The sequence below is a fragment of the Microcystis protocystis FBCC-A270 genome (assembly GCF_050500235.1).
GTDB classification, from domain to species: domain Bacteria; phylum Cyanobacteriota; class Cyanobacteriia; order Cyanobacteriales; family Microcystaceae; genus Microcystis; species Microcystis ichthyoblabe_A.
On record NZ_CP191407.1, the window covers coordinates 1,385,001 to 1,442,671 of the forward strand.

55 protein-coding genes, 2 rRNA genes and 1 pseudogene (2 of these 58 cut by a window edge) are annotated in these 57,671 nt (G+C 42.5%); 27 read left to right on the plus strand and 31 right to left on the minus strand.

Going from position 1 to position 57,671, the window contains the following annotated elements; translation table 11 throughout:
• Both ACQY1X_RS06900 and rrf read left to right on the plus strand, forming a co-directional pair.
• Positions 1-2,010: ribosomal RNA gene (locus tag ACQY1X_RS06900) — 23S ribosomal RNA — on the plus strand; it begins 870 nt to the left of the window's first position.
• Positions 2,011-2,065: 55 nt separating this feature from the next.
• A 5S ribosomal RNA gene (gene rrf / locus ACQY1X_RS06905) occupies positions 2,066-2,183 on the plus strand.
• Positions 2,184-2,230: 47 nt separating this feature from the next.
• Here the strand turns inward: rrf and ACQY1X_RS06910 are convergent.
• The 3 genes from ACQY1X_RS06910 to kaiC form a co-directional block, all read right to left on the minus strand.
• The gene (locus ACQY1X_RS06910; RefSeq protein ID WP_430014240.1) at positions 2,231-4,855 is read right to left on the minus strand and encodes a DNA polymerase III subunit alpha; all 2,625 of its coding nucleotides are present in this window, start codon (positions 4,853-4,855) and stop codon (positions 2,231-2,233) included.
• Between the two features lie 84 nt (positions 4,856-4,939).
• The gene (locus tag ACQY1X_RS06915) at positions 4,940-5,770 is read right to left on the minus strand and encodes an amino acid ABC transporter substrate-binding protein (RefSeq protein WP_430015508.1); all 831 of its coding nucleotides are present in this window, start codon (positions 5,768-5,770) and stop codon (positions 4,940-4,942) included.
• A 72-nt stretch (positions 5,771-5,842) separates the two neighbouring features.
• Positions 5,843-7,363: a circadian clock protein KaiC gene (gene kaiC, locus ACQY1X_RS06920; RefSeq protein WP_002744832.1), complete on the minus strand. Its 1,521-nt coding sequence runs from the start codon at positions 7,361-7,363 to the stop codon at positions 5,843-5,845.
• A gap of 309 nt (positions 7,364-7,672) precedes the next feature.
• Between kaiC and ACQY1X_RS06925 the strand changes: the two genes are divergently transcribed.
• On the plus strand, positions 7,673-7,822 hold the full coding sequence (locus tag ACQY1X_RS06925; protein ID WP_430014242.1) for a hypothetical protein: 150 nt from the start codon (positions 7,673-7,675) through the stop codon (positions 7,820-7,822).
• A 78-nt stretch (positions 7,823-7,900) separates the two neighbouring features.
• Here the strand turns inward: ACQY1X_RS06925 and ACQY1X_RS06930 are convergent, their stop codons facing one another.
• The 6 genes from ACQY1X_RS06930 to ACQY1X_RS06955 all read right to left on the minus strand — a co-directional run bounded on the left by ACQY1X_RS06930 (position 7,901) and on the right by ACQY1X_RS06955 (position 15,731).
• Positions 7,901-8,827, minus strand: coding sequence for a branched-chain amino acid transaminase (locus ACQY1X_RS06930; protein ID WP_409878550.1), 927 nt, complete (start codon positions 8,825-8,827; stop codon positions 7,901-7,903).
• 23 nt (positions 8,828-8,850) lie between these two features.
• The gene (locus ACQY1X_RS06935; RefSeq protein ID WP_430015509.1) at positions 8,851-10,611 is read right to left on the minus strand and encodes a M61 family metallopeptidase; all 1,761 of its coding nucleotides are present in this window, start codon (positions 10,609-10,611) and stop codon (positions 8,851-8,853) included.
• Between the two features lie 145 nt (positions 10,612-10,756).
• The gene (locus ACQY1X_RS06940; RefSeq protein WP_430015510.1) at positions 10,757-13,207 is read right to left on the minus strand and encodes a transglycosylase domain-containing protein; all 2,451 of its coding nucleotides are present in this window, start codon (positions 13,205-13,207) and stop codon (positions 10,757-10,759) included.
• 115 nt (positions 13,208-13,322) lie between these two features.
• Entirely contained in the window at positions 13,323-13,904 is a 582-nt protein-coding gene (gene mreD / locus ACQY1X_RS06945; protein WP_430015511.1) for a rod shape-determining protein MreD, read from the minus strand.
• The gene (gene mreC, locus ACQY1X_RS06950) at positions 13,871-14,620 is read right to left on the minus strand and encodes a rod shape-determining protein MreC (RefSeq protein WP_103112919.1); all 750 of its coding nucleotides are present in this window, start codon (positions 14,618-14,620) and stop codon (positions 13,871-13,873) included. The genes mreD and mreC overlap by 34 nt, the downstream gene beginning before the upstream one ends.
• Positions 14,621-14,693: 73 nt before the next feature.
• Positions 14,694-15,731 carry a rod shape-determining protein gene (locus ACQY1X_RS06955; protein WP_043999767.1) on the minus strand — a complete coding sequence of 346 codons (1,038 nt, stop codon included), beginning with the start codon at positions 15,729-15,731 and terminating at the stop codon, positions 14,694-14,696.
• 226 nt (positions 15,732-15,957) lie between these two features.
• On the opposite strand from ACQY1X_RS06955, the gene ACQY1X_RS06960 reads away from it, so the two are divergent.
• Positions 15,958-16,308, plus strand: coding sequence for a single-stranded DNA-binding protein (locus tag ACQY1X_RS06960; protein ID WP_002731888.1), 351 nt, complete (start codon positions 15,958-15,960; stop codon positions 16,306-16,308).
• Between the two features lie 55 nt (positions 16,309-16,363).
• On the opposite strand, the gene ACQY1X_RS06965 is transcribed toward ACQY1X_RS06960, so the two are convergent.
• Entirely contained in the window at positions 16,364-17,173 is an 810-nt protein-coding gene (locus ACQY1X_RS06965; RefSeq protein ID WP_430014246.1) for an aminotransferase class IV, read from the minus strand.
• 430 nt (positions 17,174-17,603) lie between these two features.
• Between ACQY1X_RS06965 and ACQY1X_RS06970 the strand changes: the two genes are divergently transcribed.
• Complete coding sequence (locus ACQY1X_RS06970) at positions 17,604-19,229, plus strand: ArnT family glycosyltransferase (protein ID WP_430014247.1); 1,626 nt, start codon at positions 17,604-17,606, stop codon at positions 19,227-19,229.
• Between the two features lie 108 nt (positions 19,230-19,337).
• Positions 19,338-22,325 (plus strand): aminomethyl-transferring glycine dehydrogenase, encoded by a 2,988-nt coding sequence (gene gcvP / locus ACQY1X_RS06975; RefSeq protein ID WP_430014248.1) that lies wholly within the window; start codon positions 19,338-19,340, stop codon positions 22,323-22,325.
• A 39-nt stretch (positions 22,326-22,364) separates the two neighbouring features.
• Here gcvP and lpxB read toward each other — a convergent pair whose 3' ends face one another.
• Both lpxB and lpxA read right to left on the minus strand, forming a co-directional pair.
• Complete coding sequence (lpxB, locus tag ACQY1X_RS06980; protein WP_430014249.1) at positions 22,365-23,594, minus strand: lipid-A-disaccharide synthase; 1,230 nt, start codon at positions 23,592-23,594, stop codon at positions 22,365-22,367.
• Positions 23,595-23,735: 141 nt separating this feature from the next.
• The gene (gene lpxA, locus ACQY1X_RS06985; protein ID WP_036401272.1) at positions 23,736-24,572 is read right to left on the minus strand and encodes an acyl-ACP--UDP-N-acetylglucosamine O-acyltransferase; all 837 of its coding nucleotides are present in this window, start codon (positions 24,570-24,572) and stop codon (positions 23,736-23,738) included.
• Between the two features lie 150 nt (positions 24,573-24,722).
• On the opposite strand from lpxA, the gene ACQY1X_RS06990 reads away from it, so the two are divergent.
• Complete coding sequence (locus ACQY1X_RS06990) at positions 24,723-26,042, plus strand: four-carbon acid sugar kinase family protein (protein WP_069474397.1); 1,320 nt, start codon at positions 24,723-24,725, stop codon at positions 26,040-26,042.
• Here the strand turns inward: ACQY1X_RS06990 and ACQY1X_RS06995 are convergent.
• A complete protein-coding gene (locus ACQY1X_RS06995; protein WP_430014250.1) occupies positions 26,010-26,240 on the minus strand; it encodes a hypothetical protein in 231 nt (76 codons plus the stop codon). The two genes, ACQY1X_RS06990 and ACQY1X_RS06995, sit on opposite strands and share 33 nt — an antisense overlap.
• Before the next feature lie 367 nt (positions 26,241-26,607).
• Between ACQY1X_RS06995 and ACQY1X_RS07000 the strand changes: the two genes are divergently transcribed.
• Positions 26,608-27,585, plus strand: coding sequence for a hypothetical protein (locus ACQY1X_RS07000; RefSeq protein ID WP_012266647.1), 978 nt, complete (start codon positions 26,608-26,610; stop codon positions 27,583-27,585).
• 282 nt (positions 27,586-27,867) lie between these two features.
• Here the strand turns inward: ACQY1X_RS07000 and ACQY1X_RS07005 are convergent, their stop codons facing one another.
• The 4 genes from ACQY1X_RS07005 to ACQY1X_RS07020 form a co-directional block, all read right to left on the minus strand.
• Entirely contained in the window at positions 27,868-28,182 is a 315-nt protein-coding gene (locus tag ACQY1X_RS07005; protein ID WP_002733868.1) for a HigA family addiction module antitoxin, read from the minus strand.
• Between the two features lie 16 nt (positions 28,183-28,198).
• The gene (locus ACQY1X_RS07010) at positions 28,199-28,480 is read right to left on the minus strand and encodes a type II toxin-antitoxin system RelE/ParE family toxin (RefSeq protein ID WP_272076280.1); all 282 of its coding nucleotides are present in this window, start codon (positions 28,478-28,480) and stop codon (positions 28,199-28,201) included.
• A 146-nt stretch (positions 28,481-28,626) separates the two neighbouring features.
• Positions 28,627-29,070, minus strand: coding sequence for a type II toxin-antitoxin system YhaV family toxin (locus tag ACQY1X_RS07015; RefSeq protein ID WP_002751101.1), 444 nt, complete (start codon positions 29,068-29,070; stop codon positions 28,627-28,629).
• On the minus strand, positions 29,060-29,380 hold the full coding sequence (locus ACQY1X_RS07020; protein WP_002793380.1) for a hypothetical protein: 321 nt from the start codon (positions 29,378-29,380) through the stop codon (positions 29,060-29,062). Before ACQY1X_RS07020 ends, ACQY1X_RS07015 begins: the two co-directional genes overlap by 11 nt.
• Before the next feature lie 1,112 nt (positions 29,381-30,492).
• Between ACQY1X_RS07020 and ACQY1X_RS07025 the strand changes: the two genes are divergently transcribed.
• From ACQY1X_RS07025 to ACQY1X_RS07070, 10 genes are all read left to right on the plus strand, one after another.
• A complete protein-coding gene (locus tag ACQY1X_RS07025) occupies positions 30,493-30,843 on the plus strand; it encodes a hypothetical protein (protein WP_002733098.1) in 351 nt (116 codons plus the stop codon).
• A 12-nt stretch (positions 30,844-30,855) separates the two neighbouring features.
• Positions 30,856-31,683, plus strand: coding sequence for a septum site-determining protein MinC (gene minC, locus ACQY1X_RS07030; protein WP_002731665.1), 828 nt, complete (start codon positions 30,856-30,858; stop codon positions 31,681-31,683).
• A gap of 159 nt (positions 31,684-31,842) precedes the next feature.
• On the plus strand, positions 31,843-32,643 hold the full coding sequence (gene minD / locus ACQY1X_RS07035; RefSeq protein WP_002733442.1) for a septum site-determining protein MinD: 801 nt from the start codon (positions 31,843-31,845) through the stop codon (positions 32,641-32,643).
• Between the two features lie 29 nt (positions 32,644-32,672).
• A complete protein-coding gene (gene minE, locus ACQY1X_RS07040; protein ID WP_002732811.1) occupies positions 32,673-32,948 on the plus strand; it encodes a cell division topological specificity factor MinE in 276 nt (91 codons plus the stop codon).
• Between the two features lie 8 nt (positions 32,949-32,956).
• A complete protein-coding gene (locus ACQY1X_RS07045; protein WP_123230929.1) occupies positions 32,957-33,145 on the plus strand; it encodes a hypothetical protein in 189 nt (62 codons plus the stop codon).
• 282 nt (positions 33,146-33,427) lie between these two features.
• Positions 33,428-36,484 carry a phosphoenolpyruvate carboxylase gene (ppc, locus tag ACQY1X_RS07050; protein ID WP_430015512.1) on the plus strand — a complete coding sequence of 1,019 codons (3,057 nt, stop codon included), beginning with the start codon at positions 33,428-33,430 and terminating at the stop codon, positions 36,482-36,484.
• A gap of 520 nt (positions 36,485-37,004) precedes the next feature.
• On the plus strand, positions 37,005-38,288 hold the full coding sequence (gene glyA, locus ACQY1X_RS07055; RefSeq protein WP_430015513.1) for a serine hydroxymethyltransferase: 1,284 nt from the start codon (positions 37,005-37,007) through the stop codon (positions 38,286-38,288).
• A 78-nt stretch (positions 38,289-38,366) separates the two neighbouring features.
• Positions 38,367-39,431, plus strand: coding sequence for a glycosyltransferase family 4 protein (locus tag ACQY1X_RS07060; RefSeq protein WP_002732067.1), 1,065 nt, complete (start codon positions 38,367-38,369; stop codon positions 39,429-39,431).
• A gap of 67 nt (positions 39,432-39,498) precedes the next feature.
• Positions 39,499-39,798 carry a hypothetical protein gene (locus tag ACQY1X_RS07065; RefSeq protein ID WP_002761685.1) on the plus strand — a complete coding sequence of 100 codons (300 nt, stop codon included), beginning with the start codon at positions 39,499-39,501 and terminating at the stop codon, positions 39,796-39,798.
• An 86-nt stretch (positions 39,799-39,884) separates the two neighbouring features.
• Positions 39,885-40,181, plus strand: coding sequence for a DUF4164 family protein (locus ACQY1X_RS07070; protein ID WP_130757829.1), 297 nt, complete (start codon positions 39,885-39,887; stop codon positions 40,179-40,181).
• Between the two features lie 129 nt (positions 40,182-40,310).
• On the opposite strand, the gene ACQY1X_RS07075 is transcribed toward ACQY1X_RS07070, so the two are convergent.
• Together ACQY1X_RS07075 and ACQY1X_RS07080 are read right to left on the minus strand one after the other, a co-directional pair.
• The gene (locus ACQY1X_RS07075) at positions 40,311-41,867 is read right to left on the minus strand and encodes an AAA-like domain-containing protein (protein WP_430015514.1); all 1,557 of its coding nucleotides are present in this window, start codon (positions 41,865-41,867) and stop codon (positions 40,311-40,313) included.
• A gap of 70 nt (positions 41,868-41,937) precedes the next feature.
• The gene (locus ACQY1X_RS07080; protein ID WP_002742048.1) at positions 41,938-42,222 is read right to left on the minus strand and encodes a hypothetical protein; all 285 of its coding nucleotides are present in this window, start codon (positions 42,220-42,222) and stop codon (positions 41,938-41,940) included.
• 70 nt (positions 42,223-42,292) lie between these two features.
• Here ACQY1X_RS07080 and ACQY1X_RS07085 point away from each other — a divergent pair, with 70 nt between their 5' ends.
• Positions 42,293-42,517, plus strand: coding sequence for an AbrB/MazE/SpoVT family DNA-binding domain-containing protein (locus ACQY1X_RS07085; protein ID WP_430014256.1), 225 nt, complete (start codon positions 42,293-42,295; stop codon positions 42,515-42,517).
• The gene (locus tag ACQY1X_RS07090; RefSeq protein WP_002751129.1) at positions 42,514-42,906 is read left to right on the plus strand and encodes a type II toxin-antitoxin system death-on-curing family toxin; all 393 of its coding nucleotides are present in this window, start codon (positions 42,514-42,516) and stop codon (positions 42,904-42,906) included. The genes ACQY1X_RS07085 and ACQY1X_RS07090 overlap by 4 nt, the downstream gene beginning before the upstream one ends.
• Here ACQY1X_RS07090 and ACQY1X_RS07095 read toward each other — a convergent pair.
• The 6 genes from ACQY1X_RS07095 to ACQY1X_RS07120 all read right to left on the minus strand — a co-directional run bounded on the left by ACQY1X_RS07095 (position 42,903) and on the right by ACQY1X_RS07120 (position 47,098).
• Positions 42,903-43,025 carry a hypothetical protein gene (locus ACQY1X_RS07095; protein ID WP_002793363.1) on the minus strand — a complete coding sequence of 41 codons (123 nt, stop codon included), beginning with the start codon at positions 43,023-43,025 and terminating at the stop codon, positions 42,903-42,905. The genes ACQY1X_RS07090 and ACQY1X_RS07095 overlap by 4 nt on opposite strands.
• Before the next feature lie 54 nt (positions 43,026-43,079).
• Positions 43,080-43,361, minus strand: a complete 282-nt coding sequence (locus tag ACQY1X_RS07100) for a type II toxin-antitoxin system RelE/ParE family toxin (RefSeq protein ID WP_002793362.1) — start codon at positions 43,359-43,361, stop codon at positions 43,080-43,082.
• On the minus strand, positions 43,342-43,569 hold the full coding sequence (locus tag ACQY1X_RS07105) for a hypothetical protein (RefSeq protein WP_172969780.1): 228 nt from the start codon (positions 43,567-43,569) through the stop codon (positions 43,342-43,344). Before ACQY1X_RS07105 ends, ACQY1X_RS07100 begins: the two co-directional genes overlap by 20 nt.
• Positions 43,570-43,691: 122 nt before the next feature.
• A complete protein-coding gene (locus ACQY1X_RS07110; protein WP_430015728.1) occupies positions 43,692-44,750 on the minus strand; it encodes a restriction endonuclease subunit S in 1,059 nt (352 codons plus the stop codon).
• Between the two features lie 29 nt (positions 44,751-44,779).
• Positions 44,780-46,825, minus strand: a complete 2,046-nt coding sequence (locus ACQY1X_RS07115; RefSeq protein ID WP_430015515.1) for an HsdM family class I SAM-dependent methyltransferase — start codon at positions 46,823-46,825, stop codon at positions 44,780-44,782.
• 54 nt (positions 46,826-46,879) lie between these two features.
• Complete coding sequence (locus ACQY1X_RS07120; protein WP_104398017.1) at positions 46,880-47,098, minus strand: DUF433 domain-containing protein; 219 nt, start codon at positions 47,096-47,098, stop codon at positions 46,880-46,882.
• 92 nt (positions 47,099-47,190) lie between these two features.
• On the opposite strand from ACQY1X_RS07120, the gene ACQY1X_RS07125 reads away from it, so the two are divergent.
• The 3 genes from ACQY1X_RS07125 (at position 47,191) to ACQY1X_RS07135 (ending at position 48,200) form a co-directional block, all read left to right on the plus strand.
• On the plus strand, positions 47,191-47,391 hold the full coding sequence (locus ACQY1X_RS07125) for a hypothetical protein (protein ID WP_002795041.1): 201 nt from the start codon (positions 47,191-47,193) through the stop codon (positions 47,389-47,391).
• A gap of 322 nt (positions 47,392-47,713) precedes the next feature.
• A complete protein-coding gene (locus ACQY1X_RS07130; protein WP_002734104.1) occupies positions 47,714-47,941 on the plus strand; it encodes a hypothetical protein in 228 nt (75 codons plus the stop codon).
• Positions 47,916-48,200 (plus strand): type II toxin-antitoxin system RelE family toxin, encoded by a 285-nt coding sequence (locus ACQY1X_RS07135; RefSeq protein WP_002734303.1) that lies wholly within the window; start codon positions 47,916-47,918, stop codon positions 48,198-48,200. The genes ACQY1X_RS07130 and ACQY1X_RS07135 overlap by 26 nt, the downstream gene beginning before the upstream one ends.
• 124 nt (positions 48,201-48,324) lie before the next feature.
• Here ACQY1X_RS07135 and ACQY1X_RS07140 read toward each other — a convergent pair whose 3' ends face one another.
• A complete protein-coding gene (locus ACQY1X_RS07140) occupies positions 48,325-49,881 on the minus strand; it encodes an AAA-like domain-containing protein (RefSeq protein WP_430014259.1) in 1,557 nt (518 codons plus the stop codon).
• Positions 49,882-50,241: 360 nt separating this feature from the next.
• Between ACQY1X_RS07140 and ACQY1X_RS07145 the strand changes: the two genes are divergently transcribed.
• Both ACQY1X_RS07145 and ACQY1X_RS07150 read left to right on the plus strand, forming a co-directional pair.
• Entirely contained in the window at positions 50,242-51,495 is a 1,254-nt protein-coding gene (locus ACQY1X_RS07145; RefSeq protein ID WP_130757832.1) for a competence/damage-inducible protein A, read from the plus strand.
• Positions 51,496-51,702: 207 nt separating this feature from the next.
• Complete coding sequence (locus ACQY1X_RS07150) at positions 51,703-51,837, plus strand: hypothetical protein (RefSeq protein ID WP_430015516.1); 135 nt, start codon at positions 51,703-51,705, stop codon at positions 51,835-51,837.
• A gap of 83 nt (positions 51,838-51,920) precedes the next feature.
• Here ACQY1X_RS07150 and ACQY1X_RS07155 read toward each other — a convergent pair.
• Positions 51,921-53,517 (minus strand): annotated as a pseudogene (locus tag ACQY1X_RS07155) (Hsp70 family protein).
• Positions 53,518-53,704: 187 nt separating this feature from the next.
• Between ACQY1X_RS07155 and ACQY1X_RS07160 the strand changes: the two are divergent.
• Together ACQY1X_RS07160 and ACQY1X_RS07165 are read left to right on the plus strand one after the other, a co-directional pair.
• Complete coding sequence (locus ACQY1X_RS07160) at positions 53,705-54,304, plus strand: Uma2 family endonuclease (RefSeq protein WP_430015517.1); 600 nt, start codon at positions 53,705-53,707, stop codon at positions 54,302-54,304.
• Between the two features lie 99 nt (positions 54,305-54,403).
• Positions 54,404-54,871, plus strand: a complete 468-nt coding sequence (locus ACQY1X_RS07165) for a DUF29 domain-containing protein (protein ID WP_002732981.1) — start codon at positions 54,404-54,406, stop codon at positions 54,869-54,871.
• Positions 54,872-54,948: 77 nt separating this feature from the next.
• Here ACQY1X_RS07165 and ACQY1X_RS07170 read toward each other — a convergent pair whose 3' ends face one another.
• The 4 genes in view from ACQY1X_RS07170 to accC are tightly spaced (at most 43 nt apart) and all read right to left on the minus strand, a layout consistent with a single transcriptional unit that may run on beyond the window.
• The gene (locus ACQY1X_RS07170) at positions 54,949-55,524 is read right to left on the minus strand and encodes a Uma2 family endonuclease (RefSeq protein ID WP_042790429.1); all 576 of its coding nucleotides are present in this window, start codon (positions 55,522-55,524) and stop codon (positions 54,949-54,951) included.
• Positions 55,525-55,550: 26 nt separating this feature from the next.
• Positions 55,551-56,126, minus strand: coding sequence for a Uma2 family endonuclease (locus tag ACQY1X_RS07175; protein ID WP_430015518.1), 576 nt, complete (start codon positions 56,124-56,126; stop codon positions 55,551-55,553).
• Between the two features lie 26 nt (positions 56,127-56,152).
• On the minus strand, positions 56,153-56,722 hold the full coding sequence (locus ACQY1X_RS07180; RefSeq protein WP_430015519.1) for a Uma2 family endonuclease: 570 nt from the start codon (positions 56,720-56,722) through the stop codon (positions 56,153-56,155).
• A gap of 43 nt (positions 56,723-56,765) precedes the next feature.
• Positions 56,766-57,671: the 3' portion of an acetyl-CoA carboxylase biotin carboxylase subunit gene (gene accC / locus ACQY1X_RS07185; RefSeq protein WP_069474404.1), read on the minus strand. It continues 441 nt past the right edge of the window; 906 of the gene's 1,347 nt are visible here — the last part of the coding sequence; the start codon falls outside the window, past its right edge; its stop codon occupies positions 56,766-56,768.

Sequence of the window (57,671 nt, forward strand, 5' to 3'; positions counted from 1 at the left end):
GTTTAGTCGGGGTAAAGCACTGTTTCGCCGCGGGCTGGGAGACCGGTACCAAGGCGAGGCAAACTCTGAATACGGCTAAAAAAACTACCAGTGAGACGGTGGGGGATAAGCTTCATCGTCAAGAGGGAAACAGCCCAGACCACCAGCTAAGGTCCCCAAATGATAACTAAGTGAGAAAGGAGGTGGGAGTGCATTGACAACCAGGAGGTTTGCCTAGAAGCAGCAACCCTTAAAAGAGTGCGTAATAGCTCACTGGTCAAGCGCTCCTGCGCCGAAAATGAACGGGGCTAAGTTATCTACCGAAGCTGTGGACTACATTGTAGTGGTAGGGGAGCGTTCTATAGGGGGTGAAGCAGTAGCGGCAAGCAGCTGTGGACTCTATAGAAGTGAGAATGTCGGCTTAAGTAGCGAAAATGTGGGTGAGAATCCCACACCCCGAAACCCCAAGGTTTCCTCCGCAAGGCTCGTCCGCGGAGGGTCAGTCAGGACCTAAGGCGAGGCTGAAAAGCGTAGTCGATGGACAACGGGTTAACATTCCCGTACCGATTAATGATTGTGCCGGAGAACGGAGAAGGTCAACGTCAGCTGGATGTTGGTTACCAGTGCAAGCAGTCGAGGCGATGAGAGGTGGCGAAAACACCAGGAGCTAAGACGCGAGTCCCACCTCCCACGGGAGGGAAGTGGCGTTGATCAAGCTTCCTAGAAAAGCCCGAACCACGTTAATCATTAATTGCCTGTACCCGAAACCGACACAGGTGGGGAAGTAGAGAATACTAAGGGGCGCGAGATAACTCTCTCTAAGGAACTCGGCAAAATGACCCCGTAACTTCGGGAGAAGGGGTACCCTCGCAAGAGGGTCGCAGTGAATAGGCCCAGGCGACTGTTTACCAAAAACACAGGTCTCCGCCAAGTCGTAAGACGCAGTATGGAGGCTGACGCCTGCCCAGTGCCGGAAGGTTAAGGAAGTTGGTCAGGAGTAATCTGAAGCTGACGACCGAAGCCCCGGTGAACGGCGGCCGTAACTATAACGGTCCTAAGGTAGCGAAATTCCTTGTCGGGTAAGTTCCGACCCGCACGAAAGGCGTAACGATCTGGGCACTGTCTCGGAGAGAGACTCGGCGAAATAGGATTGTCTGTGAAGATACGGACTACCTGCACCTGGACAGAAAGACCCTATGAAGCTTTACTGTAGCCTGGAATTGGCTTCGGGCTTCGCTTGCGCAGGATAGGTGGGAAGCTTTGAAACTCTCCTCGTGGGGAGGGTGGAGCTAACGGTGAGATACCACTCTGGCGAGGCTAGAATTCTAACCCTGACCCCTAATCGGGGCGGGAGACAGTTTCAGGTGGGCAGTTTGACTGGGGCGGTCGCCTCCTAAAAGGTAACGGAGGCGCGCAAAGGTTCCCTCGGTCCCGTTGGAAATGGGACGATAGAGTGCAAAAGCAGAAGGGAGCTTGACTGTGAGACCCACAAGTCGAACAGGGACGAAAGTCGGCTTTAGTGATCCGACGGCACCGCGTGGAAGGGCCGTCGCTCAACGGATAAAAGTTACTCTAGGGATAACAGGCTGATCTCCCCCAAGAGTTCACATCGACGGGGAGGTTTGGCACCTCGATGTCGGCTCATCGCAACCTGGGGCTGAAGTCGGTCCCAAGGGTTGGGCTGTTCGCCCATTAAAGCGGTACGTGAGCTGGGTTCAGAACGTCGTGAGACAGTTCGGTCCATATCCGGTGTAGGCGTAAGAGCATTGCGAGGAGCCTTCCTTAGTACGAGAGGACCGGGAAGGACGCACCGCTGGTGTACCTGTTATCGTGCCAACGGTAAACGCAGGGTAGCCATGTGCGGAGCGGATAACCGCTGAAAGCATCTAAGTGGGAAGCCCACCTCCAGATGATTGCTCTCATGGCATTAAGCCAGTAAGGTCTCGGGTAGACTACCCGTTGATAGGCTCTAGATGGAAGCTCGGTAACGAGTGCAGTCGAGGAGTACTAACCGACCGAGGGCTTGACCTGATTCTTCTTTCACCACTTTTTTCCTAGCTTTTGCAGTCTTGAGGGTTCTACCCTTCCTGGTGTCTTTAACGTGATGGCACCACTCCGATTCCATCCCGAACTCGGTTGTGAAACTTCACCGTGGCCAAGATACTTGTCGGGTTGCCGACCGGGACAATAGCTCGATGCCAGGATTATTCTTTCCTACCCCTCAATCTCACCAGATTGGGGGGTTTGGTTTTTAGGAAAAATCAGAGGATTTTAAATCTAAACCTCGCTCAAATATTGTATCTATGGCTAACATTTCTCCGTCGCTAGTCATAAATTTATGATCTTTGGTTGCTTGGATAGTTTGCCCATTTTCTAGGGTGTATTCAAAGACTTCTTGTAAACCTCGCTCGTGCCATTGAGAGATTGGTTGACTATAAACAAAACCATTTTTATCTACACTATAAACAGTGCAGTTAATTTCTTCGCTGACAATTTTAGCAATTGGTAATAATCCGTATTCCTCAGTTAAAATTAACGTCTCACCTCCTAGACAATATTCGGCAAAATTTACCATCTGTTCAAAGAGATTTTCAGCGATTCTTTTTTCCACGCCATTTTTAGCAGCACCATCGATAAACATCTCCCTTTGTTTCTGCATTTCGGAGGCTTTTTTCTTACCCATTGCCCGACGCAATAGATCCGCTTCTCCCAGGGAATAACCCGCTAAATCCTGCGCCATTTTCATAATCTGTTCTTGATAGACTAAAACTGCGTAGGTTTCCTTAAGAATTGGTTCCAATAAGGGATGATCATAACGAATGGGTTCTCTACCGTGTTTTCTGCCAATAAAGAGAGGAATTAATCCCGCATCTAAAGGTCCGGGGCGATAGAGTGCTAAGATTGAAGATATGTCCTCAATACCCGATGGTTTTAACTCTTTAACGATCTGTTTCATTCCCGATGATTCTAACTGGAAAATACCTTCTAAATCCCCTTCTTCTAGTAATTCATGGGTTTTGAGAATATCGGGAGGTAGTTTTTTATGTTCCCCTTTAGCCCGAATTTGCAGGGCTTTTCTTTCATCTAAAGGCAATTGATCGAGATCGATATATATACCCTGATTTTGTTTAACTAAATCGGCGGTTTTTTTCAAAGTGGTTAAATTTCTTAACCCTAAAAAGTCCATTTTTAACAATCCCAATGATTCTAAATCCTCCATGAAATATTGGGTAATTACCGCCCCATCATTATTTTTCTGGAGGGGAACCACTTCATCTAAAGGCTGGGAAGAAATGACGACTCCCGCGGCATGAACTCCGAAGGTTTTGTTAGTACCTTCGATACGAATTGCCATATCTAACCAATGACGCACATGGGGTTCCGTATCGTATCTTTCTTTAAATGCCGGTTCGGGAGTTTCATCGGAAATCATCACTTTTAAAGGTGTGGGTTTACCGCGAGAAACGGGAATCATTTTCGCCATTTTATCCGATTCGGCATAGGGAATATCTAACACCCGCGCCACATCTTTTAAAACAGCTTTTGATGTCATACGGTTAAAAGTAATGATTTGAGCAACATTAGCCTCCCCGTATTTTTCCGTAACGTATTGGATCATTTCATCCCGTCTCTCGATACAGAAATCCGTATCAATATCAGGCATAGATTTCCGTTCAGGATTGAGAAAACGCTCAAATAATAAACCGTGATGAACGGGATCAATATTGGTTATTTTTAAAGAATATGCTACCAAAGAACCCGCCGCCGAACCGCGTCCTGGACCGACGGGAATATCATGATCTCTAGCATATTTTATATAGTCCCAAACGACGAGAAAATAGGTAGAAAATCCCATTTTCTGTAACATTTTTAATTCGTATTCCAGCCTTTCTTTGTAAACAGGCTCAATCTCGTGACGAGAAGGACATTTTAATCTTTCTAGTAATCCTAACCAAGCAATTTCTTCTACATAACTATCAGCAGTATGTCCCGCAGGAACTGGATAGTTAGGTAGTCTTGGTTCATTAAATATGTTATAAGGTTCGACTTTTTCTGCTACTTCTAAGGTGTTATTAATCGCTTCTTCAATCACATCTTCTGGCAGATGATCACGGAAAAGTAAACGCATTTCATCAGCAGATTTTAAGTATTCTGTTCCGCTATAACGGAGGCGTTTATCTTCAGTAATTAACTTGGCAGTTTGAATACAAAGTAAGGCATCGTGTGCTTCTACATCGTAACAGGAAATAAAGTGAGAATCGTTAGTAGCAACTACTTTAATTCCTAATTCTTTAGCAATTTTAACTATTTCTACATTGACAATCCGATCTTCTTTAGAACCGTGGTCTTGAATTTCTAAATAAAAATCATCACCAAAAAGTTTTTTATACCATTTAGCAGTTTCCTTAGCCAATTTTCTGTTATTAGCTAAAATTGCTTGGGGAATCTCTCCACCCAAGCAAGCACTGGTAACTATCAATCCTTCGTGGTATTGCTGGAGTAACTCTTTATTGATACAAGGACGAGCAAAAATACCTTTACCTTGAATACCTTTCAGATTAGAAATAGTAGTTAATTTAACCAGATTTTTATAGCCTTGGGTGTTTTTGGCTAAAACAACTTGATGATATTTTCGGTGGCGAAGATTGACTTCAATATCGCCATTAACTACATACATTTCGTTGCCAATAATTGGTTTTATTCCCTTATTACGACAGGTTTTAATTAATTCGATCGCACCATACATGACTCCATGATCGGTTAAAGCGATCGCTGGTTGTCCTAATTCGATCGCTCGATCAATTAGTGCCGGTAATTGGGAAGCACCATCAAGTAAGCTATAATCACTGTGAATATGTAAACCGACAAAAGACATAATTTTTTGAGAAAAAAGTGACAAAGAAAAAGAAAAAAACCTAGAATCTACTTACTTTTAATTTTCAGCAATTACAGTCTATGTTTAGGGTTGATTGAGAATCGTATAGGGAAAAAAACCTTGTTCTAAATTAAACCATTGTTCTCGCAGTCTCCGGTTATCATTGCTGCCGACGACAGTATCAACAAATTTTTTCCATTCGGGATCGTTTTTGGGTAAAATACAGCCATAAAGTTCGGTGGTAATCGGTTGACGGGGTAGTAGCACAAATTCTCGGAGATCCTGTCCTTGTTTAACGATTTCCCCCAGTAGAAGAATTCCATCACTAACCACTGCGTTTACTTCTCCCCTTTGTAATTTTGCCACTGCCTCACTTCGATCGCTGACAGCTTGCCAATTAGCCAGAGGATAGATATAACGAATAATACTATCGGTGGTGGTGTGGGGAATGTAGGCGATCGCAACCGCCGCTAAAGTGTTATTAATATCTATTTTATCAACATTTTCCCTTTTAGTTAGAAATTGCGCTCCTGTCATAAAATAGGGAGTAGAAAAATTAACCTTTTCTAGTCTTTCTTCCGTAATTGTTGCCGCATTACAGGATAAATCTACTTGTCCCTGTTCCACTTGCTGAAAACGATTATTAGTCGTCGCTTCTGTAAAGGTTATTGTAATCGGTTTACCTAATTCTTGTGCTAATCGACGTTGGACTAAGCGCATTAATTCCACTCCGTAACCTGTCCATTGTCCCGTTTTCTCATCGATATAACTAAAGGGAGTAGCGTCTTTTCTGGCTGCCGCTTTTAATTCTCCCGTGCGAGCAATTCTTTGTAAAACTGTTTCTGCTAAGACTGATAAATGTAGATTATTTATCAGTAAAAGACCTAGAAAAATCAACCAAAAGTTTTTAGACATATCAAGAAAGCAAGAAGGAGATAGGGAGAAAAAGCCAACCACCGACGTGCGATTAGCAAATGCTGCTATATTTTAACTACGATCCTCAAATAATCCACTCAAACGTTCTACTTCTGTTTGTGCTGTGTACATAGGAGTTCCGGCCAGAATTCCGGTAACATTGCGGAAAGGTTGACCAATGTGCATACCTTGATGATCGATCGAAAACTCACGAATATCCTTATCGTGCATAGAACCGCGCATTTTTAAAACAGTGATACCCCGGCGCATTTCTCCATACATTTCCACATAACGCAGCAGAATAATTGAATCAGTAATTGTAGAAATATGTGCTTCTGTAATCGAGGAACCTCCTAATAAAGTGGGAGTGGTGGAAGTAAATAATCCTCCCACCTCTTTTTGCTTAATAAAAGAAGTCAAGCCGATAATAAATTCCCGAAATCCTTTCAGATTAGAAACCCTTTCTAAAGCAGATAAACTATCTACTGCCACTCGATTAGGTTGAAACTCCTCGATAATTTCCTTCATCATAATTAAATGATTTTCTAAACCCGTAGTTTCGGGATAACGGCAGACTACCTTTAATTTACCTTCCTTTTCCATGCGGTCATAATCCACCCCCCAACCGGTAGCATTTCTAAATAACTGTTCGCGACTTTCCTCGAAGGCAAAAATTAAACATCTTTCCCCATTGGTTACTCCCCCGGCCATAAATTCTGTCACCATCAGGGTTTTTCCTGTTCCTGTGGCTCCCGAAACCAAAATAACCGAATCGCGGAAGAAACCACCCCCACACATTCTATCGAGTTCGAGGCTGCCGGAAGTAATACGAATATTAGAGGATTTTTGTTCTAATTCAATAGCTGATAAAGGAATAATCACGGCCCCTTTATTGGGAATAATTGTAAAAGGAAATTCTCCTTTTTGGTGATCGGTTCCCCGATATTTTAAAATTTCGATCGTCCTTCTTCTTTTCTCATCGGTTAAAACGTTGCGTAAAATCACCACATTATCGGCCACAAACTCCTCCACCCCATAACGACTGATTTCGCCGTATTCTTGGGTTCTTTCTGCGGTCATAATCGCTGTTACTTCCAATTCTCGCAAAGCGGTTGCTAGACGAAAAAGATCACTTCTCACTTGAGCGCTGTCACTCAAATGGCTAAAAATTGCGCCTAAAGAATCCATAGACACCCGTTTGGCTTTATTTTTGCGGATAGCAAACTCAATGCGAGCGATTAATGCGCCTAGGTCGTATTCTCCTGTCACCATCGGCTTTTCTTCTGGTTGGGGGGAAGCATCGACAAAGGCCCATTGGCGATTCTCCTCCCACTGCCGGATATTCCAACCAAAACCACCCATATTTTTTCTGAGTGCGTGGGGTGGCTCCTCAAAGGTGACAAAAACGCCATTTTCTCCATTTTTGATGCCTTCTGCGAGAAATTGACAGGCAAAGACCGTTTTAGCACTTCCTGCCGTCCCCGCTATCAAAGTTGCTCTTCCTTTCGGCAATCCCCCTTCCGAAAGAAAATCAAAGCCGGGGATTCCTGTTTCTAACTTCTCAATCAACTCTAGGGGATTATTTTGCGTCATTCTAAGTTCTCTATGAAAACGAGCCAATGTTTATTGTACCTATTTCAGTGACCAGCGATACCAGAAATTCATCCCTAGTTTGACAGTTTGAGCATTGGTAATAAAATTTCCAAGACATAGTTTAAATGCCGGACAGCTTCACCCAAGAATAAATGGAAACTAGATAAGCAGGTAAATCTCGGCTACAATTAACCAAAACAGCAATAAACTAATAGTCAGAATCAAAGTAAGTTTTGTATTTAGTTGATTAATACTATTCTTGACAACTTTGAGAGAGTTTAAGGTATAATCATACTTATTTGCTCTACTATGGAACATACAACTGATAATAGTCAAAATCAGCAAGAAAGCGACAATCAACAAGAAAAAACAGCAACAGGGAAGAAACCCGTGCTGAAGATTGATCCTAAGAGAACTATACCCTACATACAGGAAGGAATCAAACCGAAAAATAGATAAATTCTGTTTATTTCAGGGTTCCTTGAGATGCGCCATTATTTGACGCATCTCAAGGAAAAATCAAGTAAATTTCTCTAACTATAAAGGAACTTGAGTAATCCAATCTTGATACTTTGGTTCCTGATTAAGAACGATAGAACTTAACTTTTCTTTTAACTGATAAGTAATCGGTTTAGCTGCAGGTAAAGAAAAAGTTTCAATCTTTTTAATCGGAGTAATTTTCGCCGCAGTGCCACTTAAAAACACCTCATCAGCGATAAATAACTCCGTCTTATCTACGGGTCTTTCAATAACCGGAATACCCAAATCCCGCGCAATAGTTAAAACACTATCTCTAGTAATACCCTCTAGGATATCTTGGTCAAAACTAGGAGTAATTAGCTGACCATTTCTGATGATAAAAATATTCATTCCCGTCGCTTCACAGACTTTACCCTGAGAATTCATTAAAATTGCCTCATCAAACCCCGATTCTACCGCTTCCGTTTTTGCTAAAGCAGAAGTGATATAAGCGGCGCTAATTTTACCTCGCAACGGGAAACTTCTATCCTCTTGACGATACCAAGAACTAATCCGACAGTTAACCCCATCGGCTGCTAAATAATCATCCATTTCTAGACCATAGACTAGAAAATCCTTCTCGATACCATGCAATCGCGGAGCAATTCCCAACCCTGAACTATAGACAAGGGGACGAATATAAAAAGGTCGATGACACTGATTCTTTTTCACAAAATCGATAATTATTTCATAGATTTTATCAGCAGAAATCTCGTAATTAAGAAACTTAGCACTTTGACTTAAACGCTGACAATGACGTTCTAATCTAAATAATAATATCTGTCCCGGATTGTTAGGGTCGGGAGTACCTCGTAAACCCCCAAAAGCGGCAGTTCCGTAGTGTAGTGCGTGGGTAGCAACGGATAATTTGGCCTCAGTAAAAGGGATAAATTTATTCTCAAAATAGGCGAGAGGAAGGAAAGGAATTTCGGCGGTAATAGACATTTTTTTGTTGATTTAACCAAGAACTAAACGGGATTTACCCATGCAGAAAAATTTTGTTTCTGGCTATTAGAAGGATTTTCTACCCTGATAATTTCATAGCGAATCGTCTGCGGGGCAGCCAGTGGAACAGCAAGGGTTCGCAATTCATCGAGATGAAAGACTGTTATCTGAATAATATCACCTGCGCGGTAGTCTTTTAATCTTTCGTTTAACTGTTCCGCCGTCACTCGCAATCCATCGATAGCCAATAATTCATCATCAGCATTAATTCCCGCTTTTTGGCAAGGGGAACCCATCTCGACAAATTTAATTATTTCTTTACCCGCTTCACTCTGTACCCGCATTCCCAGATAAGGTATCGTCTCCCCATTGTCAACCCCCCGCAGATAGAGTCCAAAGGGTTCAAGATATTGATTAAAGGGTAATTCTGCCAAACCGTCGATATAACGCTGGTAGAAGTCGCTTAAATCCACTCCCGCAGCCGATTCGAGAATTGCCTGCAATTCCCCATCGGTATAACCAATCTCCTCTTTACCGAAATGTTGCCACATCGAGCGTAAAACATCATCGAGGGAACGACGGTTATCGGTGTGGGTGCGAATTAGTAAATCCAGAAGCAGCGACAATAATTCCCCCTTGAGATAGTAGGAAATTTGACTATTATCACTATTGCTATCCCGTCGATAGAGTTTTATCCAAGCATCGAAACTCGATTCGCCTAGCGGTTGGACAAGACGACCGGGTGTATTGAGATAACGGGTTATTTCTTTGCTTAAAAGCTCTAAAAAAGTCTTACTATCGTATATTCCCGCCCGTAGAGGGATTATCATATCGTAATAACTGGTGGTTCCTTCGGCAAACCAGAGGGAAGAAGTATAATTTTCTGCATCATAATCGAAGCTTTCTAAAGCTTTTGGGCGAATACGCTTGATATTCCAGAGATGAAAGAACTCATGGGCGACTAATTGCAGAAAACGATTATATTTATCCTTATCTCGTAATCCCAAACGCGCATAGTTAAGGGTACAGGAATTTTTATGTTCTAGTCCCCCGTAACCGGCTGCCGAAAGATGTAGCAAAAAGAGATAATTATCATAGGGGAGTCCACCGAACATAGCCGACTCGGTTTGAATAATTTTAGTGGTATCGGCGATAATTTGACTAGGATTGGCGTTTCCCCGTCCCCAGATAGCTAATTGATGGGGTTTTCCCTCGACGACAAAATCGTATAACTGATGAATCCCCACCTCCACAGGACTGTCCACTAGGGTATCGAAATCGGGAACGTGAAAGGTGTTTTGCTGTCCGGGTAAAGATTTTAAGGCAGTGGTAACGCGCCAATCGGCATGGGGAGGGATAATTGTCAGAGTGAGGGGATGTTTTTGATAATCGGGGATATAGAAAAATAAAGCGGCCCCGTTGAAGTAACCGTGAGTATCATCAAGATGGTTGGTTCTGACGGTTAAATCGTGGGCAAAAACGCGATATTTGACCGTTATTTCGGAACTGTCACCATTGTCAATCTGCCAGTGATTTTTAGCAACTTTGCGACTGTTAAGGTTAATAGCTTGAAAATCTTGAACTAAACGGGAGTATTCCCGCACTAGATAGGAACCGGGAGTCCAAACCGGCATTTTTAGGTTTAAAATCGGAGCTTGCCAACCGGTAATCTGTAGAGTGACTTCAAAGAGGTGCGAAGTCGGTTCCGACATAGCCACTTGATAGCTGAGACTTAAACGAGTTGAGGAGATGGTAGCGGGGGAAATAAGACTGGTCATCGGCATTAAACGGCTTTTAAGTTATTATAGCGGCAAGCTTTCGGCCAATTTACCCGGTTTCGCCGCCAAAAATCCGATGGTTTTCCAAGATTTGACCGAGCAGTTTGGGAAAGAAAACCCCCGCAAATCCTGCGAGGGTTGTCGTGCCGATTCAGCGTCTTTCTGCCGGGGGTGCAGGAGGAGCCACATCGGGGGGAGAAGTTACCTCTAGGGGAACCGAACGAGTTTCGGGAGCCGCCACATTGACGGGAACGGTAATCGGTTCGGCTGCTGCGGGGGCCGTATTTTGAGGACGAGGAGCGGCGGCGCTGGTAGGAGCGACTCTAGTACGCCGACGACTAGAACGGCGTTGGCCCGGTTCGCTAGTATTAGAACGAACGATAGTTTGCACACGACTTACCCGAACCCGTCGCCGTCTGCGGATAGGTCTTTCGGTGGGGGAACCCTCATCGCTGCTGGCTAAACGATTGTTAGTAGTTTGGGTAAAGTAGGTACGTCGGGGTTTAATGGGTTCCGCTTTTAATGTCACCGGACGTTTGCCTAAATTCGGTTCTGGGAAACCTTGATAGGGAATATCCTTAATTGCTTCTAACATAAATTGTCGCCACATCCAAGCGGACATGGTACTGGCTCCATTGGTGGGTTTATTATTGTCATTACCGAGCCAAATTCCCGTGACTAATTGGGGAATATAACCGACAAACCAAAGGTCGCGAGCTTTATCAGAAGTACCAGTTTTTCCCGCCACCGGACGACCAATTTGTGCTGGGGTTCCCGTTCCCGAATTAACCACATTCTGTAGCATCCAAGTCATCGTCGCTGCCGTGTTTTTATTCAGAGCAGTTTTTGGTTTAAAATTGGCTTGATAAATTACTTTACCATTGCGATCGAGTACCTGATTAATACCGTAAACTGGTTGATGCACACCATTATTAGCAAAGGTTCCGTAGGCGCTGGTCAATTCTAAAAGATTGACTTCCGAAGCACCCAAAGCCAAAGAATAAGTGGGTAAAAGTTTCGACTGGATACCCATATCTTGAGCTAATTTAATCACCGGATTCCAACCGACGGCCACTAACACCTGAACTGCCACCACATTCAGGGAAGAAGTCAAAGCATCGCGCATGGACACCGCGCGGCCGCTATACCTATCACCGTAGTTTTCCGGTTTATAACCATCCACTACATACTGAGCATCTTTATAACTAGAATAGGGGGATTTCCCCGCCGCAATCGCCGCCGCATAGACAAAAGGTTTAAAAGTAGATCCTGGCTGACGTTTTGCCTGTGTCACCCGATTGAATTGATTCTTATCGTGGTCAATTCCTCCGACCATAGCCTTAATTTGCCCATTTTTGGGGTCAATTGCCACTAAAGCCGCCTGTTGGAAGTTCTGCCACCTGCCATAACGAGAAACCGCTCTTTCTACCACTTCCTCTGCTTCGCTTTGCCAACGAGGATTAAGGGTAGTTTTTACCACCAATCCTCCCGCTTCTAGGGTTTTAGCGGGAACCAGTTGCGGCAGTTCTTTTTCCACATAATCGGTAAAATAGGCCGCTTGCCGTTGCAGACGTTTTAGGGGACTGGTTTTAAGGCCTAGGGGAGATGCGATCGCTTGTTCGGCTTGAGCAGCAGTAATAAATCCCACCTCGGCCATAGTTTTGAGGACGATATTACGCCGTTCTAGGGCAGATTTAGGGTTTTCGAGGGGAGAATAGAGACTAGGAGCGGGAACAATGCCGGCAAGGGTGGCAGCTTCGGCTAGGGTTAATTTATCGACGGGTTTACTGAAATATAACCAAGCGGCATCGGCAAGACCGTAGGCCCCGGAACCGAGATAAACTAGGTGAAAATAACGCTCTAAAATCTGGTCTTTTGTATAGTTATCTTCTATTTTCTGAGCGATACGCATTTCCCGTAATTTGCGATCAAAGCTCCTTTCTTGGGATAAAAAGACAATCCGGGCCAATTGTTGGGTGATGGTGCTGCCTCCTTCCACCACTCCCCCGGCTCTCAGGTTAGAAAAGAGAGCGCGAGCAATACCCTGGCCATCAACTCCCCCGTGTTGGCGAAAACGGCGGTCTTCACTAGCGATAAAGGCCTCCTGTACCAGTGGGGGAACTTGGGCAATTTTCACGGTTTCGTAGGTGCTAGGGCCATTTTGCTTGAGGATTTCCCCATTAGCGGCTTCAATTGTCAAGGTGCCAGGACGAGCATAGGTTTGTATATCAGCGATGTTTTGCGGTAGAGAGCTTTCAAGGCGATAAATGCCCCAACCTACCCCCAAAAGTCCCCCAGTCACCCCTAATCCTACTCCCAAGTACAAGCCAAAGCGGGGATGTTGTCGCCATTGCGGTAAGGGAGAATTGTCGATCAGGGTGGTAAATTTGTTCTTTAAGGGTTTTAACGTCTCTATAGCCTTGCTACTGGTTCGGGAGACTAAATTAACCTTTTTCTCTTCGGAAGCGGCTTCTACTGGCTTTTCCCCAGCAACTGGCGCAGATTTGGAGTCGATAGGATCGACTTTAGGGGGTTGCTTGGAATTTCCTAATTTATTAGCAAGATTATGAAAAAATTGACTAAGTTTTTGTTTGTATTTCATGTTAGTTGAGCGGGTGAGGGTGAGTAATCAGTGAACAGTAATCAGTAATCAGTGAACTCAAAACTCAAATCTGATCACTGATCACTGATAACTGATAACTGAAAAAGCTGACTCTTTAAAGATCGCTAAATTGTCGCCACCATTGCTGGAGAGGGTAATAGAGGAGGGGAGTCCAGAGACTACTAAGCAGAGCAGAAGTGAGGCCAATGCGTTGATAATCGAACCAAAGATCAGCGAGATTTTTGCCTCCTTGTAGATAGTATTGAAAAGCGATCGCACCATCAGCGATTAAAGTCATCACAAAGACAATTAAGACCACGGCGATCAATTCTTCTTTAACATAACGTTGTCGGTGTAAACGGGAAGTGAGGAAACCGATCAGACCAAAAACCATGATATGGGAAGGATAATTAGAGGTTAAACTATCTTGAATAGCGCCGATCGCTAATCCAGCCACCACACTATCGAGACAAGAGCGATTGAGACTCCAACTAACCAACCAAATCAGTAACCAATTGGGAGCGATGCCTAAAATCTCCATTCCGGGTAGCCGCATTAAGGAAAGAAAGGTACACAGAAGCAGTGAAGCGATAGTGACTAAAACATTCAGTATAAAACGAGAACGGGCTGATAAACGGCTTAATTTCAGCATAATTACCCTTCTCACTGCTGGGGTTGCGGGTGAACGAACACCCATTCGAGATTGTCCACGGTGGCGGTAAATTCAATTTTGGCGGTGGGAGCGGGATTTTCCTGTAAATTAAGGGAAATTATACGACCGATGGGCAACCCCGGCGAAAAAAGACTACTAAAAGCCGAAGTTGTCACCACATCTCCCGGTTTGACATCGGGAGCTTTTTCAAAAAAGCGCAGGGTGGCGACTTGGGAATTCTGACCTTGAATTAAACCCATGGCCCGACTACGATTCACCGTTGCTCCGATGCGACTTTGGGAATTACTGACCAATAGAACTTTGCTGGTGTGGGGGGTAACTTCCGTAATCCGTCCCACTAAACCACCAATTCCCGTCACCGAAGCACCCACTGGCACACCATCGGCGCTACCCCGACCGATAATCACCTGTTGCCACCAATCATCGGCGCTGCGGCCAATAATTGGAGCAGAAATCAGGGGTTTTTTCTGGGTTTGATAATAACCAAGCTGTTTTTTTAATTGTTGATTTTGATATTCGACTTCACTTAAACGATTTTGTAATTCTCGCACCCGTTGATCGGCCAGAAGTTGCTCTTGCAGATTAGTTTCCTCTCCCTGAAAAGGACGAGTTAATAAACCATACAATTCTAAAATCGCCCCACTTTGATAGGTGCGAATGTACCAAGCTCCCCCCAAAGCGGCAGCAAGCAGCAAAAGTCGCCATCTCTGCTGTGTCCATTTTCGTCGTGCTGAATACATGAGCGATTTTAAACCTCTTGACTGTGTAGAGTGAGAATCCGTGTCTTTTGCCGCTAACCGATCCTAGTGACCTTTAGACATTGCGAGTTGTTTCATTAACGATCCGCTCAAAGAGTTTCTGATTTTTTAACACTTCTCCCGTGCCTTTGACCACACAGCGCAGGGGATCTTCAGCGACATGGGTAACGATACCGGTTTCGTGACTGACTAGGCGATCGAGTCCCCGTAATAAAGCACCTCCTCCCGCTAACATGATGCCGCGATCGATAATATCGGCAGCTAATTCGGGGGGAGTTTTTTCTAGGGTACGTTTGATCGCATCAACGATCACGGAAAGTGGCTCATCCATACTTTCCCGTACTTCTTCCGCTTTGATGGTCACGGTGCGGGGTAAACCGGACATGAGATGCAATCCCCGCACTTCCAGAGGAGGAAATTCATCTCCGGGGGAGGGATAAGCCGAACCAAGGCGAATTTTAATATCTTCGGCTGTACGTTCCCCGATAATCAGGTTATGGACTTTTTTTAGATAGGCGATAATTGAGTCCGTCAGTTCATCCCCAGCGACGCGCACCGATTCGCTGATCACGGTCCCATCAAGACTGAGAATCGCCACTTCTGTCGTGCCACCACCGATATCGATGATCATATTTCCCGTCGCTTCCGAGACGGGTAAACCGGCACCCAAGGCCGCCGCAACGGGTTCATCAATTAACCCCACTTCTCGGGAGCCGGCATTTTTGGCCGCATCCACCACCGCGCGTCTTTCTACTCCAGTAATCCCACTGGGAACACCGATTACCATGCGGGGATTGCCAATCGTGCCATCGAGCGCTCGTTTGATGAATTCCGCTAACATGATCTCGCAACTGTAAAAATCGGCGATTACCCCATCGCGCAGGGGTCGCAGAGCGGTGACATGGCCCGGAGTGCGACCGAGCATTTTTTTGGCCTCCTCCCCGACAGCGACTGGGTTACGATCTTGATCGATCGCTACTACCGATGGTTCCTCTAAAACGATACCTTTCCCTGATACATAGACGAGGGTGTTTGCTGTACCCAAGTCTATACCTATGTCCCTTGATAAACCTAGTCCTCTAAAAAAACCCACTTGTTTTCACTCCTGTTCTGATCAATAAAACGTTGCTATAACTAGACTTTCGATCGAATCGACTTGGATTTTATTAGGTTTTGTTTCTCAAGTCTAGTTAATTATCGCTTCTTTCTCTCCAGATTTACCCAGGTCTTTGGCCTAATTTTCTCCCTAGTCACCGGTCAAGGCTAAGGTTTCAGGCTAAAATGAACATACTATTGTACTAAATTGAGGATTTAAGACCATGAGTGTAAATCTGGTTCATTTGGTGGGACGAGCGGGGAGAGACCCAGAAACCAAGTATTTCGAGTCGGGTAAGGTTTTATGTACTTTAACTTTAGCGGTTAATCGTCGCTCGAAAAATAGCGATCAGCCAGATTGGTTCGATCTGGAAATTTGGGGTAAAACGGCGGAAGTGGCCGCTAATTATGTGAAAAAAGGCGGTTTAATCGGGATTAAGGGTTCTTTAAAAATGGATACCTGGAATGATAAAAACACGGGATTAGCTCGTTCTAAACCGGTGATTCTCGTCGATCAATTAGATTTACTTGGTTCTAAACGCGATAGTGAGGCTAATTCCGAGCGAGAATTTTAAAGCTTAAGCGGCATTATTTCTGGATTTTGGGTGTGTTAGCCTCTAGTACACACCCTTATTTATTCTCAAATTGACTAAAAAAATATTGCTGTAAATCTGGTAAAATTTCTCTATAAATAGCTGTATTTATCTCTATATCCGAGCCAAGAATAGAATTAAAAGGGATAATTTCTACCAAGGAATTACTATAGGCGATCGCCTGTAAAGTCCCGACAAATTCCGGGGTCCAGAGATTTTCTTGCAGGGAAATATTTTGTTTTTTTAACCAGCCGATCAAAGCCGAGCGCCCGATTCCGGGTAAAATATCAGCAGTCAGCAGGGGACTGTACCAGCAATTATCTTTCCATCCCCATAAATTGCCCGTGCTAGTTTCTAACCAATTCCCCAATCGATCGACTAATATCGCCTCTTTTGCTCCTTTTTTTTGAGCAGTTTGTGACGCTAACCAAGGAGTTAAATAATTACCAGTTTTATGCTCTCCTAAAACGCGTTGCCAAGCGGGATTATCCACTACCCACCCAATAATTCCCCGCTCTTGTCTAAGGTTTAAATCTTCGGGTAAAAATCTGCCTTTAATCCACTCCCTACCATCGGGAAAAATTGTGATTCTCAGGACAGGATAGAATCGGGATAATTTTTCGGCTCCTTGGCGAATTCGCTGCCAATCGGGATCAGACCATTGGAAAACTTGTAAACTAGAGTGCAGACGTTTGATATGTTCTTGCCAATGGGTCAGGGGATGATCTAAGCTTTGTTGATAGATACGCAGGGTAGTAAAGAGTGTGGCTCCATAAAGCAGCCCAATATCATCAATACCCAGACTTATTCGCTCATCCTCGATTAATTCGCCATTATACCAATACATAATCAGTTATCAGTTATCAGTTATCAGTTATCAGATTTGAGTTTTAAGGATCTTCTAGAGTAGTTATGATATTTTAGCAGAAAATAATGGTTCTTCGTTACTTGGTATGGTTCGATCAGGGGGCAGAAATCGGCTAAATCCTTATCTGGCAAGGGACTTAATTGATTAGCTCGTTCTAGATTGAAAACAATTGGCAAAAATCGCAGCCATGTCTTTCTATATAAGGGTTTCACCCCTTATAACTCCCGTCCATTGCATAACACAAACCGAAGAACCAAAATAATCAAAGCTTTTTGCTTGGTTGGATTCTAGGCTATTTAAGGGATTAGGCTCATTGAAACTACTAATTTGCTATAACCAGTCTAGGAGAGCCTTACTGATTACTGTTTACTGATTACTGTTTACTGTTTACTGATAACTGACCTAGCTTATGAACCGTCAAAAATTTACTTGGGGATATTCTAGTTATAAATTGCGTCAGAGAGAAAATTTTAAAGAATTTCTGTGTTTACTGGGATTATTAATAGCGGCCTTAATTATCTATCTAGTGGGATTAGGTAATTTACCCTTGCGGGATTGGGATGAGGCAACAATCGCTCAGGTAGCCAAGGAAATTAGCCAAACCCCCCTGGAACAATTGCGCTGGTTATTTCCTAGTCTTTGGGGTGATCCCTACCTGAATAAACCGCCGTTGATTCACAGTTTAATTGGTCTAACCTACCATTTTTGGGGCATCAATGAGGCCAATACTAGACTAATTCCCGCTTTTTTTACAGCTTTATCGGTGCCGCTTCTCTATCTTCTCGGTCGAGAAATTTTTCCCGCTCGTTTGCCAGCTTTACTGTCGGCCTTGATCTATTTAACTCTTTTGCCGGTGGTGCGCCATGGCCGTTTAGCCATGTTGGATGGAGCGGTATTGTGTTTTGAAATGCTGATGTTTGTTGGTTTACTGCGCTCACGACGCGATTTACGCTGGTCTGTGGGGGCGGGGTTAGGATTTGCCCTCCTTTGTCTGACTAAGGGTATTATGGGGCTATTATTGGCGGGTATCGGCTTTATTTTTCTGCTCTGGGATACCCCCCGGTTATTAACGTCTGCCTATTTTTGGTCGGGTTGGTTATTGGGAGCAACTCCCGCTTTTGCCTGGTACACCGCCCAATTTTGGCACTACGAGCGGGAGTTTCTCGATTCCCTTTTTGTTCAACAGTTAAAGCGAGTTAGTGACGATCTGGACAATCATCGCGGACCGTTTTGGTATTATCTGCTAGAAATTATTAAATATAGTTGGCCCTGGTTAATTTTCTCGGTTTGGGGTTTACGTTTAGCTCGTCAGGAATATCTCTACAGTTGGGCGAAGTTACTGTTAGTTTGGACGGGTGTTTATCTGTTGGTGGTTTCGGTAATGGCGACTAAATTGCCTTGGTATATTCTGCCGATCTATCCGGCCTTGGCTTTAGCGGCCGGTTATGCCTTGGCGCAGATGGTTAATCTTCCCATCGATCGCACCTATAATCCAATCTGGTCAATTATTCTGGGTATTATCGGCGTTGTGACGGGTTTATTAGCTTTAATAGCCTATTTCCCTGGTAATTTTGCCGCTATCGAACCTATCCATCCCTTAATTATTTTAACCTTATTGTCACTTTCCCTGACCATGGTGACAACGGCGATTTTGTTAGCTCGGCGCTCGGAACAATTCAGCGTGGTTTTACTCTGGGGAATGTTTGTTTCTTTGTTTATTTTTGTCAATTCTCCCCTGTGGATCTGGGAATTAAATGAGAATTTCCCCGTCAAACCGGTGGCGAGTTTAGTACAGAAATATGTGCCAGCCGATCACCCTGTTTATATTGCTTTTGCCTACGAGCGCCCCTCGTTAAATTTTTATAGTAGTCGTCGGGTTTTTCCCCTGGCTACTGAAGAATTAATCAATCATTGGCAAAGTCACAAGCAACCTTACCTAATTATCGATCGTCAAACCAAAGAAGCTACTGATTTAGAAGGATTAAAGGCGCTCGGAGCCACGAATTCCGGTTGGTTTTTGGTGACGAAGCAGTAGTGGGGTTAATTTTATGAATGCTTTCGATAGCAAATTAGCTTAGGCTTTAACTTGCTGGCTTCAAATATTACAAAAATTTTACAAGTTGCGTTAAAATCACCCCTAGCGATGAAACGCAGCACTTTTGTAATTGTTGAAACCGAGATTAATATGCTAAATAGGTCAATTACGGCCGAGAAAACTGAGGAATTCGCTCCTGCTGACCTGCAAGACCTGCTAGACTGCACCGATAGCTTTGTTAACCGTCATATTGGGCCGACGGAGACGGAAATCGAGAAAATGCTGGCGGTTTTGGGTGTTGCTACCCTTGAGGAATTAATCGCTCAAACTGTCCCGTCAGGAATTCGTTTACAAAAAAGCCTTAATTTACCACCTGCCTTGAGTGAATACGCCGCTCTTGCCCAATTAAAAGCTATTGCCTCCAAAAATCAGGTATTTCGCTCCTTTATTGGCATGGGCTACCATGACTGTATCACCCCGCCGGTAATTCTCCGCAACATCTTAGAAAATCCGGGTTGGTACACCGCCTATACTCCCTATCAAGCGGAAATCGCCCAGGGACGCTTAGAAGCTCTCTTAAACTTCCAAACTCTCATCACTAGCTTAACCGGTCTAGAAATTGCTAACGCTTCCCTCCTCGATGAAGGAACAGCAGCTGCAGAAGCGATGAGCATGAGTTATGGACTATGTAAAACTAAAGCCAATGCTTTCTTTATCTCTAGTAGTTGCCATCCCCAAACGATTGAAGTTGTTAAAACCAGAGCGATTCCTTTAGGTATTGATATTATTATTGAGGATCATCGTCTCTTTGACTTCCAAACGCCGATTTTTGGCGCATTATTACAATATCCAGCCACCGATGGCGTAATTTATGATTATCGGGAATTTATCAGCAAAGCGCAGGAAAATGGGGCGTTAGTCACCGTTGCCGCCGATATTCTCAGTTTAGCCCTGTTGACTCCCCCCGGCGAATTGGGGGCTGATATTGCCGTGGGTAGCAGTCAACGCTTTGGGGTTCCCTTGGGTTATGGAGGTCCCCATGCCGCCTATTTTGCCACCAAAGATGCCTATAAACGTAGCATTCCGGGGCGCATTGTCGGGGTATCGAAGGATAGTCAGGGTAAACCCGCACTGCGTTTAGCTTTGCAAACCCGCGAACAACATATCCGCCGGGATAAAGCCACCAGTAATATTTGTACCGCACAGGTGTTACTAGCGGTGATTGCTTCCATGTACGCGGTGTATCACGGACCGGAAGGAATCAAGAAAATCGCCCAAAGAGTGCAGAAATTAACCGCTTTATTGGCAACTGGTTTAAAAAAGTTGGGTTATCAAGTGGGGAAAGAACCGCACTTCGATACGCTCAAAGTTACGGTATCCACGGGAGTTAAGGATATCTTCGCCAAGGCAAAAACCCATAAGATTAATCTGCGTTATTTTGATGAGAATAATCTAGGAATTAGTCTCGATGAAACCACCAGTCTCAGGGATGTGTGGGATTTATGGCAAATTTTTGCGCCAACCGAGGAATTACCCTTTGCCACGGCGGAATTAGTCGAGAAAATTAGTCTAGAATTACCCGCTAATTTAACCCGTACCAGTGCCTATCTTACCGAGCCGGTGTTCAATCGTTACCACTCGGAAACGGAATTACTCAGATATCTGCACCGTCTGGAAACAAAGGATCTAGCCTTAAATACTTCCATGATTCCCCTCGGTTCCTGTACGATGAAACTCAATGCCGTAGCGGAGATGATTCCGGTAACTTGGGCAGAATTCGGCAAATTACACCCTTTTGCCCCGATTGACCAAGCAGAAGGCTATCAACTGCTCTTTCAACAGTTAGAGACTTGGTTAGGGGAAATTACCGGGTTTGACGGCATTTCTCTACAACCGAACGCCGGTTCCCAGGGAGAGTATGCCGGTTTACAGGTAATCCGAGCCTACCATGAAAGTCGCGGTCAAGGTCATCGTCAGATTTGCTTAATTCCTGAGTCCGCTCACGGGACTAATCCTGCCAGTGCTGTTATGTGTGGTATGAAAGTAGTGGCGGTTAATTGCGATTCTCGGGGCAATATTGATATTGATGACCTGAAAACTAAGGCCCAGAAGCATCAGGATAATCTAGCGGCTTTGATGGTGACGTATCCTTCCACTCACGGCGTTTTTGAAGAGGGAATTAGCGAAATTTGCGCCTTGATTCATCAATACGGTGGTCAAGTCTATATGGATGGCGCGAATATGAATGCTCAGGTGGGTTTATGTCGTCCGGCGGATTTTGGCGCTGATGTCTGTCACTTGAATCTCCATAAAACTTTCTGTATTCCCCACGGTGGTGGCGGCCCCGGTATGGGACCAATCGGAGTAAAATCCCATTTAGTGCCTTTTCTGCCCGATGTTTCCCTAGTTTTGGCGAAATTATCCCCAGAAACCGCTAACGGTAAGCATCAGGACTCGATTGGGGCAATTTCGGCCGCGCCTTGGGGTAGTGCCAGCATTTTGGTGATTTCTTGGATGTATATCGCTATGATGGGGGCAGCCGGCTTGAAAAAAGCGACAGAAGTGGCAATTTTGAACGCTAATTATATGGCTTTTCGTTTGGAGTCGGCCTATCCGGTGTTATTTAAGGGTAGCGCGGGAACAGTTGCCCACGAGTGCGTGATTGATTTACGTCCCCTGAAAAAACAGGCCGGCATCGAGGTGGAAGATGTGGCAAAACGCTTGATGGATTTCGGTTTCCACGCGCCGACGGTTTCTTGGCCCGTGGCGGGTACAATGATGGTGGAACCCACGGAAAGCGAATCTTTGGGGGAATTAGACCGTTTTTGTGAAGCTTTGTTAACTATCTATCAAGAAGTACAAGCGATCGCTAATGGTAGCATGGATCCCCACGATAATCCCTTGAAAAATGCCCCCCACACAGCTGCGGTTTTAACTGCCGATGATTGGAGTCGTCCCTATTCCCGTCAACAGGCAGCTTACCCGCTTTCTTGGCTAAAAGATTATAAATTCTGGCCGGTAGTGGGACGGGTTGATAATGCCTACGGGGACAGAAATCTGGTTTGTTCCTGTGAGGGGATGGACGCTTATAAGTAATCGTAATTCCTTGATAATATTTGGTGGGGTAGTGGCAAATTACCCCGCTTTTTTCTGGTTTTTCGGAACTTGATCCGTAAAATTAAGTACCTCTTGTGCCACTCGCTCACAACTGCCTACTGTTCCTAAACCGGCCTTGGTTTCTGCGTATTCATCTAACATTTTTTGGCGACGTTGCTGATTTAATAATAAATCTAGACATTCCTGCATAATTCTTTCTGGGTTAGCTTCCTCTTGTAATAATTCGGGAACAATTTCTCGCATTAAAACTAAATTTACTGGTGAGACAAATGGTACAGAAAGCTTCATAATATTGCGGGCAATCCAAGCAGTAACTGCACTTAAACGGTAAACCACCACCTGCGGCACATTTAATAAAGCAATTTCGAGATTAACTGTACCAGACTTAGCCACAGCCAGATCGGCTGCGGCAATCGCTTCTAAAGTCTGATCTCGTTCCATAATCACCGCATTTAATCCGTATTCCGCCACTAATTCTCGCATTTTTGGTTCGTATAAAGCTAGGGGAACGGGAATTAAAAACTTAATATCGGGAATTTTTTCCTGTAATTTTTGGGCAGCAGCACACACCGTCGGCACGAGATATTTAAACTCCTGTTGACGGGAAGCAGGTAATAAAGCGATTACCGTTTCTTCGGGTTTTATTGCCCATTTTTGCCGCATTTCTTGCCGATTGGGAGCATTGGCCATACGATCAACTAAAGGATGTCCCACCCAAGTTACCGGTAAACCTTTTGTTTCAAAAAAACGAGCTTCAGCGGGAAAAATTGCCAATAATTTATCGGTGACGGCGATTAATTTTTCCGTATTAAATAACTTTTCTGCTGTGGCCCTGAGTTTAGCTGAGGGGATATTTTCTTCTGACCAAATCCACACCTGTGGGGCAATATAATAAATAATTGGGACATCGGGAATAATTTTTTTAGCCGACTGACCGATCGCCACATTTGCCCCCACATAATCAATTAAAATAATGATATCAGGGGGATTATCTCTAAAAAACTCTTTTGCTCGTTTTTGTAGTTGTAAAGTTGGCCAAATAAAGGGGATAGATTCAATTAATCCCATGGCAGCCAGTCGAGTGGTTTTACCCAACATTTTTGCTCCGGCTAACTCCATGCGATCGCCACCTAGGGCAAAAATTTCTAACTCAATTGCCTGGGTTTTAGCTAGTTTAAAAAGGGATTCAATCAGCATGGCTGCCTGTAAATCACCCGATACCTCACCCGTACTAATAAATATACGCATTTGGATAATTATTTGATAATAAAAGAATTCAGGAGACAGGATTGCTGGAGATAGGATTGCTGGAGATTGTTTTTATTTATTCTTCCCACTTCCCCATCACCCCACACCCCACTTTCCACACCCTGTTCCTCAATCAAGAAATTATTTTCCCGGAATTAAACCGCGACGTTTTTCTCCCGTGGTAGAGGATTGTAAAAATTGACAGAGATGTTGAACATGGGGGTTATCGGTTAAGAGAGAAACTTGTTCTAAAGCCTCCTGAAGATTTATATTAGAACGATAGATAATCCGAAAAGCTTTTTTGAGTAAAGCTAGATCTTCATCGGTAAAACCGGCCCTTTGTAAACCGACTAAATTAAGAGTTCGTACCCGACAGGGATTGCCTTCCACTAAAGTAAAAGGGGGAACATCGCGATCAATACGACTCATTCCTCCTAACATGGCCATTTTGCCAATATGAACAAATTGATGTACTCCTAAAACCCCCCCGATAACTGCTTTTGATTCGATCTGAACATGACCAGCCAAGGCGACACTATTAGCGATAATAATGTTATCTTGCAAAATACAATTATGGGCAACGTGAACATAGGCCATTAATAAATTATTACTGCCAATTTGGGTAACTTCTCCCGTATCCGTGGCGCGATTAATCGTGACAAACTCGCGAATTTGGTTATAATCACCAATTTCTACGCTACTTTCGCCCCCTTTATACTTTAAATCCTGTGGTTCATTACCAATAACAGCCCCAGAAAAAATATGATTACCCTTGCCAATTTTAGTCGGACCCTCAATGACCACATGGGCATCAATAATTGTATCAGCTTCAATTTCCACATTGGCCCCGATCACAGCATAGGGACCAACTTTAACCTTGGGATCAAGTTTTGCCGACGGATGGATAACCGCAGTGGGGTGGATTAACGTATTCAAAGGGAAGTCTCCCGCGCTCAACTTCGTCACTGTATGAATCATGGTATAGCTTATCCTATATTGGACAGATTGTGATCAAGATTGATAGCGGTTGCTTAGGGAGGGGACGACTTTAATGGGGAACCAGAACCCGATAAACTATTAACCAGATTCTCTTGGTTCCTTCGTCCCTCCCATCCTGATAAAAAATATATGAGCAATAATAGACCTAAAATTATAGTCTTAGATGACGACCCGACAGGTTCCCAAACAGTCCATAGTTGTCTGTTATTGATGCGGTGGGATGAAGATACTCTCCGCTTGGGATTGGCAGATAATGCGCCAATTTTCTTTGTTTTGACCAATACGCGCGCTTTAACCCCCGAAAAAGCCGAGTCTGTCACCAGAGAAGTCTGTCATAACCTGAAAACTGCCTTAACTAAAGAGGGAATCGAGGATTTTTTGGTGGTTAGTCGTTCCGATTCTACCCTGCGCGGGCATTATCCGATCGAAACTGATGTTATTGCCGAAGAATTGGGCGGTTTTGATGCACATTTCCTGATTCCAGCCTTTTTTGAGGGGGGGAGAATCACTCGCGATAGTATTCACTATTTAATCATCGATGGCGTTCCCACTCCCGTCCACGAGACGGAATTTGCTCGCGATTCGGTTTTTGCCTACCATTACAGTTATCTGCCGGATTATGTGGAGGAGAAAACGCAAGGTAAAATTAAAGCAGATGATGTGGAAAGATTTTTACTGGCAGATATCCGTCAAGGTAGTTTAGAACGACTGCAAAAGCTCAAAAATAATCAATGTGGGGTGGTAGATGGGGAAACTCAAGCGGATCTCGATCGCTTTGCTGAAGATATTTTAACCGCCGCAGGGGAAGGAAAAAAATTTTTATTCCGTAGTGCCGCCAGTATTTTAACTTCTTTGGCTAATTTAGGAACTCAACCGATCGCACCCGAATCTATGGGTAAGTATAAGCCCACGGGGGAAGCCGGGGCAATTATCGTCGGTTCCCACGTCAAAAAAACTAGCCAACAATTAGATAAACTGCTTCAACAACCCAACACCGTCGGAGTCGAAATCGATGTGACGGCATTGCGCGATCGTCCTGAGCAACGAGATCAACTCCTAGCACAAGCTCTGGAAAAAGTCAAGCTTATTCACAAAAATAAACAAACCCCCGTGATCTATACCAGTCGGCAAGAGTTAACCTTTGCCTCTGTGCAGAAACGTCTTGATTTTGGGGTTGCCGTCTCCACCCTGTTAATGGACATTGTTAAGGGTTTACCCAGTGACATCAGTTTTTTAATCAGTAAAGGCGGAATTACCTCCAATGATGTCTTAAGTACGGGTTTAAGCCTGCAATCAGCCCGTTTACTCGGTCAGATTCTCCCCGGTGTCTCCATGGTCCGCACAGCAGCCGATCATCCCCTCTTTCCTAATTTACCCGTGGTTCTTTTCCCGGGTAACGTCGGTGATGTCCAAGCTTTAGCTACAGTTTATCAACGTTTGTGTCAATAGGAGGCAATCAGTAATCAGTGAGCAGATATGAGTTTTCAGGTTCTTCGTTACTTGGTATGGTTCGATAGGGGGGCATAAATCGACTAAATCCTTATCTGGCAAGAGACTTAATTGATTAGTTCGCTCTAGAGCAAAAACAATTGACAAAAATCGCCAAATGTCTTTCTCTATAAGGGTTCCATCCCTTATAACCTCCATTCATTGCATAACACAAACCGAAGAGCCAAATCTCGAATGCAATTTTTCCGTCTTCAAGCTAAAGTGCTTGAGACGCATGACTTCTCGGACTTGTTCTAACAGTCGAGGGTACTGTGCTTCTTCCGTCATCGGCAAATGCGGTAAAATCCACTTGAAGGGAATACCAGACCACCCTCTGCGGTTATTATTCCCTAATTGAGGTGATTAAACCGCACAGTGCGGTATTAGGTATGATTAAGGGGGTGTTAGACCGATGCAAGTGGGATAGTAAGATAGAGGAGGGTGCTAGACCGCAGTGAGCGTTATAATTAATAGTTAGCATTTTTAAAAGGAAAATTAGTAGAACAAAGCTCGGAGGGAAGGCGAGATGGCTGACAAAGGACAGAATCCCGAACTCGAAAAGATCGATGAGCGGATACTGGAGCTGATCGAGCGACGCATCGAGGAGAAGGTCATCCAGCGCGTCGAGGCAACCCTGATGTGGCGCTACGGCCTTGCCGGTGTGGCATTTGCCTTTGCCTTGGTCATCGCCGGCCTAGGCTGGAACCAGATCATCACCTCTATGGTAGACGCAAAAATCAAGGAGATCACCGGTCAGGCAGAGGAGAAGAGCGAGCGTATCAATGTAACGCTCGGTATCGCGGAGGAGTTAGCCAAACAGAATGCCGAGTTTATCGCTTCAGCCAAGAAGAAGCTCGCCGAGGTGGGCCCGACTATCGATACTATCAACACATTGGAGACTCGGCAGAAAGCTCTCGACGATCGAACCAAGGCTCTGATCGTGACGGTTGGCGAGAAACCTATCACAACGTTGCTCGATGAAAACATGACAAGGGTTGCCGCCCTCGGCAAGCAGGTCGATCGACTGAGCCAGATCGTCGAGAAGCTACCCGGCACTAGCACGCTGACGGCCAAGGACGGTTCGACGGTGACTAAGGTGCAGACCGATGTTGCGAATCTTGTGCGACGGACGGATGAACAAGTGCGCCAGAGCGCCGAGGCGCAGAAGATGCCCACGGTGTTCATTCAGTTCGCCGGTGCGCCCCGCGAGCAGGCGAAGGCCCTGCGTACCGCTCTCCAAGCCGCCAAATACAATGTGCCTCCCGAGGATCGCGATGGCGGTGCCGCGGGGCTACACGAGGTTCGTTTCTTCAACAATAACGATAATAAGGATGCGTCCGCGGCGGGCAAACTGGCGAAAGATACAACGAATGCCCTGAAACAGCTAGGCTATAAAAATCTGACGGTGCAGACGGCGGACTTTACGAATTTCTCCGGCGTGAAGCCACAGCCCGGTGTGCTGGAACTGTGGATCGAACTGCCCAAGCTACCTCCGAAGTCCTGATGGGGGGCAATGGGTTCGGCAAATCGGCAACTACCCCTTGAGCGGCGGGTGGGTGCTGGTCTAACATTGCGCTGAACCGGAACGGAGCATAGACTACCTGTTGAGTTGCAAAGGTTATCGCTGTCCGGTTAGTGCGATCGCCGCTCTTGTAGGGTGCGTTAACGAAGTGTAACGCACCTAATCTATGGTTATTCAATAATTGATGTAATGGTGGATTACGCTGCGCTAATCCACCCTACGGGGGGTTAAAATTATTATTCTTCCCCTATTTCTTCGGTTATGCTACAGTGCTTGTGAAGCAGCATAGACTTTTACTTCCTTCTCTAAACGTTCTCTGAGCCTATCTTTTTCTACTTCAATATCATACCTTGTTTGAAGATTCATCCAGAACCTTTCAGACATACCAAAATAACGAGAAAGCCTTAAGGCAATATCAGCAGTAATTCCTCGCTTTTCCTCGATAATTTCCTTGATTTGCTCTATTGGTACATTAAGATCTTCTGCCAAACGTTCTTGGCTAATTTCCATCGGTTTGAGAAATTCTTCTAACAGAATCTCACCAGGATGAATGGGGGCTAATAATTTTTTCTCAGTCATGATTATTGAGTAACAATTAATGATAATCGACTATTTCTACATTGTAGGCGTTGCCATTTTTCCAAATAAAACAGATCCGCCACTGATCGTTAATTCGGATACTATGCTGATTTTTTCTATCTCCTGAGAGTTTTTCCAACCGATTAGATGGAGGAATGCATAAATCCTGTAAAGTTTCGGCCGCGTCTAAAACTTCTAGCTTTCTCCGAGCATTTCGTTGAATATCTTGAGGTAATTGTCGTGAAAATTTACGTTTGAATACCTGCTCTGTCTCCTTAGATGCAAAACTCTTAATCATCAATAATTAGGAAAATGCACTACTATCATATCATCTTAGTGCGATCATCGATCTCATGCTAATGTTAGATCGCAATCTTTCTGTGGAGGAGCAGTTGAAAGTGTATCTGTGGGTTACGATCGCTTTTTCAACCACCTTATCACTAGCTAATCTTCTTGGCTATCAAGGATTAAAGCGTCAAGAGAATTGGGAAAATCACCTCGCTCAACCATTTTTGTGAAGGCTTTATAACAATCATTTTTATCCCCTTGTTTGCGAGGATAGCCTAGCCATAAAACAAAAATTGCTTTATACTCCTCGGTTTGTATAGCCCGAAAGAATAAGCGATAACGGTCAGGTAGTCCCATCTTTTTGACTCTTCCGTAATGCTTGAGCGCCCCAGTCAGAGCAAAATGGGAAGCAAAAGGGTCGAGAGGGATTTTTTCTTTAATGGCGACCATAATCGCCCTGTAGAGTTTGACTGTAGAATGAGTACGGTATGCTTCTGTTGGCAAGGTGTTTTTTAGTTTACGAACCTCAACTTGTAAATCGCGGCGTTGTTGCCCAAAAAGTCTTTTAATAAAGTAGATTCGCCAACCGTTAACTATCAAGTTCTACTCCTGTCATCAACTCTTCATCGACCGCTGCCATCGCTTCCGTATAAGCTTCTAACTCAGCATCAGGATTTAATAGGGCTTGCTTGGTCAGAAAATCTAAAAATAAACTCATCATCAGTTCATCTTCCTCCTGTTCTACAGATTGAGGCTGTAAGCGGACTAATAAGGTATCAGGGCTGATAACTTCAACAGCACCTTTAGCTTCCTTAAACTGGGGATTATCCTTAAAAAAACTGGCACTCAAACGGAAACCTGAAGCATTGCCTATCCTAGCCCAGGTTAGATTGTATTGTTTGTTACTCATGATTTTAGGCAAAGTTTACTACATATCATGTTATTACATAATTTAATAACATACAAGGTTGCCCAGTTTCTCTACCGCGTTTTAACTGAACTTCCCCCATACATATATACTATAGGGGAGCGCGCCGAGAAAGCCATCGAGTAAAACTAGCGGATTTCGATTTAAGTACCTAAGCAAAATTAATTAGGGTTTGCTGAAAAAGCTTTTCCTGGGGGCAGGGTGTGGGGTGTGGGGTGTGGGGTGTGGGGTTTTACCGATTTTGAGGTAGTCAATTACCTAATTTTCAGGGAAAAAGTACCTGAATTTTCCCCCCGATCCCCGCAACGGCTGGCACTTTTTGAGTAAAAACAAGTCTAAAAGTCTTATCCAACAAGGTTTTTAGATTTATTCAGCAGACCCTAATTACACATATCTAACCCCCTCTTGCCTTTTGCCTCTTGCATGAGTGCCTATCTTTACTAGGAAATTAATTTTGCACGACTACTTACCAATAAACCCCTTGTCGGCTAGGATATTGTTGCTTTGAATGAACTGCAATACGGATTCTGCTGCGGGAGCGTTCGGGGAATAAACCAAAAGGTCAACATTTCACTATCACTGAAACTAGGCTCAGGTCCAGGTAGCATGGGAGTCAAGCGATATCCCTGTTCTTGATACCAGTCATCCACCAGGACATAAATAGGGTTTGCTGAATAAATCTAAAAACCTTGTTGGGTAAACCTTCTAGACTTTTTTTCCCTCAAAAAGTGCCAACCATTGTAGTGATCGGGGGGAAAATTCCTGGACTTTTTCCCTGAAAATTAGGTAATTGACCAGATGAAAATCGCTAAAACCCCACACCCCACACCCCACACCCCACACCCTGCCCCCAGGAAAACCTTTTTCAGCAGACCCTAAATAATAGTCAAGAGGGTGGGAGCATCTATCCTATTCATGGGAGGCCTCATGCTTTGGAGTGATTACCTTTATCGTGACGCCTCCCTTTGATTTTACAAACCTCTCTATCTCGCATCAGCCGTAATTCCTAATTCATAATTCCTAATTCCCACTGCTGCTGGCTGCTCAAGGTTCATAATGAAAGAAACATCTATGCTGATAGCCAGTTAATTTTTATGAAAACTGTTGCCGATACGGACTTGAAAAGGCTAGAAGACTTAATTATCAACGGACAAAAAGCGATCGAGACTCGTTTCACGGCGATCGAGAATAGTATCGTCGAAATTAAAGCTGATATTGGCGAAATTAAGGCTGATATTAAGGAAATCAAGCAAGATGTTAAATCCCTAGAGATAGGACAGGCAAAATTAACCGAAAGAGTCGAAGGGATGGATAATCGCCTCAAAATAGTTGAGGGCAGTCAAAAAAATCAAATTTGGGCATTAATAACCATTTTAGGCGGTTCACTGATTACCGCTTCCGTCGGTTTGCTGATCGCTATTTTGCGCTTTGTCTTGTTTAAGTAAAAAATTATCTTTATGGATGAAACCAAAACCGGAATAAATCAAGAAATCGACCTAGAAACCGAAAAAATTGAGCCATCAGCCTCGGTAAGGTCAAGATACACCCAAATTCACCTTAAAAGTGAGGGCGAGAAATTGGTGCTAATTTTACCCAAAACCGGCGCCGGGGAGACAAGTCAGGATTGGACAGATATCTTGACAGGATTGAAATATTATCTCCGTAATAGCGGTCAAAACTGCCCAGCTAGAACACCTGTACATCTACAGGCCAACGATCGCCTGATGGATACGCGGCAACTACAAGCGATCGCCACAATTTTAGACAGTGCCGAATTACCCCTACATACGATCCAAACTCAAAGAAGACAAACCGCAGTGGCAGCGGCAACTATGGGTTACAATGTCGAACAAATGCAATCAAATGCCACGGTTTTCGGGGACGAGCAACCGCTGCCATCCCTCCTCGCTGAACCTTTATACTTAAAAACTACCCTGCGATCGGGTGTAGAAATCCGTCACCCCGGTACAGTTATAATCATGGGCGATGTCAACCCCGGCGGATCGATCGTCGCTGATGGCGATATATTAGTTTGGGGGAGTTTACGCGGTGTGGCCCATGCGGGATTCCGAGGCGATCGAGCGGCACTAATCATGGCCCTGCGAATCGATTTAACTCAACTGAGGATCGCGGAATTGGTGGCACGGGCCCCGGCTTTAAATAGCGATCGCATAGAACCAGAAATCGCCTGTATCAGCGAAGGAGGAATCCGCATCATTGGGGCTTATAATTTTTCCAGAACCTACACCTTTAAAGATAAAGTGGGGTGGGTCGAAAAAAGGTGATCAGTAAACAGTGATCAGTAAACAGTGATTCAGTGACTGGTAAAAATAGCGATTAACTGCGTTGAAACGAAAAACTCTATAAAACTGATAGCTGATAACTGATAACTGATAACTGATAGCTGATAGCTGATAACTGATAACTGATAACTGATATAAATTATGGCTCGTGTAATTGTGGTGACATCGGGAAAGGGAGGAGTCGGTAAAACGACGGTAACGGCGAACTTAGGTTCAGCCTTATCTCAATTAGGCTGTCGAGTCGCCCTTGTCGATGCCGATTTCGGACTGAGAAATCTCGATTTATTGTTAGGATTAGAACAGCGTATCGTTTATACTGCCCTCGATGTGGTAGCGGGAGATTGTAGCCTTGATAAAGCTTTAGTTAAGGATAAAAGACAGGAAAATCTGGTTCTATTACCGGCGGCACAAAATCGTACAAAAGAGGCAATTACTGCCGATCAAATGAAGGATTTAGTCGCCCAATTGTCAAAAAGTTATGATTATGTATTGATTGATTGCCCGGCAGGAATTGAAATGGGTTTCCGCAATGCGATCGCTGCTGCCCAAGAAGCGATCATCGTTACTACCCCAGAAATGTCGGCGGTGAGAGATGCCGATCGCGTGGTAGGATTACTAGAAAGCGAGGATATTAAGGGTATTCGTCTGATTGTCAACCGGCTGCGGCCGGAAATGATCCAACTTAATCAGATGATCAGCGTCGAGGATATTCTCGACTTATTGGTAATTCCCCTGTTGGGGATTATTCCCGACGATCAAAGAATTATTATTTCCACTAATAAAGGAGAACCATTAGTATTAGAGGAGAAGACTTCTCTCCCCTCTATGGCCTTTAGAAACATTGCCCAACGTTTACAGGGTCGCGATGTGCCGTTTCTAGATTTAATGGCCGGTCAGGAAGGTTTTCTTACCCGTCTGCGTCGTCGCTTGTTTGGGCCTTAAACTCTCTCATCTCAACCCTTTAACCTACTATGAATGACCTGATCGATAAACTTCTAGCATGGCGCGGTTCGGGCAAAAGTGGCGACCAAGCTAAAAAACGCTTAAAACTTATTCTAGCCCACGATCGCGCCGATCTTAGTCCCGAAATTCTCGATATGATGCGTCAAGAAATCTTAGAAGTGGTCGGTCGTTATCTTGATATCGACACCGAGGAAACCGAGTTACTCTTAGAAAGTGACCAACGAACTACCGCCCTGATTGCTAATTTTCCGATTCGTCGCATCAAACGCCGTCCTTTAACCTAAAAATTGCCATGAAAACTCAACCGATCGAGCTTTGGCTTAGTCTAGCGGTTAGTCCCTTTCTTTTATCCTATCTGGCCTTGCGGTCCCTCAATCATTGGTTAATTGAATTGGGCCAGGAAAGTGAGGAATTGTTTCGCGGCGATCGCTTGCCCCTTCTCAATATTCCCGATCAGTTACCGGTCAAAAGTGACCAATAATCCAAGAAAAAAGTCCTTTTGCCCCCTGAAAAGAGGCAAAAATAGCGAAATTTTTGTTAAAAATAGGAAAAAATGTGATTCTTTGGCATATAATCTCATTTTTGACAAACCGTAAAGAACTAATCCCGATATATCAGTAATCAGTGATCAGTTATCAGTTATCAATGATCAGATTTGAGTTTTCAGTGAATAGTATTAACGGGCAAGTTCTGAGCTTTCTTTTCACTGATGACTGATGACTGATGACTGTTTACTGATTACTGATTACTGATTACTGAAATTATGAGCGTCCTTGTCCCCTCGACCGAAACCGAACAGGATATTTTCCCCACTTCCAACCTGTTTCTGCAGCAAAGACTGAAATTAATCGAAGATTTATGGAAAGAAGTCTTGATCTCCGAATGTGGTCAAGAATTAGTCGATTTACTGGAATTACTGCGCCATCTCTGTTCTGAGGAAGGACAAGTGACCGATGATAGTGCGGAGGCAACGATCGCCAAAATGATCGAAGACTTGGAACTAGGGGAAGCGATCAAAGTTACCCGCGCTTTTGCCCTCTATTTCCAGTTAATAAATATAATCGAACAACACTACGAACAAAGGGATCAGCAACTACTGCGACGGACGGTGATCGGGGAAGAAAACGAAAGTCCCAAGGCTGAACCAACGCAAAAAAGCCTTTTAGCCACCATTGTCGGGGCCGATTGGCTAGAAAAAACCCTAAACGAGTCCGATCACTCCAGCCCAAAATCGGGGCTATTTCACTGGTTATTTCCCTATCTCAAACAGGTGAACGTCCCCCCCCAGGAAATTCAGCGTCTTCTCGATCAATTAGATATTCGTCTGGTTTTCACGGCCCACCCCACGGAAATTGTCCGTCATACCATTCGCATTAAACAGCGCCGCATTTCGGGCATTCTCGAAAAACTCGACCAAGCAGAAGAAATCTTTCGCAGTATGGGGTTAACTAACTCCAGAGAAGCACAGACAGTCACCAAACAGTTAAAAGAAGAAATACGTTTTTGGTGGCGAACAGATGAACTACACCAATTTAAACCCACCGTCGTCGATGAGGTGGATTATGCCCTTCACTACTTCGATGAAGTTCTCTTCGATTCCCTACCCCAGTTAACCCTGCGTCTGCAGCAAAGCCTACAATCCTCCTTTCCCCGTTTACAAGCGCCGAAAAATAACTTCTGTCGCTTCGGTTCTTGGGTGGGGGGCGATCGGGATGGCAATCCCTCCGTTACCCCCGAAGTCACCTGGAAAACCTGCTGTTATCAGCGCAATCTCGTTGTTAAAAAATATCTCGATGCTATTCGCGACCTGACCAGTATTTTAAGTGCCTCCCTGCACTGGTGTCACGTCTTGCCGGAGTTGCTGGACTCCCTGGACAGAGATAAACAGCAAATGCCCGAAATCTATAGCCAGTTAGCAATCCGCTACCGTCAGGAACCCTATCGCCTCAAATTGGCCTTTATTCAAAAACGTCTGGAAAATACCCGTGATCGCAATGATCGCCTTAATGACCCGGAAGAACGACAATTATTAACTAAACTCAACGAAACCAACATCTATCGCTCTGGTTCCGAGTTTTTAGCCGAATTACAGCTATTAAAGCGCAGTCTCTTGCAAACCGGTCTTTCCTGTCAAGAACTCGATCGACTGATCGCCCAAGTGGAGATTTTTGGCTTTGTCCTGACTCAGTTAGATTTTCGGCAAGAATCCACCCGTCACGCCGAATGTATCGAAGAAATCGCCGCCTATCTCGGAGTTTTACCCAAACCCTACGGCCAATTAACCGAATCAGAAAAAATCGCCTGGTTAGTGGCGGAATTAAAAACCCGTCGGCCCTTAATTCCCCGGGAAATGCCCTTTTCGGAAAGAACCTGCGAAACCATTGAAACCCTGCGAGTTTTAAGAAGTCTGCAAGGGGAATTTGGTCTGGAAATCTGCCAAACCTACATTATCAGCATGACCAACGAGGCCAGCGATGTGCTAGAAGTGCTGTTATTAGCCCAAGAAGCTGGGTTATACGACCCCGCCACTAGCCGCAGTTCCCTCCGCATCGTTCCCCTCTTTGAAACCGTCGATGACCTCAAACACGCCCCCGGCATCATGCAGACTTTGTTTGAATTGCCCCTCTACCGGGCAGCCCTAGCCGGCGGTTACGACCATTTAGGGGCTTTAAACGGGGAGGAAGTGACCCCGGAACCGGCCATCCTCGAACCGGGTAATTTACAGGAGATTATGGTGGGTTACTCCGATAGTAACAAGGATTCCGGCTTTTTAAGCAGTAATTGGGAAATTCATAAGGCCCAGAAGGCTTTACAGAAAACCGCTAAACAATACGGCGTGGATCTACGTCTTTTTCATGGCCGGGGCGGTTCCGTTGGTCGCGGTGGTGGACCGGCCTACGCCGCTATCCTCGCCCAACCCCGGGGAACGATTAACGGTCGCATTAAAATCACCGAACAAGGCGAGGTTTTAGCCTCGAAATACTCTTTACCGGAATTGGCCTTGTATAACCTCGAAACCGCCGTAACGGCGGTCATACAGGCAAGTTTACTGGGCAGTGGTTTTGATGATCTCGAACCCTGGAATCGCATCATGGAGGACTTGGCCACCTGTTCACGGCAAACCTATCGCAGTTTGATTTATGAAGAACCGGACTTTTTAGACTTCTTTCTGTCTGTAACTCCCATTCCTGAAATTAGTCTTTTACAGATTAGTTCCCGACCGGCCCGCCGGAAAAGTGGTCAACAGGATTTAAGTACCCTGCGGGCAATTCCCTGGGTATTTAGTTGGACCCAAACCCGTTTTCTTTTACCGGCTTGGTATGGTTTAGGGACAGCTTTACAGATGTTTCTCGATGATTCTCCTAACCGAAATTTGGAATTGTTACGCCATTTTTATCACAAGTGGCCTTTCTTCCAGATGGTGATTTCTAAGGCAGAAATGACTCTATCAAAGGTGGATTTACAGATGGCCTATCACTACGTCAGTGAACTTTCTAAACAGGAAGATCGAGAACGTTTTCAACGTCTGTTTGAAAGGATTAAAGAGGAATATAATCGCACTAGCGAGATTGTTCTCCAGATCACCGGCGAGAAACATTTATTAGATAATGATCCGAGTTTACAGCGCTCGGTGCAGTTACGCAACGGTTCGATCGTTCCCCTCGGTTTCCTACAGGTGTCTCTCCTCAAGCGTTTACGTCAATACAATAGTCAAGCTCAATCCGGTGTGATTCATTTCCGCTATTCTAAAGAGGAGTTATTAAGGGGCGCTTTAATGACGATTAATGGTATTGCCGCAGGGATGAGAAATACCGGTTGATTACAGATAATTAATGGTAGTTTTCGGGTGGTTATCTTGAAGGTAATCCACCCTATTTTTAAAATTTGTCAACTTTTTGTAGAACTTCTACTAAGTTGTTATTTTTAAAGGGAAAATCACCGTTAAAATTGGGCATTACTTCTGATTTTATCACTCAATCCCAGCTTTTGGGGGGTTCTATTGGCTAATATTAAGTAGCTGGTTATAATTAAATTAAAAATGGATTTTAGGTTCGATCCCCCCTGCCCCCCTTGATAAGGGGGGTGCCGATCCCCCCTTAGTCCCCCCTTTAATCCCCCCTTAATAAGGGGGGCATCTGATAATTTTTAACGCCTACCTACTTACTATCACTTATTGACTAAAAATGAAGATTTGACCCCTAACAGTTGACAATCGAAGAGCGATACCGAAGAGAAGCAATTAAGCTCACCGGTGTGTCGGAAGATTAGAGATTGTGCCAAAATGGAGAAAGTGACCCAAGGATTACAGGTAAATTGTTAAAAAAAAGGATCGAGTAACCGTGACTGATACCAACCTAGATATACTATCCCTGACGGATCCAGCGATCGCAGGGATTTTGCAAAAAGAACTGCAACGTCAAAGAAATCACCTAGAATTAATCGCTAGTGAAAACTTTACCTCGGCTGCCGTCATGGCCGCCCAAGGTTCGGTTTTAACCAACAAATACGCCGAAGGACTGCCAAAAAAACGCTACTATGGCGGTTGCGAATACATTGACGAAGCGGAACAATTAGCGATCGATCGGGTTAAACGACTATTTGGGGCAAACCACGCTAACGTACAACCCCACTCCGGCGCCCAAGCTAATTTCGCCGTTTTCCTGACCCTCTTGCAGCCCGGCGATACGATTATGGGCATGGATCTCTCCCACGGTGGTCATCTTACCCACGGTTCCCCCGTTAACGTTTCCGGAAAATGGTTCCGAGTCCTACAGTACGGAGTAAGTCCCGAAACCGAACTCCTCGACTACGATCTCATCCTTGACATCGCCCGCAAAGAAAAACCCAAACTAATTATCTGCGGTTATTCTGCCTACTCGCGCCGGATTGATTTCGAGAAATTCCGCGCCATCGCTGACGAAGTGGGGGCCTACCTGATGGCAGATATCGCCCATATTGCCGGTTTAGTGGCCACTGGTCATCATCCTAACCCCCTACCCCATTGTGATGTGGTCACTACCACCACTCACAAAACCCTGCGCGGTCCTAGGGGGGGGTTAATTATGACCAAAGACGAGGAATTAGGCAAAAAATTCGATAAATCCGTCTTCCCCGGTACCCAAGGCGGTCCCCTAGAACACGTGATTGCAGCGAAAGCGGTGGCTTTTGGGGAAGCATTGAAACCGGAGTTTAAAATCTATTCGGGCCAAGTAATCGCTAATGCCCAAGCTTTGGCCGGTCAGTTGAAGGCTAGAGGGATTAAAATTGTCACCGATGGTACGGATAATCACTTGATGTTACTCGATTTAAGATCCGTGGGCATGACCGGGAAAGAAGCCGATCGCTTGGTGAGTACCATTAATATTACCGCTAATAAAAACACTGTTCCCTTCGATCCCGAGTCTCCCTTTGTCACCAGTGGTCTGCGCTTGGGTTCCCCGGCTATGACCACCAGAGGACTAGGAGAAACGGAATTTATCGAGATTGGCAACATTATCGCCGATATTCTCCTTAATCCAGGTGATGAAGCCCTGAGAACTGCTTGCCGTCAACGGGTAGCCAAACTCTGTGAAAGCTTCCCCCTCTATCCCCATCTCCATATTTCCGTCCCCGCCTTGGCCTAAAAAGAGAGATAATAAAAGTTCATAATTGGCGATTGCCTGTCAGTGGCCAATTGTGAATTAAATCGCCCCCCAATTCCCATGTCCGGAGATTTATACTATCTAATTGCTTTTCTGATCGCCCATACCGTGGTACTTTGGAGTACCCCCCTCGTCAGAACCGTCGGACTGAAAAGCGGTTACGTCGATAAACCCAACGAAAGGAAGGTCCATGAAAAGCCTATGGTTCGACTGGGGGGGGTTTCGATTTTTGTCGGCGCTTTAACTGCCCTCCTGATCGTTTGGTGGTTGGGAGGGTTTGCTGGTTTAAACAGCGATCGAGAATGGGAAGTGTGGGGCGTAACCCTAGGCGGTTTGGGCTTTTTTCTCATCGGTCTAGCGGATGATCTTTTTAATCTTTCCCCCCTCAATCGTCTGGTAATGCAGTTTAGCGTCGCTTTTCTAGCTTGGCAAGCTGGGGTGAGGATCGATTTCCTCTCTATTCCCTTCGGCGATTTATTACAAATTCATTGGCTAAGTTTACCGATTACTCTCCTCTGGTTAGTGGGGATGGCTAACGCGATTAATTGGATTGACGGTTTAGATGGATTAGCGGCGGGGGTTTCGGGTATATCTGCCGTGGTTATTTTAATTGTAACTTTGGTGATGGGACAACCGGCCGCCGCTATTATCGCCGCCGCTTTAGCGGGTGGGGCCTTGGGTTTTCTGCGTTACAATTTTAACCCCGCCCAAATTTTTATGGGGGATGGTGGGGCCTATTTTATGGGTTTTACCCTGGCGGGTGTGGCGGTGATTGGATTGGCTAAAACCACTGCTGTGACTACTGTTGCCGTTACCGCCGTCCTATTGCCCTATCTCATCCTCGCGGTTCCTCTCCTCGATATGTCCACGGTGATTATTTCCCGTCTCAAACGCGGAAAATCCCCTTTTGTGGCTGATAAACGTCATTTACACCATCGTTTACTGAAAGCGGGTATCTCTCACCGTCTGACAGTATTATTTATCTACGCTCTAACTCTCTGGGTGGGCAGTTTAGCCCTCGGTTTTTCCAATGTTCCCAGTGGTTGGGGTTTTGCCTTTGGTGCGACTCTCCTCCTCGGTTACGTCGGTTGGCAAGTCTGGCGCAATCGTGGCAGTGAACCGTAAGCCGTCTTAAACTAGAAAAAGGATTAATAATTAAGATAGCGGCAGGATGACTCTGGGAGTTTAGCAAATGTCTAACGAAACCGTAACTTATTCCCTTGAAACGGTTCTTAAGGAAATCAAAGACAGCATCAAGGAAGTCAACCACAAAGCTGATAGAATCGAGCAACGTCTGACAAAATTAGAAATTGGACAGGCAGAACTTAAAGGAGAAATTAAAGCTTTAGATGAGCGACTAAGCACAAAAATTGACGGATTGACCGCTAGAGTTGCCTATCAAGAGTTTACTAATCGAGGCATTTTGATCGCCCTTGTTGTTGCTATTTTAGGAGGAGCAGCTAAACTTTTTGGGTTTATTGGCAACCCCTAGAAGTTGCCCTTAGCATCATAAATTTTTCCTATCTTATTTTTTCAGCAAGCCCTAATTAAAGTTATCAAAAGTAGGAGTTTAGCACAATGTCTAACGAAACCGTAACTTATTCCCTTGAAACTGTCCTGACAAGGATTGAGGGAAAAATCGACTCTTTACAAAGAGATGTTAATGAGCGTCTCACTAAGCTAGAGATAGGACAATCAGAAATAAGAGGGGATATTAAGGCCCTAGATTCTAAAGTTATGGAAATAGAAAAGCCTATTGATGACCTGAATGCACGGGTGAATATTACCACTAATGGGTTTCTTGGCATTGTCGGAATTTTGGTGACAGGAATAGTAGGTATTCTGGGAAAAATCGTCTTTTTTCCTAATCCCTAAAAGTTATCCTTAGTCTTTGTTTACTCTACAATTTTCAAGGATACAGAGAAAAATGATCTGCAAAAATCCCTCTTTCCGTTCTCCTCTCTGCGACTGTAGCGCCTCTGCGTCAAACAAAAAATATAAAACTCAAGCCCTAATTACAGTAATTCTATATTGATTTTCTGTCACCACAACTTCAGTGGATAATCTTTCTTCCATAGGTAAAGCATTTTTCCTCCTATCAAAGATAAATAACCAACCAAAATCTAAACCCAAACGCCCTAAATAAGATTCTAATTGTTCAATTCCGTCAGCTTGCGGATTGCGTTTTTTATCCCGCCATACTTTTAATTCAATCCCTAAAGTTACATCTTTATACTGCAAACATAAATCCATTCTGTCACTACCAATTGCATATTCCCTTTCTAAAACTCCTCCACCATTAACCACACGATGTAAAAAAGCCATTAATACTATATGCGGAGCAATTTCATGGTAAGCAGCACTACTTAATAATGGTTCTCCATGCTGTCGCCAAAACTTGAGAAATGCTGTTAATAAAGCATCTATATTTAATTCACCTTTTGCTGTCAACCAACTAGGACTAATTAAAGGTAAACTGTCCTGAGTTCCTTGTACTAAAACGCGGGGAATTACTTCACGATAAATGGGGTTAGAAATAACTAATCCCCCCATCGGATCACGTCGTAATAATCCTAAATCTATTAAATATTGCCTATCATCTGCTAGGGTATCGGGTAAGGTTTGCCCTGCTAAAATTGGTTCAATAATGTTTTTAACTCGTTTTTCTCTGAGTTTTTCCGCTAAACTATCTAAATGAGTATCCTGACGAGCTATTAATATTTCTTTGGCTGTTAAAATATGTTCTTTGGTAATAGCGATATTTCTATCTTTTACCATTTTTTCTACAATTTCTTTAGCTAAAGCATTGACTAGCCAAGGTTGTCCTTGGGTTAAATAAAACACTGTTTCTATAGCTTCTGGTGTGAAAATTTGTCCAGTTGCTGCTGTATGTTGTTGATATAATTCTCCCACTTCTGCAAGATTAAAATTTCGCATAGTCAGAGAAGCAACTTTTATATTAAAAGGACTGGATGTATTTAATCTATCACTACCACCAGATGCTACTTTATAATCTCGCACATCTCGTAAACCAATTAATCCTACTGAGGTCGGAAAATTTTCAGGACGATTAGGAAACCCATCTCTTAACTGTCGTAAAACTGATATTAATGTTTGGTCTTGTAAAGAGTCAATTTCATCTATAAATAATACTATGGGACGATTGATAGCTTTTGCCCAAGCTGTTAAAAAATCGTTAATCCTATTTCCTGGTTCTTCCTGTTGCCATTGTTTAGCAGCTGGTTGTAATTCTTTAGGTAAACGGATATTTATTGTATTATACCATGCCCCTAAAATTGCCAATTCTGCGGCAGTAGGATCATGATTAAATGCACTTCCTACTTCCACTGATACCATGACTGCGGCATAATTTCCTGTAGCAGTAAGTTGTTTTGCTAGGGATAACATAGCGGTGGTTTTCCCTGTTTGTCGTGGTGCATGAAGGACAAAATAACTTTCTTGTTCAATTAGCTCCTCTAAATCTGGTAATCGTACTGTGGGAGATAACATATAGTGGATATCGTCTTTACAGGGACCGGCAATATTAAACCAGCGAGTCATGGTATTTTGGCAGTGGGTGAACTCTTTAAGTTTACACTATCTATAATTATGTTGGTATCAAGCAAGATTTTCACAGGTTATGTTTCTCCTTTAAATATTCCCATTTAGCTTGATCTGGATCAAAATCAGGAGGTGCAGGTTGGGTTTTCTCAAACCAGTTTTGCAAAACCTTGATTTTAGTTGATCTTTTTGGTGTTTCTGGTGCTGATTCAGTGGTTAGGGTTGTGGTATGATCAAGGGTATCTGTAGCTGCCCAAACTACAATTTCCCCTTTTCTGGGGGGTAAATTCAGGGGTTCGGTAATTACTAAGTTACCAGATTGATCAATTTTTCCTTTGAGTTTGTATGCTTGCATGATGTTTTTCATGAGACTCTAGTTTTTATATTATTATCTCAAATTGACTGAATTGGAGGTTATTAACTGAATGTACACCTTAAAAATTAGTAGAGTTGGAAATTCCTTGGCTATAACATTACCTCAAGAAGCTCTGGAAAAACTTAAAGTTCAAGAAGGAGACAGTGTATTTGTCACTGAAACACCAACAGGTATTATTATAACTGCTGGTAATCCTGATTTTGAAAAAGCAATGGAGGCTTACAGAAAAGTCAGCACAAAATACAAAAATGCACTTCATGAGTTAGGGAAATGAATGGAATTTTCTGGTTAGATGAAATAATTGTTAAAGCCATACATGAAGACCAATTAATACAGCATGGTGGTCTGGCGGGTGTGCGAGATAACAATTTATTTTTAGCTAGTTTAGATAGACCGAAAAATTTACTTGCTTATGGTGAACCTACACCCAGTATATTTGATTTAGCTGCGGCTTATGGTTATGGATTTGCTAAAAATCATGCTTTTATAGATGGTAATAAACGGGTAGCTTTCGTAGTAATGGCTATCTTTCTGGAATTAAATGGATATTCGTTAGATGTTCCAGAACCCGAAGTTGTTTTAATAATGGAACGACTAGCAAACGGTCAAGAAAGTCAAGAAACTATATCAGAATGGCTGCGAGAAAATTCTATTAAATATTAAAGGTTATCTGTGGCTGCCCAAACTACAATTTCCACGTTTCTGGGGGGTAAATTCAGGGGTTTGGTAATCACTAAGTTACCAGATTGATCAATTTTTCCTTTGAGTTTGTATGCTTGCATGATGTTTTTTATGAGACTCTGTTTTTATATGATATCATATTGAACAAATTCATTTTAATAAACCTCATCATGACTGCCAATATCTATCAATAAAATAACCATTTCTAATAACTCCTCATCTTGGGAGAAGTTAAAGATAATTCTACAGTTATAAGCAACAGAACAAGACCATAAACCTGCTAGTTCACCTCCTAATTTATGAGACTTCAAAGATGGTGTAAAAGGATCATCAGCCAAAATCCTTAATACATTAATAATTTGATTTTTTAATTCTGGATTTTTCTTTGTAATCTTCTTGAAAGACCTTTTAAATCCACTACTCCAAACAACTTCCATCATCATCTCCTAGTAAATCAGCAATCAAATCATCAACAGTTCCTCTCTTTGCTGTACCATTTTTAAAAGCCTGTTTTAGTTCTTCTGCATTAGTTAAAATTTCAGTTCGTTTTTGATTAATTCGTTGTTTTTGCAGAAAGTTAAATAAATACTCTCGATCTTCTGTGGGTAAATTTTCGATAGAATTAATAATTTCCTGTAAAGTCATCATGGAACCTCCTAATTAAGTAAATTCTAGCTTTGGTAATTCTATTTTAATCTATAAGTTCAGTGGTTGGGGTTGTCATCGCCCAAAAATCAAGACTCACAATAATAGAGATCGCACTATGCTTATTTATTTACGACTGTTTTTATAGCCGCTATTTTTCTGTCAGCATACAAAACAACCTCTTTTATAACGAGTTTTTGAATAGCAGAGATAAAAGTTTCCATGATTGCGTAATTTATTTGGTTGTTTTGGATTGGGAGTGAAATATTTAATTCATCTGCATCTTTTGCATAAAAATTTCTACCATAATTGAATTGACCATTGTAAGATGATTTGTGAATTGCAGTCGTTACAAAAATTGATGCTAGTTTTGGTAATTTTTCAGTATGTACAACCGCAATATGGTCATCTCCTCCATATCTGTAATTTCTGTATTTTGCAGAACCAAACATATCAATAGTAGTTGTGTTTTTAGGAAAAATATTTACATCATTTCCAATAAATGCAGAAATACCCTCATCCGTTTCACCTGCTGTTACAAAAGGTAAATTTCCTGAAATTCTGTCTGCACTTTTTAATCGCTTGCCACGAGTAGATTTTCCAAATAATTTTTCAAGATTGAATGTACCCCATTTTATATTCTCAAAATCATCTAAAACCTGTTTTTCTTCATCTGTTAAAGTATAATCTTTTAATCCAGTAGCTAATAAATAGGCTTCCAGATCCGCTATACGTTCTGCTTCTAACTCCGCTATAAAACTTTCCATAAAATCAAAATCTATTTTGCCGTTGTTAGTAGGAAGCGAAATATTTAAGGTATCAGCATCCTTGGCATAAAAATTTCTACCATAATGAAATTCCCCTGTATAGGATTTTTTATGAATTGCTGACGTTATAAAAATGGCAACAGGTTTAGGTAACTTTTCAGTATGCACAACCGCAATATGGTCGTCACAACCATATTTATAGTTCCGATATTTGGCAGAACCAAACATATCAATTGTTATTGTGTTCTCTGAAAAGACAGTGACATCATTTCCAATAAATGCGGAAATACCTTCGTCTTTTTCGCCTGCCGTTACAAAAGGTAAAGTTCCTGAAATTCTATCCTCACTTTTCAAGCGTTTACCGCGAGTAGATTTTCCAAATAGTTCTTCGAGATTAAAAACTCCCCACTCCACATTTTTCAATTTCTCATGAAGTGGGGTTTTTACTTTCCCAATCTTTCCTCCTCTGTACTTTGTTGTCTTAGAATATTAGAAACTTCCCAAGCTAAATAATCACTTACTGTTTTCTTGAAATCCTGTAAAGTAGGTTTAGTGTCAATAGGTGCTGTTTGATTCCAGTCACTACCATTTTTGGGGTCAATAGTGCCTTCATAATATTCTTTTTCGGTAAAAATATTGAGTTTGCTTTTACCAAAACGCACCAAGTTTACTAACTCTTCGTAGCGTTCTTTGGCGCTGTCAGTGTCTTTTAAGTTGCTGCTGGATTTTTTGCGATTGGTACGAGTGTAACCATCGTTTGAGAAATCAATAAACTTTACTATTTCATCTTTATGGTGTTTTTCATTTACTTTAAAAACATATATATTTGTTTGTACACTAGATTTCCCGATAAACAAGTCAATCGGCATTTTAATACTTGCCAAAAGGGTATGTTTTTCTAATATTTTTTTGTTGTATTCTTTGGCTCTACCTGAACCAGCAGAATTTTGAATAATAATAGCGGCATAACCTTTATTCATCATTGCAAGGGCTTTTTCCACAAAGTTCATCCCATTACCATTCGCAGAATATGGAGGATTTAAGACAAAAGCATCAGCAGGAAATTTGCTATTTGTTTGACCAAAAACGTAGTTCCCGTCAAAATCTTTTATAGAGTCTTTATTTAAAATATTAGAGCTGCCGTCGCCCATCAAAATCATATTTAGAATTGCCAACATATACACACTTGAAAGCAATTCTAACCCAAGCAATTGCTCGGTTTTTATTTTAATTTCTTTTTGAGTAAGTTCCTCAGGAGATTTAATATTATCTTTGGCATCAATAAGCATTTCATTCATCGCGGCAACTAATAAACCTGCCGAACCTGCGGCAAAATCCCACACATAAGAATCTTTGTTTACTCGCGCCAATTTTACTAAAAGAGTAGCGATATAAGATGGGGTAAGCACTACATCGTTTAGTTTATCTTGCGAAAAACCAAGCCAACTATACATTTCATTAAAAAGTTTTCCTGTAAAATCAGTAGTTAAGCCTATTTTGTAATATATTCCTAGATCATCTACAATTTTGCTAAAAACTCTTTTGAGTTGACTTTCACCATTTTCAACTTTATTGATATTTTCAGTTAATAATGTATTGGATAAAGTTCTGATGATTAAATCTTTCTTTTCTGCGGGAATCTCTTTTTCACCTAAAAAAGCTGTAATTTTTCTTACTATTATTTCACCGTCAGTATTGCCTTTTTCAGTAGAAGATTTTAAATCAGATTTTTCAAGAGGAGAAACTTTACCCGGTATTCCAATTGTTGCAATAATTGAAGCAGCAACGAGATATACACGATCATTTTCTCCCAAACCTTTTTCGTTTTGATAAATATCGTTGTTGAGCTTTACTAAGCTGGCATCAATCTCTTTTTCTCGTTGCTCTTTTAGTTTGTCAATTTCTTCCTGTGATAGATTTAATGTTTTTACTTTCTCAATAAACTCATCAAAATTTTTAGGCGCTAAAAAAGAAAAATCGGAAAATTCTCCAACTATTTGTCCGACACCAAAGTTACTTTTAGAAACATAATATACACCGATTTCGTGCTGTATTTTTCCAGTTTCATCTTTGTATCCCGTCATACCAATAGCTATTATACCAGTATAGCTTGTATGATGTAAAACAGCATTTGCATAATGTACTGCACCGTTTACAGCAAAAGAATTTATATTTTTAAAATGTGGCTCATTTTTATTAGTTCTATTCTCAACTTGTCCGTCACTGTCAAGTTTTACAAGTTTATCTTTATAGCCCTTGTACTCAATAAGAATAGGATAATAATTCAAATTTTTGTCTTTCAGTAGAAGTTTTGCATCTGGACGATTTGCCCCTGCTCCGCCATTTTTAGTGAAATAATCAGAAAGTGCTTTGTCTATTTCAGTATTTAAAGGGTCTTGCTCTAATTTATAATCTAATTTATAAGATCTAAGCCACCCATTACCTAACTCTGCAATATTTGGTTCTATTGATTGTGCCATTTTTCCCATTGTATTATCCTACTTTTTCAATTTTATTAAAAATAAATGCAGTAAAAAGTACAACTATTGATTATACAGAAACTTACGATATATTACCCCAAATAAGGATATTATTAATATTTTTTTTGTATAATATTTCCCAATAGCGCAATCATAAAACAATTTACGCATAATCCCTCTAAAAAGTCTATTATATGGATAAACTGTAATTCCCAAGCCCCGTACACAAGGCTTACCACCACATTTATTGGGTTCAATTGTGATATAGCCTCTATAATTCATAATGTGGCAAGTGCATTTTTGCTAATCTTATGATACCATGTTGATACAGGCTTTTGGTTAGCTCTTGCCAATAAAAAAGATACAGTTAATATATGTCAACCATTAAACAAATTGAAGCAGTTATTCTGACGCTGCCACCAGAACAGTTTCAGCAGCTCTGGCAATGGATATTAGAGATAGACTACCAACGTTGGGATGAGCAGCTAGAACAAGACATCGCAGACGGCAAACTGGAGCCTTTAGCAGCAGAAGCGATCGCTGAGTTTAAAGCGGGACATTGCCGAGAACTCTGATGCACTACACAACCCGCAGATTTTGGAAATGCTATGAGGATTTACCCCCTCAAATTCAGAGTTTGTAGGGTGCGTTAGGAGAGCAAAAAGATTATAAAATATACAAATAAATTAAATACGCGACGTAACGCACCATTATTATTAAATAAGATTTTTAAAAACATAATAAAATAAATTATTTAGTAAATATGAGGTGCGTTACGCTGTCACTAATACACCCTACAAATTATCTATTACATCAGAAGATTAATAACAGAAGTCGTGGATCTAAATTTTATCAGAATCACATATAATCAAATTGGGTAAATAACCAAAATAATCTATGAATACGTTAGAACTTCGTGAACAAATCCAAAAATATGTTGAACAACTGTCACCAGAAAAATTACTTGTAGCAGTTGATTTTTTAGCATATTTGGCAACAAGAGAAGATGATGCTACTCAAGAGTTATTAGAGATTGTAGGATTTAAAGAAAATTTTGATCATGCTAGAGAAAATGTAAAACAAGGAAAGGTGATTACTGTTGACAAACTTAAACGAAAATATTAATTATACTGTTGTTATTAGTATTGATGCAGGGGAGTTTTTTGAATCTGCTTCTGCTACTTTACAAAAAAAGTTAGATAGATGTTTTGAACGTTTAAAAATTAATCCTCGTAATCATCCTAATATAAAATCTCTCAAAGGTGAGTTATCAGGTTATTATCGTTATCGAGTAGGTGACTATAGAGTTATTTATGAAATTAATGATGATTTAAAACTGGTAACGATAATTTTTATCGCCCATAGAAGTAAAGTTTATGAATAGCTGAAATAAAAATTAAGCAGCCAATTCTGTAGGGTGTGTTAATTAAATGCAACGTACCTTATAAATTCACCGTTAAATATCTTTGAAAAAAGCATTGTTTCCAAAAATACTTCATTTAAAACACTCAAGCTCTAATCACAGTAATTCTATATTGATTTTCCGTCACCACAACTTCAGTTGATAACCTTTCTTCCATAGGTAAAGCATTTTTCCGCCTATCAAAGATAAATAACCAACCAAAATCTAAACCCAAACGCCCTAAATAAGATTCTAATTGTTCAATTCCATCAGCTTGCGGATTGCGTTTTTTATCCCGCCATACTTTCAATTCAATCCCTAAAATTACATCTTTATACTGCAAACATAAATCCATTCTATCGCTACCAATTGCATATTCCCTTTCTAAAACTCCCCCACCATTAATCACACGATGTAAAAAAGCCATTAATACAATATGCGGTGCGATTTCATGATAGCCAGTGCTACCTAATAACGGTTCTCCGTGCTGTCGCCAAAACTTGAGAAATGCTGTTAATAAAGCATCTAGATTTAACTCCCCTTCTGGTGTTAACCAAGTCGGTGCAATCATTGGTAAAGAAGCCATTGGTGTGACTGTTAAAACTCTGGGTAACACTTCCCGATAAATGGGATTAGCAATAGTTAAACCTCCGTAGGGGTGCATTTTACATAATCCTAAATCAATGACAAATTGAATATCATCATTAGGTATATTCCCTAATTCTAAACCGGCTAACATCGGTTCAATAATGGCTTTAATTCTTGGTTCTCTTAACCTTTCCGCTAAACTATCTAAATGAGTATCTTGACGAGCAATTAATATTTCTTTGGCTGTTAAAATGTGTTCTTTAGTAATAGGAATACTTCTATCTTTTACCATTTTTTCCACAATTTCTTTAGCTAAAGCATTAACTAACCAAGGTTGTCCTTGAGTTAAATCATAAGCTGTTTCTATTGCTTCAGGTGTAAAAATTTGTCCGGTTGCTGCTGTATGTTGTTGATATAATTCTTCTACTTCTGCAAGATTAAAATTTCGCATAGTCAGAGAAGCAACTTTTATATTAAAAGGACTAGAAGTATTTAATCTGTCACTACCTCCCGATGCTACTTTATAATCTCGCACATCTCGTAAACCAATTAATCCTACAGATGAGGGAAAATTTTCAGGACGATTAGGAAAACCATCTCTTAACTGTCGTAAAACTGATATTAATGTTTGGTCTTGTAAAGAGTCAATTTCATCTATAAATAATACTATGGGACGATTGATAGCTTTTGCCCAATCTGATAAAAAAGCCTTGATTCTGCTTCCTGCTTCTTCCTGTTGCCATTCTTTTACAGGTGGTTGCAATTCTTTAGGTAAACGAATATTTATTGTATTATACCATGCCCCTAAAATTGCCAATTCTGCGGCACTAGGATCATGATTAAATGCACTTCCTACTTCCACTGATACCATGACTGCGGCATAATTTCCTGTAGCAGTAAGTTGTTTTGCTAGGGATAACATTGCGGTGGTTTTCCCCGTTTGTCGTGGTGCGTGTAGGACAAAATAACTACGTTGTTGAATTAGCTCCTCTAAATCTGGTAATCGTACTGTGGGAGAGAGCATATAGTGGATATCGTTGGAACAGGGACCGGCAATATTAAACCAGCGAGTCATAGAATTTTATTATTTAGTGGACATTTTAATTTTAGATGATTTTGGTGGGGTTTGTAATGGCGGGAAGGAAGAGGTGATGATCGGCAATACCTTGTTATGCTTGATTATGATCAATTATTGTTATATAGAGGAATCCTAGGCTGATTTTACGTTTGCTAATGGGTAGTGATACTAAATCTGGTTATTAAAAGTGGCATTTAATATACAAGACTTTGATTGTTGATAGCTTACTGGTATAATGTGGGAGCGCATTGATATGGTTAACTTCCATGACCATCGTTACCGAAACCCGATCGCACTGCGGTGACAGGAGATCAGTTGATGATCAAAATTGAAAATTTAAGCTAATTGTCAAAAATTATGGCCGCTGAAATTATTTGTGTAGGAACGGAATTATTATTAGGGGATATAGTTAATACTAATGCCCAATATTTAGCTCTAGAATTGGCAAAATTAGGCATTCCCCATTATTATCAAACGGTGGTGGGGGATAATGTGGAAAGACTGAAAAAAGCGATCGCTATTGCCCGAGAACGTTCCTCAATTTTAATTTTTACCGGGGGACTGGGACCTACTCCCGACGATTTAACCACAGAAACAATCGCCGATTTTTTCCAAACGCCCCTTAGAGAAGATAAAGAGATTTTAGCAGAAATCGAGGCTAAATTTACGAGTTTAGGGCGAGAAATGCCTCCTAGTAACAGTAAACAGGCTTTAATACCCGTGGGAGCCGATTTTTTGCCAAATCCGACCGGAACCGCCCCCGGCATGATCTGGCAACCAGAGACTAACGTAACTATTCTCACTTTCCCCGGAGTACCCTCAGAAATGAAGAGAATGTGGGTAGAAACGGCCATTCCTTACCTAAAAAGTCAAGGATGGGGCAAAGAGAGGATTTATAGTCGTTCTCTGAAATTTCGCGGTATCGGTGAGTCAGCTTTAGCGGAAAAAGTTGCCCATTTATTTGATCTGACTAATCCCACCGTTGCCCCCTATGCTGGTTTAGGCGAAGTGCGTTTGCGAATTGCGACGAAAGCCCCTTCTTTAGAGGCTGCTTTGCAGGTAATTGAACCGGTAGCGACGGAAATTAAGGAAATCGCCGGATTAGATTATTTTGGGGCCGATGATGATACTTTACCCTCGGTAGTGGGGGAACTGTTGCGGCGACAAAAACAAACTTTGAGTGTGGCAGAATCCTGTACCGGAGGGGGATTAGGGGAAATTATCACCCAAATCGCCGGCAGTTCCGATTATTTTTGGGGTGGGGTTATTTCCTACGATAATCGGGTAAAAGTTGCCCTCTTAGACGTAAATGAGCGGGATTTAAATAATTTCGGGGCTGTCAGTGCCATTGTTGCCCAACAGATGGCTCTAGGAGTGCAAAAACGCCTCGCTACCGATTGGGGGATCAGTATCACGGGTATTGCCGGACCGGGAGGTGGCAGCGAGACAAAACCCGTGGGCCTAGTTTATATCGGTTTAGCCGATCCTCGGCGAAATGTCACCGTATCAGAGCATCGTTTCGGAGAAAATCGATCTCGCTTGACTATTCGCCAGATTAGTGCTTATACCGCCCTCGATCGCCTACGACGGAACTTATTAACAATATCTTAAAAAAGAATTACCAAGAATATATACTCAGACTAAAAAGTTATGTTAAGCTTAATATAAGTACAAGATATAGATTCCCCCGTTCGTCAGATTGAACAGCCAAACGATAAAAATTAGTTAAAATTCTCTAGAATCAAGCTTTTGCGTGGCTGTTGCGGGGATCAATCGACGAAAACTCATAGCTAGTATCTCAAAGGAGCCATTTGGTCAATGGACTATTTAGATGAAGTGATAGAAAAATTGAGAGAATGGGCGCGCAAACTGGTCGAGAGTGTTTTTGGTGGTCCGGAACCCGAACCCGAACCCGAACTAATCCCGATCCCCGTGCGCGATCACAGTCGATAAAGCCACCAGTAAAACAGAATATTGCGATAATATCAGTGCAAACTTACTATGAGTCTGCACTTGATTTTTAGGTGAAGCCGGGTCTAGCTTAATTTGGTGACAATTTGATTATTTAGTAACAATTCTTGACTGAGTAAATCTTCCACATTAATCCGCAGAAAACACTGATCATCAATCCAGAACTGCACTTTAATGCGATCTTTACCCCGGAAACCTAAAGGAGCGAGTTTAGCGATCGAACGGGCCCCCCTCGCGATCATTTAAGGGTTGGACGCTAGTTTCTCCATTACTCAGGGAACGAGTAATTAATTTATCACCATCAAAATAAACCTCCATTGCTCCACTTTCTGTGCCTAATTCGCCGATAATTAACTCAATGCTGGGTTGATTGTCCACGGAAGCACCTAGGACTAATTCCACGGGTTTTTCCATGGGATAGGGTTGTCCAGAGTTAATAATTGGATGCCAAGCGTGGGCATTTTTGCGACGATTCCAGTAACGAATGCCGTAGCTATGATAGAGAAAATCTTTGACTTGATAACCTTGGGCTAATTGTAACGCTCCCAAAGCGATCGCTTCAAAGGGTCGATCCTCTTTAATTTTACTACTATCAAAATACTGTCGCACCCAATCTTTTACCGCCGGAATTTGTACAGTTCCCCCAACTAATAACACCGCATCGATGTCGCTAACTTCAATTCCATTGCGTCTTCCCTGTTGCAAAACTCCCGTCATTAAATCATCTAATTGATTAAAAAAGTTTTGTTGTTGGAGAATATCGGTCAATTGTTTTCGATCTAGGCTTAACTCGTAACTCTCGAAATTTTCCTGATCAAAATATACCTCCTCGGCGGTTAATTGGGAAGAAAGTTGAATTTTTAATCTTTCTGCTAGACGAGTAGTCAAGGAAGTTTTCGCTAAAGATTGCTTTTGGGCAAAATAATCGACAATCCAATCATCGATATCTGACCCCCCTAAATTTATCCCCGCCTTGGCTAAAACCCTCGCTAGTTTAGTTTTTTGGGCGGAATTATTGCCTAAAAGTTTTTCTCCACACTTGAGAATAAAACCTTGATTTTTTTGAGGATTATCTAAATCTAATTGTACCAAAGAAAGATCGAGGGTGCCACCGCCAAAATCTACCACTAAAATCACTTGATCCCCAGTGGTTCCATAACCCAAAGCGGCGGCCGTGGGTTCATCAATTAGTCGAATTTGTTCGATTTCCCATCCCTGACAAACATTACTTAACCAATTGCGGTAACTTTCAAAACTATCGACGGGGACGGTTAAAACTAGAGATTGAGGGGTTTCCAGGGTGGTGTTTTTTAAGTTGTCGATGATGCTATCGAGAAACCATTGGCCAACTCCCTCGAAACTGAGGACAGTTTCCTCTAATTCCGGTAAAAATCCTTGAATTTTTGCCCCGATACCTCGTTTAAAGCGACGAAAAAAACGCGGATCTTGATCGATATCTAAACCCCGATCGCGCACTGCTTGACCAGCAATTACTTGCAGAGGATTGGCTGATTTAATATAGAGTAAACTGGGAATTAGGGGCGGATTGTCGGCTATTTGTTGGGATAACTCCGATAATTTCACGGTTTCGGCCCTATTTGTCGCCCCATTCCAACGAGTAATGACGGTATTACTGGTTCCGAAATCAATAGCGTAGAACACGATCGATAGTTTTTAGGTAAATTTAGTTAATTATTGGCTATTGTAACCTGTTATTTAGTGAAACCGCCCGATTGAGGTGGAAGTTTCCCTAAAAAATCGGGAATTTGTTCAGCGCAAGCTAAAGAATTCTGTGCAGAAACTTGACCAATAATCTTTAATAGTATAAGTTGCACCTGATCAAAGGATTATGTTAGCAGTTACTACCTCACCCGAAACCCTCTCCTTAGAAATTCCTAGCGCGATCGCTCTCTCTATCACCCTTGAACAGTTTGAAGCCCTTGCGGAGGTCAACCGGGACTTAAAATTAGAACGTACAGCCCAAGGAGAATTAATCGTGAATCCCCCGACAGGTGGCGAATCAGGACAGCGAAATTTTAGCTTAACGACTCAACTGGGTCGCTGGTGCGAAGAAAATGAAGCTTTAGGAGTCGGGTTTGACTCTTCCACTGGATTTATACTGCCAAATGGGGCGATTCGTTCTCCCGATCTATCTTGGGTGAGTCGAGAACGCTGGGAATCTTTAACCCCTAAGCAGAAAAAAGGATTTATTCCCCTCTGTCCCGATTTTGTGGTGGAATTGCGCTCTGAATCCGATAGTCTTGACAAATTACAGAAAAAACTGCTTGAGTATAGGGAAAATGGCGCAAGGTTAGGCTGGTTAATCGATCCCCAGAATCGGCAAGTTGAAATTTATCGTCAAGGAAAGGAAGTAGATATCTTAAAAAATCCCACTGATTTGTCAGGTGAAGATGTTTTACCTAATTTTAGCTTAAATTTAAAGCTCTGATGTTTTAAGGAGTAATCCTGCGATATTCTGCCAATGTTTTTGAGATCGGGGAGTCGCTTTAAAATTATCTAAGAATTCTTTTTTCTAGGTCATCATCAAATGAGCATCGAAAAGTCTTTAGTTTCCTCAGGTAAAAGTCTTTATCAAGAAGATTTCTACCGATGGTTACAAGAAACCGCTAATTTACTCAAAGAACATCGTTTTGAAAAATTAGACTTAGAAAATTTGATCGAAGAAATTGAAACGATGGGAAGGAGTGAAAAACGAGAACTAGAAAGTCGCTTAACCGTCATTGCCGAACATTTGCTTAAATTGACTTACTGGCTAACTGAAAAGGAAGCAAACGCTCAAGGGTGGCGCAGCACAATTGTTGAACAACGCCGACAAGTTCAACGCTTATTAAAGGAGAGTCCAAGTCTGAGAAGATTGATTCCTGAAATCTGGATAGATTGTTACCAAGCAGCCAGAGAAGATACTGTCAGAAAGTATCTTCTCTCTGCTGATTTATTCCCAATTGAATCACCCTTTGCCCTTGCAGAAATCCTTGATTCTGACTATCTTCCTTAAAACTAAAGTTTGGTGTTTTATCGATGAAGACAATGCCTAACAAAGCCAAGCGTTAAACGGCAATCACTACCTCTGATTTACCAAATCAAAGTAAGATTTAAACTAAATTCTGGCAGAATACTTTCCCCCGATAAACTCTCTGGATTAGTTAAAATTTTTACTGCCTGTCCTTGACGATAAATTTCCACTTCTCTAGTTTTTCTATTGATTAACCAACCTAAACGAGTCCCATTATCTAAATATTCCTGCATTTTTTTCCTAGCGGTTTCTAGGCTATCACTAGGAGACATTAATTCAATGACAAAATCGGGAGATAGAGGTAAAAATCTTTCCTTTTGTTGCGGGGTTAAAGCTTGCCATTTTTCTAAAGGTATCCAAGCAGCATCGGGAGAGCGATCGGCCCCATTCGGTAGTTTAAACCCCGTGGAGGAATCAAAAACTACACCTAGTTTATGTAGGTTATTCCATAACCATAATTGGGCAGTGATTCCAGCGTTAGAATTACCAGTTTCTCCTCCGGTTGGTGGCATAATAATTAAATCTCCTTTGGCGCTGCGTTCCAAACGTAAATCTCGGTTATCCTGACAAAGTTGAAAAAACTGTTCATCGCTCAGTTGCCAAGATTCAAATTTAATTTCTACTACTGTCATCATAGATTCTCTTTTATAGGATTATATAATTACCAAATATTATCAAGTTCTAAGACAAATTGAGATAAAATATTTTCCCCCGATAAACTCTCTGGATTAGTTAAAATTTCTACTGCCTGTCCTTGACGATAAATTTCTACTTCTCTAGTTTTTCTATTGATTAACCAACCTAAACGAGTCCCATTATCTAAATATTCCTGCATTTTTTTCCTAGCGGTTTCTAAGTTGTCACTAGGAGACATTAATTCAATGACAAAATCGGGAGATAGAGGTAAAAATCTTTCCTTTTGTTGCGGGGTTAAAGCTTGCCATTTTTCTAAAGGTATCCAAGCAACATCGGGAGAGCGATCGGCCCCATTCGGTAGTTTAAACCCCGTGGAGGAATCAAAAGCGATACCCGTACCATTATTATCTGACCAATTAAATAATTTTTGGGTGATTCTACCGTTACTATTGCCCGTTTTTCCCCCCGTCGGTGGCATAATAATTAAATCTCCTTTGGCGCTGCGTTCCAAACGTAAATCTCGGTTATCCTGACAAAGTTGAAAAAACTGTTCATCGCTCAGTTGCCAAGATTCAAATTTAATTTCTACTACTGTCATCATAGATTCTCTTTTATAGGATTATAGAATTACCAAATATTATCAAGTTCTAAGACAAATTGAGATAAAATATTTTCCCCCGATAAACTCTCTGGATTAGTTAAAATTTCTACTGCCTGTCCTTGACGATAAATTTCTGCTTCTCTAGTTTTTCTATTGATTAACCAACCTAAACAAGTCCCATTATCTAAATATTCCTGCATTTTTTTCCTAGCGGTTTCTAAGTTGTCACTAGGAGACATTAATTCAATGACAAAATCGGGAGATAGAGGTAAAAATCTTTCCTTTTGTTGCGGGGTTAAAGCTTGCCATTTTTCTAAAGGTATCCAAGCAGCATCGGGAGAGCGATCGGCCCCATTCGGTAGTTTAAATCCTCCAGAAGAATCAAAAACTACACCTAATTTATGTAGGTTATTCCATAACCATAATTGGGCAGTGATTCCAGCGTTAGAATTGCTGGTTTCTCCTCCAGTCGGTGGCATAATAATTAAATCTCCTTTTGGGTTGCGTTCCAAGCGTAAATCTCGGTTATCCTGACAAAGTTGAAAGAACTGTTCATCGCTGAGTTGAAACGAGTTAAATTTAACTTCTACTGTCATTATTATCCCCAACCTACTCTCGTCTAAAATTTATGGTAACGCCCTAGGGCAAGAGATGTTCCTGGATGAAATTAGTGTAAACATCTCCAGCTAAAAAGGCGGGAGTTTCCAATATTTTACGATGGAAATCAATAGTTGTCGGTACTCCCGTGATCGCACATTCCCGCAGAGCGCGTTTCATGCGTTTAATCGCAGTTTCGCGATTTTCTCCCCAGACAATTAATTTCCCAATTAGGGAATCGTAATAGGGGGGGATTTCGTAATCGGTGTAAACGTGGGAATCCATGCGGACACCCGGACCACCGGGGGGCAGATAACCGCTAATTTTGCCGGGGTGAGGGCGAAAATTGTGATCGGGATCCTCGGCATTAATGCGACACTCGATCGAATGCCCTCTAAATATCACCTGATCTTGCTTAATTTGCAGTTTTTCGCCCTGTGCCACCAGAATTTGTTCTCGGATCAGGTCTATCCCCGTGATCATCTCCGTGACGGGGTGTTCCACCTGAATACGGGTGTTCATTTCCATGAAGTAAAAATTGCCCTGTTTATCGACTAAAAATTCCACAGTTCCCACCCCGACGTAATTAATCGATTTAGCGGCTTTAACAGCGGCATTACCCATTTTTGAGCGTAAATGGGGCGTTAAGAAGGTGCTGGGTGCCTCTTCTAGCAGTTTTTGGTGTCGTCGCTGAATCGAACAGTCTCTTTCTCCTAAATGGATCACGTTACCGTGACTATCGGCCAAAATCTGAAACTCGATATGTCGGGGACATTCGATAAATTTTTCTAGATATACTCCTGAATTGCCAAAAGCCGCTTCTGCTTCTCCTTGGGCGGCTTTTAACATATTACCTAGTTCATCTGCACTCTTGACAAGACGCATCCCACGCCCTCCACCGCCGGCGGTGGCTTTAATCAGGACAGGATAACCGATGTCATCAGCGAT

Bases quoted from the DNA above. Each gene is read 5' to 3' on its own strand.
- ACQY1X_RS06910 (WP_430014240.1), bottom strand. From the start codon at position 4,855: ATGTCTTTTGTCGGTTTACATATTCACAGTGATTATAGCTTACTTGAT.
- ACQY1X_RS06915 (WP_430015508.1), bottom strand. From the start codon at position 5,770: ATGTCTAAAAACTTTTGGTTGATTTTTCTAGGTCTTTTACTGATAAAT.
- kaiC (WP_002744832.1), bottom strand. From the start codon at position 7,363: ATGACGCAAAATAATCCCCTAGAGTTGATTGAGAAGTTAGAAACAGGA.
- ACQY1X_RS06925 (WP_430014242.1), top strand. From the start codon at position 7,673: ATGGAACATACAACTGATAATAGTCAAAATCAGCAAGAAAGCGACAAT.
- ACQY1X_RS06930 (WP_409878550.1), bottom strand. From the start codon at position 8,827: ATGTCTATTACCGCCGAAATTCCTTTCCTTCCTCTCGCCTATTTTGAG.
- ACQY1X_RS06935 (WP_430015509.1), bottom strand. From the start codon at position 10,611: ATGCCGATGACCAGTCTTATTTCCCCCGCTACCATCTCCTCAACTCGT.
- ACQY1X_RS06940 (WP_430015510.1), bottom strand. From the start codon at position 13,207: ATGAAATACAAACAAAAACTTAGTCAATTTTTTCATAATCTTGCTAAT.
- mreD (WP_430015511.1), bottom strand. From the start codon at position 13,904: ATGGGTGTTCGTTCACCCGCAACCCCAGCAGTGAGAAGGGTAATTATG.
- mreC (WP_103112919.1), bottom strand. From the start codon at position 14,620: ATGTATTCAGCACGACGAAAATGGACACAGCAGAGATGGCGACTTTTG.
- ACQY1X_RS06960 (WP_002731888.1), top strand. From the start codon at position 15,958: ATGAGTGTAAATCTGGTTCATTTGGTGGGACGAGCGGGGAGAGACCCA.
- ACQY1X_RS06965 (WP_430014246.1), bottom strand. From the start codon at position 17,173: ATGTATTGGTATAATGGCGAATTAATCGAGGATGAGCGAATAAGTCTG.
- ACQY1X_RS06970 (WP_430014247.1), top strand. From the start codon at position 17,604: ATGAACCGTCAAAAATTTACTTGGGGATATTCTAGTTATAAATTGCGT.
- gcvP (WP_430014248.1), top strand. From the start codon at position 19,338: ATGAAACGCAGCACTTTTGTAATTGTTGAAACCGAGATTAATATGCTA.
- lpxB (WP_430014249.1), bottom strand. From the start codon at position 23,594: ATGCGTATATTTATTAGTACGGGTGAGGTATCGGGTGATTTACAGGCA.
- lpxA (WP_036401272.1), bottom strand. From the start codon at position 24,572: ATGATTCATACAGTGACGAAGTTGAGCGCGGGAGACTTCCCTTTGAAT.
- ACQY1X_RS06990 (WP_069474397.1), top strand. From the start codon at position 24,723: ATGAGCAATAATAGACCTAAAATTATAGTCTTAGATGACGACCCGACA.
- ACQY1X_RS06995 (WP_430014250.1), bottom strand. From the start codon at position 26,240: ATGGAGGTTATAAGGGATGGAACCCTTATAGAGAAAGACATTTGGCGA.
- ACQY1X_RS07000 (WP_012266647.1), top strand. From the start codon at position 26,608: ATGGCTGACAAAGGACAGAATCCCGAACTCGAAAAGATCGATGAGCGG.
- ACQY1X_RS07005 (WP_002733868.1), bottom strand. From the start codon at position 28,182: ATGACTGAGAAAAAATTATTAGCCCCCATTCATCCTGGTGAGATTCTG.
- ACQY1X_RS07010 (WP_272076280.1), bottom strand. From the start codon at position 28,480: ATGATTAAGAGTTTTGCATCTAAGGAGACAGAGCAGGTATTCAAACGT.
- ACQY1X_RS07020 (WP_002793380.1), bottom strand. From the start codon at position 29,380: ATGAGTAACAAACAATACAATCTAACCTGGGCTAGGATAGGCAATGCT.
- ACQY1X_RS07025 (WP_002733098.1), top strand. From the start codon at position 30,493: ATGAAAACTGTTGCCGATACGGACTTGAAAAGGCTAGAAGACTTAATT.
- minC (WP_002731665.1), top strand. From the start codon at position 30,856: ATGGATGAAACCAAAACCGGAATAAATCAAGAAATCGACCTAGAAACC.
- minD (WP_002733442.1), top strand. From the start codon at position 31,843: ATGGCTCGTGTAATTGTGGTGACATCGGGAAAGGGAGGAGTCGGTAAA.
- minE (WP_002732811.1), top strand. From the start codon at position 32,673: ATGAATGACCTGATCGATAAACTTCTAGCATGGCGCGGTTCGGGCAAA.
- ACQY1X_RS07045 (WP_123230929.1), top strand. From the start codon at position 32,957: ATGAAAACTCAACCGATCGAGCTTTGGCTTAGTCTAGCGGTTAGTCCC.
- ppc (WP_430015512.1), top strand. From the start codon at position 33,428: ATGAGCGTCCTTGTCCCCTCGACCGAAACCGAACAGGATATTTTCCCC.
- ACQY1X_RS07060 (WP_002732067.1), top strand. From the start codon at position 38,367: ATGTCCGGAGATTTATACTATCTAATTGCTTTTCTGATCGCCCATACC.
- ACQY1X_RS07065 (WP_002761685.1), top strand. From the start codon at position 39,499: ATGTCTAACGAAACCGTAACTTATTCCCTTGAAACGGTTCTTAAGGAA.
- ACQY1X_RS07070 (WP_130757829.1), top strand. From the start codon at position 39,885: ATGTCTAACGAAACCGTAACTTATTCCCTTGAAACTGTCCTGACAAGG.
- ACQY1X_RS07075 (WP_430015514.1), bottom strand. From the start codon at position 41,867: ATGACTCGCTGGTTTAATATTGCCGGTCCCTGTAAAGACGATATCCAC.
- ACQY1X_RS07080 (WP_002742048.1), bottom strand. From the start codon at position 42,222: ATGCAAGCATACAAACTCAAAGGAAAAATTGATCAATCTGGTAACTTA.
- ACQY1X_RS07085 (WP_430014256.1), top strand. From the start codon at position 42,293: ATGTACACCTTAAAAATTAGTAGAGTTGGAAATTCCTTGGCTATAACA.
- ACQY1X_RS07090 (WP_002751129.1), top strand. From the start codon at position 42,514: ATGAATGGAATTTTCTGGTTAGATGAAATAATTGTTAAAGCCATACAT.
- ACQY1X_RS07095 (WP_002793363.1), bottom strand. From the start codon at position 43,025: ATGCAAGCATACAAACTCAAAGGAAAAATTGATCAATCTGGTAACTTA.
- ACQY1X_RS07100 (WP_002793362.1), bottom strand. From the start codon at position 43,361: ATGGAAGTTGTTTGGAGTAGTGGATTTAAAAGGTCTTTCAAGAAGATT.
- ACQY1X_RS07105 (WP_172969780.1), bottom strand. From the start codon at position 43,569: ATGACTTTACAGGAAATTATTAATTCTATCGAAAATTTACCCACAGAA.
- ACQY1X_RS07115 (WP_430015515.1), bottom strand. From the start codon at position 46,825: ATGGGAAAAATGGCACAATCAATAGAACCAAATATTGCAGAGTTAGGT.
- ACQY1X_RS07120 (WP_104398017.1), bottom strand. From the start codon at position 47,098: ATGAATTATAGAGGCTATATCACAATTGAACCCAATAAATGTGGTGGT.
- ACQY1X_RS07125 (WP_002795041.1), top strand. From the start codon at position 47,191: ATGTCAACCATTAAACAAATTGAAGCAGTTATTCTGACGCTGCCACCA.
- ACQY1X_RS07130 (WP_002734104.1), top strand. From the start codon at position 47,714: ATGAATACGTTAGAACTTCGTGAACAAATCCAAAAATATGTTGAACAA.
- ACQY1X_RS07140 (WP_430014259.1), bottom strand. From the start codon at position 49,881: ATGACTCGCTGGTTTAATATTGCCGGTCCCTGTTCCAACGATATCCAC.
- ACQY1X_RS07145 (WP_130757832.1), top strand. From the start codon at position 50,242: ATGGCCGCTGAAATTATTTGTGTAGGAACGGAATTATTATTAGGGGAT.
- ACQY1X_RS07150 (WP_430015516.1), top strand. From the start codon at position 51,703: ATGGACTATTTAGATGAAGTGATAGAAAAATTGAGAGAATGGGCGCGC.
- ACQY1X_RS07160 (WP_430015517.1), top strand. From the start codon at position 53,705: ATGTTAGCAGTTACTACCTCACCCGAAACCCTCTCCTTAGAAATTCCT.
- ACQY1X_RS07165 (WP_002732981.1), top strand. From the start codon at position 54,404: ATGAGCATCGAAAAGTCTTTAGTTTCCTCAGGTAAAAGTCTTTATCAA.
- ACQY1X_RS07170 (WP_042790429.1), bottom strand. From the start codon at position 55,524: ATGATGACAGTAGTAGAAATTAAATTTGAATCTTGGCAACTGAGCGAT.
- ACQY1X_RS07175 (WP_430015518.1), bottom strand. From the start codon at position 56,126: ATGATGACAGTAGTAGAAATTAAATTTGAATCTTGGCAACTGAGCGAT.
- ACQY1X_RS07180 (WP_430015519.1), bottom strand. From the start codon at position 56,722: ATGACAGTAGAAGTTAAATTTAACTCGTTTCAACTCAGCGATGAACAG.